The 57,671-nt window shown below is 61.9% G+C and carries 42 protein-coding genes and 3 pseudogenes (1 of these 45 running past the window's edge); 15 read left to right on the top strand and 30 right to left on the bottom strand.

The features are described from left to right. The 3 genes from dinD to QFZ54_RS15835 all read right to left on the bottom strand — a co-directional run. Window positions 1-1,372 carry the 5' portion of a DNA damage-inducible protein D gene (gene dinD / locus QFZ54_RS15845; protein WP_307088674.1) on the bottom strand. The gene continues 71 nt to the left of window position 1, outside the view, so only the first 1,372 of its 1,443 coding nucleotides appear in the window; the start codon lies at window positions 1,370-1,372; the stop codon falls past the left edge of the window. Between the two features lie 386 nt (window positions 1,373-1,758). Further along, a complete protein-coding gene (locus QFZ54_RS15840; protein ID WP_307088672.1) occupies window positions 1,759-2,508 on the bottom strand; it encodes a hypothetical protein in 750 nt (249 codons plus the stop codon). Between the two features lie 387 nt (window positions 2,509-2,895). After that, window positions 2,896-3,081 (bottom strand): hypothetical protein, encoded by a 186-nt coding sequence (locus QFZ54_RS15835; protein ID WP_307088670.1) that lies wholly within the window; start codon window positions 3,079-3,081, stop codon window positions 2,896-2,898. Window positions 3,082-3,570: 489 nt separating this feature from the next. Between QFZ54_RS15835 and QFZ54_RS15830 the strand changes: the two genes are divergently transcribed. After that, the gene (locus QFZ54_RS15830) at window positions 3,571-5,160 is read left to right on the top strand and encodes a hypothetical protein (RefSeq protein ID WP_307088668.1); all 1,590 of its coding nucleotides are present in this window, start codon (window positions 3,571-3,573) and stop codon (window positions 5,158-5,160) included. A gap of 86 nt (window positions 5,161-5,246) precedes the next feature. Here QFZ54_RS15830 and QFZ54_RS15825 read toward each other — a convergent pair whose 3' ends face one another. The 4 genes from QFZ54_RS15825 to QFZ54_RS15810 form a co-directional block, all read right to left on the bottom strand. Then, window positions 5,247-5,516 carry a DUF1488 family protein gene (locus QFZ54_RS15825; RefSeq protein ID WP_307088666.1) on the bottom strand — a complete coding sequence of 90 codons (270 nt, stop codon included), beginning with the start codon at window positions 5,514-5,516 and terminating at the stop codon, window positions 5,247-5,249. A 190-nt stretch (window positions 5,517-5,706) separates the two neighbouring features. After that, complete coding sequence (locus QFZ54_RS15820; protein WP_307088665.1) at window positions 5,707-6,735, bottom strand: MFS transporter; 1,029 nt, start codon at window positions 6,733-6,735, stop codon at window positions 5,707-5,709. Beyond that, window positions 6,707-7,135, bottom strand: coding sequence for an MFS transporter (locus QFZ54_RS15815; protein ID WP_307088664.1), 429 nt, complete (start codon window positions 7,133-7,135; stop codon window positions 6,707-6,709). The genes QFZ54_RS15820 and QFZ54_RS15815 overlap by 29 nt, the downstream gene beginning before the upstream one ends. A 478-nt stretch (window positions 7,136-7,613) precedes the next feature. Beyond that, entirely contained in the window at window positions 7,614-10,625 is a 3,012-nt protein-coding gene (locus QFZ54_RS15810) for a TonB-dependent receptor domain-containing protein (protein ID WP_307088662.1), read from the bottom strand. A gap of 779 nt (window positions 10,626-11,404) precedes the next feature. Here QFZ54_RS15810 and QFZ54_RS15805 point away from each other — a divergent pair. Together QFZ54_RS15805 and QFZ54_RS15800 are read left to right on the top strand one after the other, a co-directional pair. Beyond that, window positions 11,405-12,706: a TonB-dependent receptor plug domain-containing protein gene (locus tag QFZ54_RS15805; RefSeq protein WP_307088659.1), complete on the top strand. Its 1,302-nt coding sequence runs from the start codon at window positions 11,405-11,407 to the stop codon at window positions 12,704-12,706. 39 nt (window positions 12,707-12,745) lie between these two features. Beyond that, on the top strand, window positions 12,746-13,249 hold the full coding sequence (locus QFZ54_RS15800) for a DUF1611 domain-containing protein (protein ID WP_307088658.1): 504 nt from the start codon (window positions 12,746-12,748) through the stop codon (window positions 13,247-13,249). A gap of 157 nt (window positions 13,250-13,406) precedes the next feature. Here QFZ54_RS15800 and QFZ54_RS15795 read toward each other — a convergent pair whose 3' ends face one another. Beyond that, window positions 13,407-14,555, bottom strand: a complete 1,149-nt coding sequence (locus QFZ54_RS15795; protein ID WP_307088656.1) for an alpha/beta hydrolase family protein — start codon at window positions 14,553-14,555, stop codon at window positions 13,407-13,409. A gap of 511 nt (window positions 14,556-15,066) precedes the next feature. Beyond that, a pseudogene (locus QFZ54_RS15790) lies at window positions 15,067-15,514 on the bottom strand (transposase); the annotation flags it as partial. 233 nt (window positions 15,515-15,747) lie between these two features. On the opposite strand from QFZ54_RS15790, the gene QFZ54_RS15785 reads away from it, so the two are divergent. The 3 genes from QFZ54_RS15785 (at window position 15,748) to QFZ54_RS15775 (ending at window position 18,745) form a co-directional block, all read left to right on the top strand. After that, on the top strand, window positions 15,748-16,446 hold the full coding sequence (locus tag QFZ54_RS15785; RefSeq protein ID WP_307088655.1) for a DsbA family oxidoreductase: 699 nt from the start codon (window positions 15,748-15,750) through the stop codon (window positions 16,444-16,446). Then, entirely contained in the window at window positions 16,425-17,558 is a 1,134-nt protein-coding gene (locus QFZ54_RS15780; RefSeq protein ID WP_307088653.1) for an FAD binding domain-containing protein, read from the top strand. Before QFZ54_RS15785 ends, QFZ54_RS15780 begins: the two co-directional genes overlap by 22 nt. A gap of 410 nt (window positions 17,559-17,968) precedes the next feature. Continuing rightward, window positions 17,969-18,745: an SDR family NAD(P)-dependent oxidoreductase gene (locus QFZ54_RS15775; protein WP_307088652.1), complete on the top strand. Its 777-nt coding sequence runs from the start codon at window positions 17,969-17,971 to the stop codon at window positions 18,743-18,745. Window positions 18,746-19,395: 650 nt separating this feature from the next. On the opposite strand, the gene tcmP is transcribed toward QFZ54_RS15775, so the two are convergent. Together tcmP and QFZ54_RS15765 are read right to left on the bottom strand one after the other, a co-directional pair. Then, window positions 19,396-20,586 carry a three-Cys-motif partner protein TcmP gene (gene tcmP, locus QFZ54_RS15770; RefSeq protein ID WP_307088650.1) on the bottom strand — a complete coding sequence of 397 codons (1,191 nt, stop codon included), beginning with the start codon at window positions 20,584-20,586 and terminating at the stop codon, window positions 19,396-19,398. Further along, window positions 20,583-21,314, bottom strand: coding sequence for a DUF5131 family protein (locus tag QFZ54_RS15765; protein WP_307088649.1), 732 nt, complete (start codon window positions 21,312-21,314; stop codon window positions 20,583-20,585). Before QFZ54_RS15765 ends, tcmP begins: the two co-directional genes overlap by 4 nt. A 121-nt stretch (window positions 21,315-21,435) precedes the next feature. Here QFZ54_RS15765 and QFZ54_RS15760 point away from each other — a divergent pair. Next, window positions 21,436-22,335 (top strand): annotated as a pseudogene (locus QFZ54_RS15760) (transposase); the annotation flags it as partial. Between the two features lie 210 nt (window positions 22,336-22,545). Here QFZ54_RS15760 and QFZ54_RS15755 read toward each other — a convergent pair. Beyond that, window positions 22,546-23,085, bottom strand: coding sequence for a hypothetical protein (locus QFZ54_RS15755; protein WP_307088645.1), 540 nt, complete (start codon window positions 23,083-23,085; stop codon window positions 22,546-22,548). A 375-nt stretch (window positions 23,086-23,460) separates the two neighbouring features. Between QFZ54_RS15755 and QFZ54_RS15750 the strand changes: the two genes are divergently transcribed. Both QFZ54_RS15750 and QFZ54_RS15745 read left to right on the top strand, forming a co-directional pair. Further along, window positions 23,461-23,604 (top strand): hypothetical protein, encoded by a 144-nt coding sequence (locus QFZ54_RS15750; protein WP_307088643.1) that lies wholly within the window; start codon window positions 23,461-23,463, stop codon window positions 23,602-23,604. 108 nt (window positions 23,605-23,712) lie between these two features. Beyond that, window positions 23,713-24,153, top strand: coding sequence for a hypothetical protein (locus tag QFZ54_RS15745; protein ID WP_307088641.1), 441 nt, complete (start codon window positions 23,713-23,715; stop codon window positions 24,151-24,153). Window positions 24,154-24,582: 429 nt separating this feature from the next. Here QFZ54_RS15745 and QFZ54_RS15740 read toward each other — a convergent pair whose 3' ends face one another. The 9 genes from QFZ54_RS15740 to QFZ54_RS15700 form a co-directional block, all read right to left on the bottom strand. Continuing rightward, window positions 24,583-26,175 carry an alkaline phosphatase D family protein gene (locus QFZ54_RS15740; RefSeq protein WP_307088639.1) on the bottom strand — a complete coding sequence of 531 codons (1,593 nt, stop codon included), beginning with the start codon at window positions 26,173-26,175 and terminating at the stop codon, window positions 24,583-24,585. A gap of 22 nt (window positions 26,176-26,197) precedes the next feature. Beyond that, window positions 26,198-28,837 (bottom strand): TonB-dependent receptor, encoded by a 2,640-nt coding sequence (locus QFZ54_RS15735; protein ID WP_307088637.1) that lies wholly within the window; start codon window positions 28,835-28,837, stop codon window positions 26,198-26,200. Between the two features lie 1,012 nt (window positions 28,838-29,849). Then, a complete protein-coding gene (locus tag QFZ54_RS15730) occupies window positions 29,850-31,730 on the bottom strand; it encodes a sensor domain-containing phosphodiesterase (RefSeq protein ID WP_307088635.1) in 1,881 nt (626 codons plus the stop codon). Window positions 31,731-32,675: 945 nt separating this feature from the next. Then, window positions 32,676-33,920, bottom strand: a complete 1,245-nt coding sequence (locus tag QFZ54_RS15725; RefSeq protein ID WP_307088634.1) for a DcaP family trimeric outer membrane transporter — start codon at window positions 33,918-33,920, stop codon at window positions 32,676-32,678. Window positions 33,921-34,207: 287 nt separating this feature from the next. Beyond that, window positions 34,208-35,269, bottom strand: coding sequence for an amidohydrolase family protein (locus QFZ54_RS15720; protein ID WP_307088632.1), 1,062 nt, complete (start codon window positions 35,267-35,269; stop codon window positions 34,208-34,210). Window positions 35,270-35,386: 117 nt separating this feature from the next. Next, complete coding sequence (actP, locus tag QFZ54_RS15715) at window positions 35,387-37,021, bottom strand: cation/acetate symporter ActP (protein WP_307088631.1); 1,635 nt, start codon at window positions 37,019-37,021, stop codon at window positions 35,387-35,389. Further along, complete coding sequence (locus QFZ54_RS15710; protein WP_307088629.1) at window positions 37,018-37,386, bottom strand: DUF485 domain-containing protein; 369 nt, start codon at window positions 37,384-37,386, stop codon at window positions 37,018-37,020. The genes actP and QFZ54_RS15710 overlap by 4 nt, the downstream gene beginning before the upstream one ends. A gap of 69 nt (window positions 37,387-37,455) precedes the next feature. Then, window positions 37,456-38,676 (bottom strand): FAD binding domain-containing protein, encoded by a 1,221-nt coding sequence (locus QFZ54_RS15705; protein ID WP_307088627.1) that lies wholly within the window; start codon window positions 38,674-38,676, stop codon window positions 37,456-37,458. 10 nt (window positions 38,677-38,686) lie between these two features. Further along, window positions 38,687-39,154, bottom strand: coding sequence for a VOC family protein (locus tag QFZ54_RS15700; protein WP_307088625.1), 468 nt, complete (start codon window positions 39,152-39,154; stop codon window positions 38,687-38,689). Between the two features lie 135 nt (window positions 39,155-39,289). On the opposite strand from QFZ54_RS15700, the gene QFZ54_RS15695 reads away from it, so the two are divergent. Further along, window positions 39,290-39,949, top strand: coding sequence for a TetR/AcrR family transcriptional regulator (locus tag QFZ54_RS15695; protein WP_307088623.1), 660 nt, complete (start codon window positions 39,290-39,292; stop codon window positions 39,947-39,949). On the opposite strand, the gene QFZ54_RS15690 is transcribed toward QFZ54_RS15695, so the two are convergent. Then, window positions 39,946-40,848 carry a LysR family transcriptional regulator gene (locus QFZ54_RS15690; protein WP_307088622.1) on the bottom strand — a complete coding sequence of 301 codons (903 nt, stop codon included), beginning with the start codon at window positions 40,846-40,848 and terminating at the stop codon, window positions 39,946-39,948. The two genes, QFZ54_RS15695 and QFZ54_RS15690, sit on opposite strands and share 4 nt — an antisense overlap. Before the next feature lie 310 nt (window positions 40,849-41,158). On the opposite strand from QFZ54_RS15690, the gene crcB reads away from it, so the two are divergent. Further along, a complete protein-coding gene (gene crcB / locus QFZ54_RS15685) occupies window positions 41,159-41,533 on the top strand; it encodes a fluoride efflux transporter CrcB (RefSeq protein ID WP_307088620.1) in 375 nt (124 codons plus the stop codon). A 318-nt stretch (window positions 41,534-41,851) separates the two neighbouring features. After that, on the top strand, window positions 41,852-42,988 hold the full coding sequence (locus QFZ54_RS15680; RefSeq protein ID WP_307088618.1) for an alkene reductase: 1,137 nt from the start codon (window positions 41,852-41,854) through the stop codon (window positions 42,986-42,988). 210 nt (window positions 42,989-43,198) lie between these two features. Here the strand turns inward: QFZ54_RS15680 and QFZ54_RS15675 are convergent, their stop codons facing one another. After that, window positions 43,199-44,149, bottom strand: coding sequence for a LysR family transcriptional regulator (locus QFZ54_RS15675; protein WP_307088616.1), 951 nt, complete (start codon window positions 44,147-44,149; stop codon window positions 43,199-43,201). An 89-nt stretch (window positions 44,150-44,238) separates the two neighbouring features. Between QFZ54_RS15675 and QFZ54_RS15670 the strand changes: the two genes are divergently transcribed. Then, entirely contained in the window at window positions 44,239-45,435 is a 1,197-nt protein-coding gene (locus QFZ54_RS15670; protein WP_307088614.1) for an MFS transporter, read from the top strand. A gap of 381 nt (window positions 45,436-45,816) precedes the next feature. Here QFZ54_RS15670 and QFZ54_RS15665 read toward each other — a convergent pair whose 3' ends face one another. The 3 genes from QFZ54_RS15665 to QFZ54_RS15655 all read right to left on the bottom strand — a co-directional run bounded on the left by QFZ54_RS15665 (window position 45,817) and on the right by QFZ54_RS15655 (window position 51,957). Further along, window positions 45,817-47,979: a xanthine dehydrogenase family protein molybdopterin-binding subunit gene (locus QFZ54_RS15665; RefSeq protein ID WP_307088612.1), complete on the bottom strand. Its 2,163-nt coding sequence runs from the start codon at window positions 47,977-47,979 to the stop codon at window positions 45,817-45,819. 173 nt (window positions 47,980-48,152) lie between these two features. After that, window positions 48,153-50,969, bottom strand: coding sequence for a sensor histidine kinase (locus QFZ54_RS15660; protein WP_307088610.1), 2,817 nt, complete (start codon window positions 50,967-50,969; stop codon window positions 48,153-48,155). Between the two features lie 625 nt (window positions 50,970-51,594). After that, complete coding sequence (locus QFZ54_RS15655) at window positions 51,595-51,957, bottom strand: HdeA/HdeB family chaperone (protein ID WP_307088608.1); 363 nt, start codon at window positions 51,955-51,957, stop codon at window positions 51,595-51,597. 499 nt (window positions 51,958-52,456) lie between these two features. On the opposite strand from QFZ54_RS15655, the gene QFZ54_RS15650 reads away from it, so the two are divergent. Together QFZ54_RS15650 and QFZ54_RS15645 are read left to right on the top strand one after the other, a co-directional pair. Continuing rightward, window positions 52,457-53,299 (top strand): alpha/beta fold hydrolase, encoded by an 843-nt coding sequence (locus tag QFZ54_RS15650; protein ID WP_307089505.1) that lies wholly within the window; start codon window positions 52,457-52,459, stop codon window positions 53,297-53,299. Window positions 53,300-53,730: 431 nt separating this feature from the next. Beyond that, entirely contained in the window at window positions 53,731-54,438 is a 708-nt protein-coding gene (locus tag QFZ54_RS15645) for a sigma-70 family RNA polymerase sigma factor (protein WP_307088606.1), read from the top strand. 327 nt (window positions 54,439-54,765) lie between these two features. On the opposite strand, the gene QFZ54_RS15640 is transcribed toward QFZ54_RS15645, so the two are convergent. The 4 genes and pseudogenes from QFZ54_RS15640 to QFZ54_RS20460 form a co-directional block, all read right to left on the bottom strand. Next, a complete protein-coding gene (locus QFZ54_RS15640) occupies window positions 54,766-55,824 on the bottom strand; it encodes a phospholipase D-like domain-containing protein (RefSeq protein ID WP_307088604.1) in 1,059 nt (352 codons plus the stop codon). A gap of 189 nt (window positions 55,825-56,013) precedes the next feature. Beyond that, a pseudogene (locus QFZ54_RS20465) lies at window positions 56,014-56,172 on the bottom strand (PLDc N-terminal domain-containing protein); the annotation flags it as partial. Between the two features lie 277 nt (window positions 56,173-56,449). Beyond that, a complete protein-coding gene (locus QFZ54_RS15635; RefSeq protein WP_307088603.1) occupies window positions 56,450-56,581 on the bottom strand; it encodes a hypothetical protein in 132 nt (43 codons plus the stop codon). Between the two features lie 102 nt (window positions 56,582-56,683). After that, window positions 56,684-57,250 carry an RNA polymerase sigma factor gene (locus QFZ54_RS20460; RefSeq protein ID WP_373458551.1) on the bottom strand — a complete coding sequence of 189 codons (567 nt, stop codon included), beginning with the start codon at window positions 57,248-57,250 and terminating at the stop codon, window positions 56,684-56,686. Between the last annotated feature and the right edge of the window lie 421 nt (window positions 57,251-57,671).

Genomic DNA, 57,671 nt, shown 5'->3' with positions numbered 1-57,671 from the left:
TTTTGTCGAGAAGGCGGCGGTCGGAGTTTTCCGCAAATACGACCATGTAACCGTACCGGATTCCATCCCCTTCGATGGGCTCGAGGTCCCACTCAAGCTCTGCCAGTTCTCCGGAGGTAAGCCCTACGGATCTGGCCACCCATTCATATTGGTCCCGTTCGTAGCGCTCTTCGATAGATGACGGTTTAGGGTCGCCGAAGTATGTCTGCACGAACTGCAACCCGCGGTCGGTTATTTCAAAACCACCCGGCGTGTCCTCTGCAAAGCCCCGAGATATGAAATTCGTCGATGACGATTTATGCGATTTGAGGTTCCGAACGAGCTGAGAGAACCGGCTGTCTTTCCTACTGGAATTCGGCTCGGCTTGCTGCTCGTCTATGCGAATGTATTTTGGAAGCTCAGCGATTAAGTCCGTGGTGGTGATCGCTTGCCCTGGCTGAACTGACATTATCAGCAACGCATACTTCCACAGATCGGCCTTCAGATCGATCGCGACAATTGTATGCTCCGGAACTGGCTCGGGCTGAGCAACTAGAGCAAGTGCCGGCGCGGGAGGAAGGCGACGTTGAGCACGCCGCTCGGCCGAAGCGATCTTCTTGACATCCTCTTCGACTGGAAGATCTTCGGGAAGAATTCCGCTCAATTCCCGCATTGTCTGACGGACTTTCTTGCCGACCTCAAAGTGAGCTTCGCAAGCTGCCCAGGCCTGCTTGATGCCATTACTCCGCAGCTTCTCTTCCGTCTGGGTGATACGAAACAAGTTAGCTGCCAACTCGGTTGGCCCCATGTGATCCAGGATCTTCGCCTGCTTTGGTAAGGCCTTGTACTCTCGAATATCGTCGGCCCCCCTTCCCCCATACAGACCTTGGTAGCCCCTGTTTTGGAATTTCCCGAAGCCGCTACCGTCTACGCCTGCACCCTTGGCAGTGCTGGCAAGCCGCTTGTTCTCCTGCATAACTTGGTTTCGAAGGTAGAGGCGCTGCTGAACGTCCGATAGCGTAGAAAAATCGGGACCATTCTGATCCGTTAGCTCTTGGCGCCGAGTCTGAATTGCAAAGTAGGTCTGAGCGATGGCAACCGGATGCTTTCGAGCATCGGCGTTCTGCGCAGTCAGGTAGGCTGCATACCGGGACAACGCGACATCGGCGATCGGCCTCTCAGCCCCCGACCCAACCGAGACCATTTTCGTCACGTCCCGAAAATGGTTTTGAGGATCGTGACCGCTGACTCTGGCTGCAGCCTTTGCCTTTGCCAGGACGTCAGGAAACGTTTCCCAGCGCTTATACCCCAGCAGCACTGCCAAATCCCGAGCATGCCAGCATTTGTCGCCGTGGCCGTCATCATGGCCAGCCGCTTCGAACCGGTCGATCATCGTATCGATACTGGGCAGTGAATTTTCGCTAGCGGCAGTTCGTTGAGGTACAGTCATATAAAGGTATCCTTATATCCAGGAGACCTTGACCAACCTGCACGGGTTTTGTAGCCGCACGGAATACCAAAGCATCGGCCCCCTGAAGGCTGTTGCGATAACCAGAAACCGCTTTCGGGGTCCCTCCCGTGGGCGGTTTCTGCGTTCAGGGACTCGCCCGAATATTTCCGGGTTAGCGTTTCGTTAGTGAGTCGACAACCCGACGTTCCACGGCGAACACTTGCAGCACGAAAACGGAACGGTCGCAGTGTACGACACCACTGCTCGAAGCTACGCTAGGGTCGATCTTTGCATGATCATGCCCTGCAAAGGCAGCGCGACGGTAAAGCTCAGTAAACGGGCAGCGTTTCTGCCTCTCCAGGCGGATCGCCACGATCGCGCTCCCTCCTCGCCATCGCCAAAACCTGTTCCTCGTGAATGTCGAACATTGATAGCGCCACAAAGACGCGGGCCCACAAAGGCTCTACCGCAAGCCCGTCCCGCTGACGCCGCGCGTATTCGAACAGCGATTCCGCTCGAGCGTAAATGGAGGCAGCTTGAAGAATGTACGCCGACAGATGCCCAACCGTAAGATTGTCGCCGGTTTCAAGCTTGCGGGTCCGAGCTCCAAGGACCTGGGCTTCGCGCAGCAGGCTTTCGATCCGATCGGCTACATCTTCCGCTGACGTGAGCTCAACCACGCGCTCGAGGGCATCCAAAGTACCAACGGGGAAAGGTGGGATCGCGGCCGTGATCCGATAGTCCTGCGCCTCATCGACGTCGTTCGGATAAAGACGGGCAACTGCTGGCCATGCGCCGTACAGCGCGCGAGCAGTCGCGTCGGCATAGTCGCATATCGCGCTCAACACCGCTGGGAACGATGCCCGGGCCGCTCGTAGCCGCCCCGCTCGATCAAGATCAGCCTGGCGCCTGGCCTCGGCGATCTGCTCCCGCGCGGCCTTCAACTGCCGGCGAGCTATTTCCGCTGCGATTAGAGCTGCAATCAGCGCGATCATGGCGCCGATGAACGTCTGGTAATCGTAGAACCAGCCACGCTCAACCTGCGCTACGGGAGCACCAACGTAGGCTGTAAGGTTCATCGGAGGCCGTTTAGGAACAGCATCAACCTACCACGTACCGGGGCTGCTCCAGTAAGCCGCGAATCGCCGTTTCGTTCAGTGAGCCACCCGAAATACTGATCGTGTGATGACGCTGATGCGATGCCGGGAGTCGGGCCCATAGGTCCAACATCGCGCTGAGGCTACCAGCCGCAACCCTACCGCCCTCAATCCAGATAGGCGGGTCAGGAGCGAGAGCCATTCCCCCCGGTTCGCGGTTTAGTTCGGCGTTTTGGCGCCAGTAATCTTCGGCCATTGCGCCCCCGATGTGCCCGTGCTGGTCGATCATGGGCAATCATGTGCACACGCGCAATGACGTACCACCGATACCGAACACCATGCCGATGGGCTAAGTGTCGAAACTCGGCCTTAGCGCCCTGCCTTGGCGGCAGCATTCACGACCGCCCGCGCTGCAGTGTCTTCCGTCGCGTCTGCCATCGACTCCCAGGTCGCGGCTGACCGCTCGTGCATCTCCCGCCGATTGGCGAGCGTCGTTTTCTGAGCGGCTTCGCGCTGGGCGGCTGCGTTCGCGCGGTAGGTTTCGGCGGGGGTCATTCATCTCTTCCACGATCGGCGTTCGCAAACGCTCGCTCGCGTTCGCCACCAATCGAAACCGCAAGAGGGACCAAATGTGGGAACGCCTGTGCGTGGAACGGGAGAACATCCCGACTTCTCAGCAACTTAGACGGGAAGCTGTCCCTTGGCAGGTAGTCTGCTCCGCCTCCCCTCGGTAAATCGAAAATTGCACTTCAGGATCACGCACAAAGGTGATCCTAAGTCATAGATTGGGCGCACTACGCTGATCCGACATAGCATTATCAACAGCTTGCGCGGGGCGACGTATAGGTGCCTACATTCCTGTCTTGTAAAAAGTGACCGAAGGAACCGCTAGCGACAGAAAGAGGCAGCGACGATACCCGAGTTGCCGGGCGGAGCCGACGCGGAGCCGACGCGGGGCGGCAAGCATGCCCTGCCGCCGATCGCGATTTCCACTGCGACGCGGTAAGACGCAGGCTATGGCCCGAGCATGACGGGACGCGATCAATGACGGACTTCGAAGAATCAACGAGCGGCAGGCTTCCGCAGGACGAGCTCTCCAGGATCGCGCGCGGCGAACCGCTGACGGCGGCGGAGGAGTTCTTGCGCGGCGAGAGCTTGGCCACAGCCCAATCCGTGCAGAAGCACGTGGATTCGCTGTCGCTGAACCTGGCACGCGACCATCTCGACGGCTCGGCGGCCAAGCTCGCGCGGGACTACGCCCGATCGTCCGCTGGTCAGCTTGCAGGCCAGTTCGGCTCGTTTGCCGATCATGCGGCTACCGCAGCCAAGATGTCCGCCATTCAGAATGCGTTGGAGCCGCCGCTGGGCGATGCTGAGAAGCTGGCCATGATCCGGCCTTTTCTTGCTCAGCAGGAGGCTCTGGGGGAAATCGGTGGCGCCTTCTCAATCGGGATCGATCCGAAAATCATCGCAGCCATCCGCGGCATGCAGCCCGTGACGATCGATCCGGGTCTTGCCGGTGCCGTTCAGCACGCACAACGGCAGCTCGAAGAGGCGATGCATCCCCTCGGCGGGGCGGCCGAGACGTTCGCCAAGTTCGAGCAGCAGCATCGTGATGCGCAGAAGGCCATGCTCGCGACCTTGGCGGGTCCGTTCGGCGACATCTCCCGTACCGGGCAGTGGGCGAGCGTCCTCGGTGCGGCCGACGCGTCCAGCGTCACGCGCCTCTTCAGCAGCGGAGTCGGTGCGGCGATCGGCGACATCAAGGCGTCCGTGCTGGGAGCGTTCAACGGGAAGGCGGCAATCGACCAGGCCAGGATGAGCGCGACGCTCGGCCTCAGCGCGCGGCTCGAAGCCGACCTCGCTTCGACCCGGCTCAAGATGTCGGTGATCGCCGGTATCGGCGAGACGTTCAGCCTGCGCAGCGATCTACGCCTCGATGCTTATCAGTCGCTTTTCGGAGAGTGGCGGACCCGACCGGATCTTCCCGAGGACTACTGGCGCGACGCACGGGTGCGCAAGCGCATGTACCGTGATGCGGATGTCGACGACGGGTTGATCGTTGCCACGCCGGGCGTGGCGCTGGAGGTCATGATCGAAAGCGGTCTCGCGACCGGCATGTGCTCGGAATCGAATGCCGTTGCGGTCGTGACGTTCGGCGAAGTCTCGATGACGATACGTTCGCGAGGGACGCGCAAGGACACCTATGCCATCCTCGAACGCTTCGAAATCGAGCTGCGAGCCTATGTGACGCGAAAGCTGGAGGAGCGGTTCGGCGACGACTGGTTCAAGCTCCGCGCTTCCAATCTGCTTGGCAAGGCGAAGGGCATCCGCAGAGCCGCGATGGAGCGCCGGGAGGCTTTCGCACCGTTGCTCAACTTCGTCGAACTGGGGGATCTGGCTGGGCTTATCCTCGCCAAGCAGAACTGGGACGAGGTGTTCGGCGAGGTCTTCATCAACCGCGCCGAGTTCGATCATGACATGCAGAAGCTGATCGCGGCGCGCAGACCGACCATGCACGTGCGCACGGTCGACGCCGTCCGCGTGGTCGAGCTGATCTGCGTGGTGCAGCGCCTGTCGGAGCAGATGACCGATGACGGGGCGTGGAGACGACAGGCCGAACTGGATCATTGACCAGTTCATCGTGGCAAGGCGCGCATGCGCGGCAACGGTGATCGCCCTCACCGACGGCCGAGCCCGACCGTCGCGAGGACATTCGACTATTCCAGATCGCCCTCGGAGATGACGATCAGGCTGGCGGACGGCCGGGACACGGTTGCCTCGACGCAGACATCCACGATCTCGTCGCTGAATCGCTCGAACAATTCCAACGCGTCGTTCTCCGGTTCGTCGCCGCTGAGCTCCTTCAGAACAGCGTACTTCACCGCGAAGTCGCGGTCGTCTCCGTCGACCTCCGCGGTGAACTCGACCTGACGCTCGCGATCATTGTCGATGAGGCTGTCCTGGTCGATCTTCAGGTTGCTTGCCATGTCGCAGAACTCCGTTGGGTAAGGTGGCGCCGTGGCCCCTGCGGATCGTCGGCACAAGCCATTCCGGGGTTCAACTTCCCGTTATCTGCACGACTAGGATACGCGCTGCGCCCCCGAGCGACCTTCCACCGGCGCCGAGCGATAACCAGGCTGCGGCCGCGATGAGAGGGTTCGCGCCGCCGCTTCGCATCTAACCAGTCTTGGCCTCAGCAGACGGGCCGAGCGTCAGGAATGATGCCACACCACTTGCCACCGCTATCACTGCGAACATCAGCACCGCGTGATGGAAGGTATCGAGAAGAGCGGTACCGACTTGAGGCATGACGGCCCCCACCAGCGCAGTAGCGATCAGTCCGCCGGTCCGCGCGATCGCACTGTTGAAGCCCGATGCCGTGCCGGTGTGCCGTGCATCGACGGAGGACAGCACGGCCGTGGTCAGCGGCGCGACGGCACCCGCCATCCCGAGGGCGATCACCGCCACCCCGGGGAAAACGCTCGCCCAGTATCCATCAGCCGGCTCGACGAGGACGAGCAAGGCGAAGCCGATGCCAGTAACGACCGGACCGATCGTCAGCGGAAGCCGAGGCCCCGCCTTCGCGGTAACGCGCCCCATGAGCCGGGACGCCACGCCTATGCCGACTGGCAGCGGAAGGAGAGCGAGTCCTGCCTGGAAGGGTGAATAGCCGACTGCTGATATGAGCATGAACGGCAGCAGGACGAGCACTCCGCCGAGTGCACCGTACAGTAGGAGGGTCGCGACGGTGAGCCCGACGAACGGCTTCGATGCGAGCATCGAGAGAGGCATCATGGCACGCTCACCTCGTCGCTGCTCGTGCAGCAGGAAGACCACCAGCAGAGCCGCGCCTGCGACTGCCGTGAGCAGCGTGACCGGCCCGGAGCCGTGTCCTGCCGACCACCTCGTCAGCGCCCATGTCAACGAGCCGAGGGCAGCCGTAGCCAGGACCGCCCCCAACCAGTCCAAGGCCTGCTTACCCTGACCGCTCTCCTTGACGAAGCGCAGAGCGAGCAGGACCGCGACTGCGGCAACCGGGACGTTTATCAGGAAGATGCCGCGCCAACCGACGGTCTCCACGAGCCACCCGCCGAGCGGCGGCCCGATTGCGCCGGCGATCGCGCCGACCGATGCCCAGGTTCCGATCGCGCGCCCTCTTTCTTCGCCGGAGAACGCGTCACCGAGCACCGCCAGGCTGTTCGGCATGAGCATGGCCCCCCCCGACGCCTTGCGCAGCGCGCGCCATCAGGAGGAGATCGATGGTCGGAGCGAACGCGCACGCCATGGATGCCGTGGCGAAGAGGACTGTTCCGATGACGAGCAGATTGCGCCGCCCGAAATGATCGCCAGCGGCACCGCCGAGAAGCAGGAGCGCAGACAACAGCAAGAGGTAGGCGTTCACCGTCCATTGCAGATACGACGAACCGGCTCCGAACGATCGGCCGATGGCGGCAAGCGCGACGTTCACGACCGAGCCGTCGATGAAGGCAAGGCTCGATGCCATGATCGTGGCGAGCAGCACCCAACGCGGGTTCGCAGTGGTCTCACCGACCCCTGCTGCGTGGGCGACGGCGGCTTCGCCCGGACATGAGAGGGCCGAAGTCATGTCACGTCACCGAGATGGGCCGTCAGGCAGGTAAGTAGGCCAGTACGGATCATGCAGCCACCTTCGGATTGGATCCGCCGTCACGAACGTTCATCGTGTCGACGACGACGGCCGCCACCAAGCGAGACCACCGGCGAGAACGAACGCGGAGCAATAGCTTCCGGTTCGCTGCAATGGAATTGGTGGCTGCTAAGGATCCCGTAAGCAATGCGGCCGATTGGTGGCGTCGGGGCTGCTCCATCAGCCGCTCGACTTCTCCGCCCGATGATCTTCTCCTCAGGGAACCTGTGGTCTAGCGTCCTGCAGCTGATTAACGGCACCTGCGAACTGCCGAAATGGACTCTCGTCACCGCGTCACTCGGCTTCTCTTCGTATAGCTACCAAGAAACCAGACCAACAAAGGGAAATCAACGCAGAAGCAAAACGAATTAAGGGCAGCTTCTTGCGAAGCCGCCCCTACAGTCTTCACGTCTGGTGATCAGAACTTGAAGTTCGCACCTGCACGGAACGTCCGTCCGATCAGGCCGGCATAGTGCCATGTGGTCAGATAGTTGGGCGAGCTGGCATAGGAAGCCGGGGCGATCGGCGCGCGTGCACCGAGTATGTTTCCGACGTTACCAAAGAACGAGAAGTCGTCATTCACCGCGACCGTCGCGTTCAGGTCGACGTTGATGAAGCTGTTGACGTAGCAGAACCGATCGACGGGCACACCGGCCTGCGACGACTTGTACAGGCTGTTGGCGCACGACGTGTCGAGGCTGCCCTGATCGGTGGCGACCGCCTTGATCTTGCCGACATAATAGGCGGTTGCGGTCAGCGAGAACTTGCCGGCGGCGAGCGTGTTCTGCCAGTTACCGCGCCAGTTCGGCGTGCCGTTGCCCGACGACAGATCATACGGCCCCATCGTACCCGCGAATTTTTGGACGCCCTGCGCCGTGTGGCGATCATATTGAATGATGTAGGTCGCCTCAACCCGGCTAGTGAAGCGAATGCCCTCACCTAGCGGGATACGCGCGGTCGCCGAGAAATCGAGGCCCGACGTCTTGTCGAAGTTCACGTTCACGAACGGTGCGTTGATGATCAGCAGGCGGGGTAGTGCGTTCGGGAATGCCGGATCAACGCCGTCGACCGTGTTGACCGAATAGCCCTGCCCAACTGCTGCCACCGCGGCGGTAGCGGCGGCCAGGTTCGACTGCCGGTAGTAGGCGACGATCGCGTCGCCCGCGAGCGGACCGTTGGCGATCAGGTTTGACTTCTTGACGTTGTAATAGTCGACCGTCGCGCTGAACCACGACGTGGGTTCGACGATGATGCCGCCGGTGAAACTACGCGATGTCTCTGGCTTCAGGTCGGGATTGCCGACGAAACCGCGACCAACCGAATAGTTGAGGTTGTACGGGTTGCCGCCCGTCACGCAGGTGTTGGTAGCCGTCGCAGAGCCGCCGTGGGCTGCGCAGAAATTTCCCGGAGGCTGCGTGTTGACGAAGCCGGCATATTGCGACCGCGGACCGGATTCGGCGAACGTCGGCGCGCGGAAGCCCTGCGAATAGGTCCCACGGACCGCAAACTGGCGGATCGGCGTGAACTTGAAGCCAACCTTGGGCGAGAAGCGGCCAAAGCCTTCCGAATAATGATCGTAGCGGCCCGACCCATTGATCTCGAGGATGTCGAGCACGGGCGCCTGGATCTCGAAATAGCCCGCCGAAACGGTGTGCTTGCCGAACGCCGACGAGGTCGTGAGGCCGTAGGTGTCGAGCAATTCGTTCTGGTTGTTGTTGACCAGCGATTCACGCCGCACCTGGCCGCCGACCGCGACCATCAGCGGGCCGCCGGGAAGGTCGAACAGCTTCTTGGTGATCGCCGCATCGAGCGAATACATTTCGGAATTCGACGGCGTGATCTTGTCTGGCGAGACGAAGTCGCGAACCGCCTGCGAATTCAGCGTCGGATTGACGAAGTTATACGCGCCTGTGTTGATCGCATTGAGCGTGTTGGCGATGTTCAGATAGCCACGCTGGACGATCTCCAGATTGTCGCGGGCGTAAACGCCGTCGACCTTCCAGGTCCAGTCGTCGCCGACCGTGCCGTGCAGACCGCCGGCGAAGCGGTACACTTCGTTGGTACGATCGCTGCCGGCGTCAATGTCGCCGAACGAATAGTAAATACGCGCTGCCCCGTTTGCCGGATTGTTGGCAAATGCCGTGGCGTACGGGTTGTTGGGGTTGAGTTGGCGACCGGGCGCACCGGGAGTCGCGCAATTGATGCCCGCCGTGCAGATATAGACCGGCAGAACGATACCCGGATTACTCGACGCCAGCGACGGGGCGCCGCCATAAGGCTGGGTGTTACGCAGAGCGCGCGGCGCGTTGTTGATGCTGACGTAGCTGTTCGAATAGCTGCCGGTCAGATAACCCTCGACATTGTCCGCCAGGCGCACGCTGATGCGCCCGTTGATCGAATATTTGCGCTGGAACGGGGCAAGCTGGAAATACTCGTCTTCCAGGTTGTGCTTGCAGCCGACGCCGTTGGCGACACCGGTCTGGGTGAAGGTGCCGCGTGCACAGTTGTCGAGATTCAGCGTCGTGTAGTTGGCGTTTGCGATCGCCGTACCGCCGCTCAACGGATTGTTGAGGTCCGTCTGCGTCGTGCGCACGACGACCGCGTTCGGCGTCGCGGTGGTCAGCGAGTTGTCGGCGCCGTTATTGTCGTTGCCGCCGATCGAGGTCAGATCGCGGTTGTTGTACGGGAAGCCACGGCTGTGGTTGCTGACGCGACCGTCCTGCTGGAATTCGCCGTTCAGATAGACGTTGAAGCCCTTGTCGGCATAATCGCCATAGCCGATCGTCAGGTTGGCGCGCTGGCGCTCCGCATCGCCGCGGCTGCTAGCACCCGCCTCGACCGTGCCGGCGATGCCGGTGAACTGCTTCTTGAGGATCAGGTTGACCACGCCGCCGATAGCGTCGGCGCCATAGGTCGACGATGCGCCGTCCTTCAGAACTTCGACGCGCTCGATCAGACTGAACGGGATCGAGTTGAGATCGACGTAGGAATTATGGCCATCGTCGTTGATCGGAAAATTGGCCGAGCGCAGGCCGTCGACCAGCACCAACGTCGACGAGACGCCGAGGCCTCGCAGCGATACCGCGACGCCGCCGGCGGAAAAGCCGCTCTGGAAGCCTACGCCGATCGAACCGCCGCTATCGGCCGAGACCGAGCGTATCGCCTCAGCGGCCGTCGTGATACCGGCCTTGGCCAGGCTGTCCGCAGTCAGCACCGTGACGGGCGAAGGCGTCTCGGTGTTGGTGCGGCGAAACAGCGAGCCGGTGACGACGATGTCCTGTGCTGGATCCGCAGCCTGCTCGGTCGATGCGTTGGCGGGCTCGGCCGGTACGGTTTGCGCCAAGGCCGGGTTGCTCAAGCTCAGCAGAATGGCCAGCGGCGCGGCGCCGGTGCACAGACGTGTAGCGTTGGCGCGGTTGATCGAGCGCATGAATCTATCCCCAAAATCATGATATCGCGGCCACCGGAGTGAGCAGCGATCGACGCCCCCCGGCGCCTGATGCATGCTTCAGTGTCGGATCATGACAACATTGTAAATCGCGACGGATCTGCCGCGAAAGTTTGTTGCGCAGTGTTACTGATCCGCAACAATGAGCCAAGCATCGCACGTGGAGGCTTGGCGGCTACCGCTCGTTCCGGAGCAACGATCAGTTCGCGTGTCGTGGTTCCGGACGGTGCACCCAGGATCTTGCGCCACGTCGCAGCGGCCCGTGCTCCGGTGAGCATCTTGCCTGCCGCGGCCTACGACTGGCACTGCGGCGCAGCCGTCGGATGAGGGAGTGCGTTTGCTTTCCTGCGTGTCCTGAGAACGACACCAGCTTACGCTCGTCCACGACCCGCCGATTTCCACGGCGGCCCTTCCATCGTGAGTGAACGCTGGGACAAACGATGTCACCGCAAAGGTTTGGCGACGTCATAGCTGGCGCGTTCATGCAGCGCCGCAACGTCGGGCGTGACGAGACAAGTGCGATAAAATTGCAACGTTGTTACACTCAGTTGAAAGCCAAGAAGTTTTCGATTGTTAAACTCGGTTCAATGTGGCCGATTACTACATGATGACGGCGCATCGAATGACACCGTCACGAGATTCGCCGGGCTGATCAAAAAGCGCTTCGATACGCCGAGCACAATCGACGATTGAGAACGGGAACAACTGGAGAAGATACCTGAGGCGCCTGGTTTCTTAAGCGGCTTTAGATGATCAGACACATGACTTCGACCGTCGCACTGGCGGTCGCGCTGCTTTCGGGATCTGCCGCTTTCGCGTCCGGACGCGACCCCACACAGGACGCCGCTGTGGCGTCCGCCCAAGACACTACGCCGCAGGCCGTGGCATCCGCCGAAACCGATCTGCCCAGCGACATCCTCGTGCTGGGTACTCGCCGTACCGACCGAACGCTCGCCAACTCTCCCTCGCCTGTCGACATCATCAGCTCCGCCGATCTGACCTCTCAGCCCGCTGCGAACATGATCGACGCGCTCAAGAACATCGTTCCGTCCTTTTATGCAGGGCAGAACTCGATTTCGGATGCGTCGACCTTCGTTCGTTCTCCATCGCTGCGCGGTTTGTCGGGTGACCAGGTCCTCGTGATGCTGAACGGCAAGCGCTACAATCGCTCGGCGCTGGTACAGGTGTACGGGGGGAGTGACACCGGTCTTGGCCGCGGCGCGCAAGACCCCGACATCTCGGCAATCCCATCGCTGGCGATCGGCAATCTGCAGGTGCTTCGCGAAGGTGCCACCGCGCAATACGGCTCCGACGCGATCGCCGGCGTGCTCAACTACGGCCTACGCGAGGATCAAGGGATCGAACTGGTCGGTCGCGCCGGCCAATATTATGCAGGCGACGGCGAGAGCTATCAGATCTCCGGCAATGACGGCCTCAAGGGCGACTGGGGCTTCATCAACGCAACCGGCGAGTATGTCGACGAAGGGCAGACCAGCCGGGGTCGTCAGCGGCCGTCAGCCGCAAACTTCGCGCAGAACTTTCCAGCGCTGGCGTCGCAGCTGCCCAACCACCCCCTCCCCGCGCAGATCTGGGGCAACTCGCCCTCGCACGGCTTCAAGTCGGTGCTGAACGCGGCGCTAAACGTGACGCCTGACAGCAAGCTCTACTTCTTCGGCAACTATGCCCAGAGCAAGGGCAACCAGAGCTTCAACTACCGTCCCTCGGTCAGCAGCACTGCAGTCGATACGAATGGTGTCGTCCGCAATCAGGGCGCCAACGGAGCGTTCAACAACACGTTCTTCCTGACGCCCTGCCCTACCGGCAACGCGACCTGTCCGTCGGGCGGCTTCGTACAAGACGGCAACACGTTCCGGTACAGCCAGCTCTATCCCGCGGGGGGCGGGGACGCTGCTGCCGTCCCCGCTTGCCCTTCGAACGGGGCGACCACCGGCATGGCCGCAGAACGCGTGTTGCTGCACCCCCAAACCCGCCGGCTGTCCCGCATCATAGGCAAAGCTATAGGTCGAGGTATTAGCATGATTGGTCGCGTCGCGGCGTCGTAGGATATGCCGGACCTTCCTTACTCATGACGCAGGTCCGCGATGATCCCAGGCCCTTTCCTCCTGTACCTCGGCCATTCGGTTGACGAGGTCGGTATCAAGACCTCGCGCGGACTTGCCACATTCCGGCGAGAGGATTGCGTCGGCGAGTGGCGCCACGACGACAGTCCGGTGACGCTCGGCATGCCACGCATGGGCGTTGCCGAAGCGAGCGCAGCGGATGCGCGGACTTTGGTGCTCGGCATTGCCAACGCGGGCGGCCAGTTGGAGGCGGCGCCGGCGGGGGATGCGCTGGTGGCCATCGCTGCGGGCATGAATGTCGCGTCCGGTCTGCACCAGCGGCTCCGCGACGTGCCCGAACTCGTGCGGACCGCAGCGGACGCAGGCGTCGCGCTCTTCGACGTGCGCGATCCTGCAGCCGACCTGCGGGTCGGTACCGGCAAGTTCCGAGCGGGCAACCGCCTGCTGACCGTCGGCACCGATTGCTCGGTCGGCAAGATGTGCGCGACGCCCGCCCTGCGCGATGCCATGCGCGCCCACGCCTGACCGCGGACTTACGTCGCGTTTTGGCCAGTCACTCTGGTGGGTGACTGGCCAAAACCCTATCGATTATCTGTTACTGCCTCGGTGCCTGGCACCCAGGCCTCTTATCGTCACTTCAGCGTCTGATGAAGCCAATCAAAAACCGTCTGTTGAAAGACCCTCATGGCGCCGCCATGTGGCAGTGTGCACCCGCGCCATCGGCATCTTCCATGATGACGTGCTGGTGAGGTTGCTGCATCTGCGCCGCGAGTTCGGCCGCCTGTCCCTTGTAGACAAAATCGCTCTCGCCCTCCAGAATTAGGGCCGGCGAAGTAATCCGGCGCATGTCATCCACAGTGAGCGTGAACTTTTCACTCATACGGATGTATTCCGGCTCCGTCTTCGTGCCGTAGACCCAAGGCCCGTTTTGGAGAGCCCAACGCGCGTAGGTATCGTTCTTCTTGATCCACTCGAGAACGGGAACGGCCTGATCGTCCAGTCCAGCCTTGATCCACTCCTTCAAGAACTCCGGCAGCGGGGGGAAGGTGGCGAAGAAGCTGACGCAGCCGTCGTCCAGCACGATGGCGGCGGGGCGATGATCGTGGGCGGCCGTACGGGCACAAAGGTAGCCGCCCATGCTGTAACCCAGCAAAACCATCTTATCGTTGTCGACCTCCGAACGGCTTTCGGCATAGTCCATGACAGGACCCAGAACCGCCTCCCAATCGTGCCGGAACGGGATGTTCTTCTCGCGGATCATACGGCCCGTGCCGGGACCATCGTAGAGGATGACGTTGTAGCCGCGTCGCAGCGCCGCCGAGCCGATGAGATAGAAGCCTTCCTCGGTCGTAGAATCAAAGCCGTTCGTATAGATGATGGTTGGGCGGGGGGTACCGCTGTCGTCGACCAGGAACAGGTACCCGGGCATCACATCGTCACCATACGGGATCTCGATCTCCTCGAAGGGGCCATCCATCAGCTTGCCGGCCTGCACGAATGCATCGCGCGAGGCACCGAACAGCTCAAGAACGTGAGGATCGTTTCGAGGATCTTTGCGGCGGTAGAATTCCGCACTGCGATAGTAGGAGGCAGCCCGAAGAAAAGATTCGCGCGCGCTCACCTTGTCACCTTGCTCTAGGGAATAGGTCGCGCGCTGGTGGACACGATCGGCGGTCGCCTTCCATTCGCGCATCCAAGCTTCTTCATCGCCCTCAGGAATACGGGCGGCTGTGATCGAAATCTCGCTGATGTCGGCGCCGTTCTCGACCGCAAAGCCAGCGGCACGGAGCGCTTCGAACTTGAAAGAAGTGTCTTTGAAAAGAAAGTCCATTTCATTATCTCCTTGGAAGACGGGGGCGAGGCGCAGGTGGTGCGACCGCCAGCAGGGCTGAGCTGAACCAACGCTCAACGCCGGTCGGACGCGGCCTCGGCAGGGCGTCGGACGGGGCCGGCGCGGAAGCGAGCGAGGCGGACGACGCGGTGTCCACGAATTGGGTCTTGGGGTTCAACAATCATCCCTCCTTCCTCAGCGCCACCCGGCCACTCGAAATCTGGTCGGTCAGCGTCTCGGAGCCCATTAACTGGCGCTTTGCCAAGCAGATCATAACCTATCCGAAGGTATTAACGGGATTTAGTGGTGCGCAAACCACAAGATTTGCGCGAATAATACAAATTGTCGTGGGCGAACATTATGTAAGTGATGATTTTGCTACTGCGTGTGCGAGTGTTTCGTTCGCGGAACGATAGTTTTTTATTCGGCCGCTTGTGTATTTCTTTCATCCAGCCGCTTTCAATTCCGTCCGTTAGGCGCGGTAGCCCTACCTAGGGGCAGGACTCATTGGTCATAGTCGGAAGATGACGGCGGCCACGAGGGCGATGGTGGAGAAGAAGACGGTGCGCATCGGTCGTAGCGAGTGGCGACGCGGCACCGGTCCTTCAACTGGCCAAACATGATCTCGATGCGGCTGCGGCGCCGGTAGCGCGCCTGCCGTACCTGACTGGCTCGTTGCGCGATCTCCGACCTGGGGATCTGAGATCCGGGATGCAGGGCTGTCTGCCCTTGGCTCCCAACGCATCCCTGAACCAGTCGGCGTCATAGCCGCGGTCGCCAAGAAGCCTGCGCCTTCGGCAGGCGTCAGGCGGGGCTGCCCCGCCGATGTAGCGGCCGACCTGCCCGGCGGTCATGAAGAAGCTCAAGGGCAGCCCTTCCGCATCGCTGACAGCGTCAACTTGGTGATCATGCCGCCTTTTGGTGCGGTCGATTAGGCGGCCAAGGCCCCCTTTGTGGATGGCTCATCCCTCAATTGAATCGTTGTTATCCCACGACGGTAGGTCGTTCGAGAAAGGAACGAAGGTCATGGACGTATCGGTTCATGCCGAGCGCTGCGCGCGTGCCGGCAGGCTCTCGAGTCGCAGGCCGACGGACAACAGGGCAAATCGACGGGCGACTAACCCAAACGTATGATTTTCAGCTCGGCGAAGAAGCATCAAGCAGCTTTCTTCAACGGAGGACCAGGCAGGCCATGCTCACATCGACTTCGACGCCGCGAACGGGATTGATCACGGTCATTTCCGATACGATCTGCCCTTGGTGTTTCGTAGGTAAGCGTCGGTTGGACACTGCGCTATCGGTGCTGAAGCGTGAAGGACTCGAATTCGAAGTGGAATGGCGTCCATTCCAGCTGAATCCTGACATGCCGGACGAAGGTTCCGATCGGAGGATATATCGCGCTGCCAAGTTCGGAACGGCCAAGAGCGACTCGTTGGACGCCCAGATGGTGGAGATCGGCGCACGAAGCGGCATCGCGTTCCGGTACGACCTGATCGAACGGACCCCGAACACGCTTGCATCGCACGTCATGATCGCGGACGCACGCCGCGCCGGGGGATTGATGTTGCAGAATGCCGCCGTCGAGGCCCTGTTCACCGCCTATTTCGTCGAAGGTCGGGATGTGGGCCACCCCCATGTGCTGTGTGACATCGCTCTTCAGGTGGGTTTCGATTTCGGGGCGTCCGTCAGCGCCGAGCTTTGGGAACTGACCCAGCAGGAGGACAACGAAGCGCGACAGTCAGGCGTCAGCGGCGTTCCGACGTTCCTTCTCGACGGACATTACCTGTTCAGCGGGGCTCAGCCCGCGGAGGAAATGGTCCGGACGCTTCGTTCCGCCTTTGAAAAGACAGCCGACACAGAGCAGGCCGCATGGTCGGGGAGCCAGCAGTGATCCGGGTCGCAGTAGCGGGAGGATCGGTCGCCGGACTGGGTGCGGGCGTGGCGCTTCACCGGGCGGGCGTGGACGTGCACGTGTTCGAACGCGATGCCGGACCGCTGCGCTCGACCGGAGCCGGCCTCGTAGTCCAACCCGAACTCCTCGCGCTCCTGCAAGGCGATGGCGCGGTCCTGCCCATGACGCATTGCTCGGGGCGGCGCTACTTGGGTTTCGACGGGGCCGTAGGGGCCCTGCAGCGCATGCCGCAGCAGTTCACCTCTTGGGATGCCGTACATGGCACCCTGCTCTCGAGCTTTCCCGGGAACCGGTATCACCGTGGCGCGCCGGTCGATGGACTGCTCGATCCCGCAAGGTTGGATCGAGGGGTGACCATCGAAGGCTCCGGTCCGTTCCACGCCGACCTCCTTATCGCCGCGGACGGCGCGCAGTCTCCCACGAGACGCGAACTCTTCCCCGAACTGGAGGCTGATTACGCGGGCTATGTCGCCTGGCGCGGGACCGTTCTGGAGCGCGACATGTCCCCGGACCTGGTTGCAGCCTTCGACGACGTCTTTACCTTCAGCGAATCCCGGTCCGGCGGCCATGCTCTGGCCTATTTCATTCCAGGGGACGAGATGTCGACGCAGGCTGGGCAACGTCGCCTCAACTGGGTCTGGTACGTCGGAGCGACAGTCAAGGAACGTGACGAACTCCTCGTCACCCGCGACGGCAACCAACGCCGCTCCTCACTCAGGCGGGGCATGGCCAGGGACGACGCCGTGGCTGAACTCCGTCGGAGCGCGTTTCAAGAACTCCATCCTCTGTTCGCCCGCCTCGTCGCGGCTGCACCCGATCCGTTCCTTCAGACGATCGTCGATCTCGGAGTCCCGAGAACAGTCGTTGGTCGGACGGTGCTGATCGGTGACGCTGCCTTCGTCGTCCGTCCGCACACCGCTGGTGGAGCGGCGAAGGCCGCTCGCGACGCGCTTACCATTGCCGAGGCGTTGCGGAACGCAGGTGCGGACATCGATCGTGCACTTGAATCCTTCGAGCGTCAGCAGATGGCCTACGGCCGGGAACTGCTCCGCTATGGCATTCAGCTAGGTCGCCAGTGGGCTCGACTGTAGCCGACGATCGGGGCGCGGGATCGGATACCTGCCTCGCGGAAGACGCGGAACAGTCCCCCGGCTCTGCTCCGCATCCGCTTGCCAAGAGGTACGTCAGTTGTGCCGGTCCTGCCCGGAGGAACCGACGGTTGTCCGCCCGCTTCGTAAAACGCGCACGGGGTACCGCTGCTCGGCGTACTTGGCACTGCGGTTTGCCAGGCGTGCACCCGGCGGTCCATCAGGTCGGACCACGGGCCGCGGGTATCATACCTGCTGGAGAAGCTGCTGCGGGCGAGACGCTCTGCACACGTAGAGAGATCCCGGGAAGCATGTCATCAAGAACAGCCAGCATGCCTTCCGAACGGAGTGCACGATGACATCGACCACGAAAACGTCCCTTCGAAGCGAAGGTGACCACAGGAGGAAACGCGTTGAACATTGATCTGACCGGCAAGACCGCCATCGTAACCGGCTCCACCGAAGGCATCGGCTTCGCCATCGCGACGGGATTGGCGAACGCTGGCGCCACCGTCGTCGTCAACGGGCGAGCCTCGGCCAAGGTCGATGCCGCGGTGGAACGCATCGGCGGATCCGCGCGGGGCGTTGCAGCCGATCTAGGCACGATCGAAGGTCACGATGCACTTGTCGCGGCGGAGCCGGAAGCGGACATCGTCGTCAGCAACCTCGGCATCTTCCAGCCCGCCGACTTCTTCGATACCGACGACGCGGTGTGGGAACGGCACTGGCAGATCAATGTGATGCCGGGCGTTCGGTTGGCCCGCGCCTATCTGCCGGGGATGGAAGCCAAAGGTTGGGGCCGTTTCCTTCTTCTCGCTTCGGAATCGGCCTTCAACATACCTGTGGAAATGATCCACTACGGCGTGACCAAGACCGCAGACGTCGCGCTCGCGCGCGGTCTTGCAAAGCGGATGGCCGGGACCGGGGTGACTGTGAATTCGGTCCTGCCGGGTCCGACCCTGTCAGAGGGGGTTGCAGCGATGCTGGAAGGCGAGCGGGCGAGCAGCGGTCGTCCCATCGAAGACGTTGCTGCGGACTTCGTCACGTCTCATCGATCGAGCTCGATCATACGGCGAGCCGCAACCGTGGAGGAGGTGGCGAACATGGTCGTCTATCTCGCATCTCCCCACGCTTCCGCGACGACTGGTGCGTCGGTCCGCGTCGATGGCGGCGTTATCGAGACGCTTTAGGTCTGCACTACGCCCTCATTCTACCGCGTTCGGTAGGTCAGGCGGTCCCGCGGAAAACCAGAGGTTTTCCGCGGGACCGCCCCGTTACGCCATCGACATTCGTTCATTTTAGGCGACTGCAATCGGGAACAAGTTTCGAGAAAGTTGCATTAGCAGCCACGTGCCACCGTGTAGACGCGCACGCTATGTGGCGGCATCCTGACCGCGCGATTTGTCGTCAGTCGGCGCGACCCGGCCGCCAGCGGGAAAATAGCGGTAGAAGGTCGAAGCGGACACGCCGATCGCCTGCCACCTCCTGCGGCCGATCCGCCGGCAGCGAGCAATTTGACCGCCATGTCCCGCTTGCGAGGCGTCAGGACGGACTTACGCCCACCACCTCCGCCGGTCTTTCGGCGCGCCGCCAGTCTCACAACTCCATCTAAATTACAGTTCGTGAGAAAGCTATATTGGGAACGGGTTTTGAGAAAACGACGACGAAGGTTTTCCGGCGTTTCCGGAAAGAGGCCCTCGCAGCCTCCCTTGCTCACCAGACCTTCCTTTTCGAGAACCCCGCGCCGCTCCGCAACGTGCCATTTATCGCTGACAGAACCGTGGCAATTAGCGCTGATATCTAAGGCTGAGCTACCCTCCGGTTCTGCAGCCGAGATATATTATCGTTCAGACCGGTGGAGTCGATAACCGTCGTCGGGCACTTTTTTCCTTTCGCTGCTCCAAGCGGGTATCTCTATAATTGCGGCTTTGCGCAGATCGCCTGCCATACGCCCCAATACTGATTTACTGATAACGTGTTCTGATAGAACTCGAGGCCAGACGTTCTCCCACAGCATGCCAGTCTCGCTCGCGGATAGCATGTTAATCATCATGCTACGCGCCGCGTTACGTTCACGTTCCAACGCCGTCTCTAAACGGAGATCCCGCGTAGGCTGAGGCGGCCCGAACAAAGAGCCTTGGGGGCTCGCATTTTCCATCTGAAGTTGCATGCGACCCGCAACCGCAGCCTGTTCCTCCAGGGACTTGATCTGGCAGTCACGAAACACTTCCATACCGGCAGGTTTACGTGTCCCGTAAACAAGATAGTAAAACGTCCGATTTTTACCTGGATACTGAATTTCCACGTCGGCGACATAGCGGAATCCTGCGACGTTCTTCACTGCTTGTTTGAACCATCGAAGAAAGGCCTGTTTCCGTTGCTCTGGCGTTGTGGAAGGATCTTCTTCCAGACGGTCCAGCTCGTTGCGCCAGTCTACGCCTACGAACAGGCGGTCAAACGTCGCCTGAAGCTGTGGAAGGTTCGTGAACCGGTTGGCAAAATCGAACATGAAATTGAAGACGACTTCACTGCGATCGCGCGCCAGCAATGGCCTAAGTTTTGCCATATCCAGCGCGAACCCCTTCGGATCGACTAGCACGAAACTGAAAGCACCCGCGGGAATAGCGTTCTTAATGTCGACAACGACGTCGAGAAATTTGTCATTGTAGGGTGTAACGTGAACAGCGGGATAGTGCGGCCCAATCGATCGCAACTGATCAAACGCAACCGCATCCAGTTCGACCAAATGAGCAGACATTTCAATGTGGCGTGCTCGAACCGGCATGTCCCGCCAGGATTCTTGAGCGTCGGTGAGAGCCTTTAATGCAATACCGAACGACGTGTCGGCGTAGTTTTCTGTACCGCTCATCCACGGACCCGAAAAGCCATCTACGTAGACGACCTTATCCGCGAAACTTCCAATCTTATGAACGAGGCGGCCGAGATACTGACGAAGAAAATGGTGCTTAATGTAGGCCTGTTCACGCCCAAGGTATTCTGGCGGAACTACTGGCGCAACAGTTAGCGTCACGCAGCAACCAATTTCGGCATCTCGTTCCACTCACGACCATCAAGCGATCGTCCGTTGGACTTCGGTCTAAATCCGCCCCACTGCTTGAAGAAGAATGCGACGTTCTGCTCACCGCATTGACGTCTTATGTCGCGGACCCATTCTGCAGCCATGGGTCTCGCACCTGGTCCGCTCTCACCGCCAACAATGACCCAGTGGATGCCCGCTAGGTCGATGGTACCAACCGAGCCAATCAACGGTTCGATCGATAAGAATCGGACGCCGGCAGGCGCTGCCCGGAGATGATCGATACGAGACTTAGCCTGCGCTTCCTCAACAGACACTCCGAACCAAATGTGCTTCGGAGCGCCACTTCGGGAGTAACGCTCCGCTAGATAGTCGCGCATTAGCGAGCTACGTTTAGTTAAGACCTGAAAGACGTGCCAGTTCGCGCTCTCCATTGTATCGAACACCTGATCGATAAATTGCCGCGGAACCTGCTTATGAAACAGGTCGCTCATCGAGTTGACGAATATCATTCTCGAGCGGCGCCACGAAAGCGGCTGAGAGATACGCTCAGGTCGCAAGGTCAGGTCGAAACCGTTTTCGAATGGGTGGCCTGGTACCCCCCGAAACCTTTCCGAAAAGCGCAAGGCATAGCAGTTGTCGCATCCCGCGGTGATGCGAGTGCAGCCCGTTACCGGGTTCCACGTTGCATCCGTCCATTCGATGGCGCTGCCGTCCGCCATATTCACTCCCTAAGAACAGAAGTCGAACAGTGTCACAGGTCTCTCTAGAGAGCAACGAAACGCTGCAGCGAAGATGACCGAGCCGGCCCCGGAGGGCTGGTTTTCCTTCGCACCCGGCTACGAGGGCGATGCCGACGAAGGCCGCACGCCGGGCGGCGGTTCCGGCAATGGCGATGGCGAACTGGCCGGGAAGATCGCCGCCACTCAGGGCAGGCGCGATCGTCACAAGGAGATGCTCGCCGAACTGGATCGCACCGGCGCCGACCAGATCTCGCTGACCGATCCGGACGCCCGCGCGATGGCGCGCATGACCAAAGTGGGGGTCGGCTACAACATCCAGCTCGCCGTCGACGTGAAGCACAAGCTGATCGCCGAGCAGGCGGTGAGCAACCAGGTCCTCGACCTCGGCCTGCTCGCGCAAACCGCGACAGCGGCAATGGAAGCCCTTGGCGTCGAGCGGATCGAGGCCGTCGCCGACCGGGGCTACTTTAAGATCGAGGATATCGAGGCCTGCGAGGCGGCCGGGGTTACGGCTTATGTGCCAAAGCCAATCCGCGGTCCCGCCGTGCGCGAGGGCTTCTTCGGCAAGGACGTGTTCCGCTACGAGCCTGACCGGGACGTCTTTGTTTGCCCAGCCGGGGCAGCGCTCTTGCCGCGCTACAGGGGCAAGTCACGCGACAATGTGAAGGTCGACTATGCCAACCGCGATGCCTGCAAGGCGTGCGCGCTGAGATCGCGCTGTACTCGGTCATTCCGCCGCGTCTCGCGTCTGGAGAACGAGGCCGTTCTCGACCGCATGGCGGCGCGGTTGGCGGCCAGGCCCGAGATGCTGGACCACCGGCGAAACAGCGTCGAGCACCCCTTCGGCACCATCAAACAGTGGATGGGTCAGGGAGCGTTCCTGATGCGCCGGTTCGAGAACGTTCGCGGCGAGTTCAGCCTGACCGCGCTCGCCTATAATATCAGACGGGCCATCACTCTGGTCGGTGTCCCGGGCCTGATCGCCGCAGTAAGAGCGTGAAACCGGCCTTCTCGCGCCTCGAACGCAAGACCTGACCTCCAACAGCCGTCTCTCGCCGCCTCAAGGCCCTCAACGCCACCTTCGGGCTTATTTGGTTCTCGAACCGCTCGAGATCGTAAATCGCTGACACCGACCGCGCTGTTCACGACTTTCCACACAGTCTCTTTGATTTATGCATCATCGTATGTCTGGATGGGAGAAAGTGGTCGTTCAGCCCTTACCGAGAACGATGTCGGCAATTTGCCCGCTGACGCCCTTTAAGCGACCGTCCCACGATAGGGTTGTGCGTCCGAACGGCGTCACGATGCTCATGACGTGGCCCGCGGCGCCAACGCCGTTGGGGTCGCTCGTTCGCGTTTTTCCGCTGTAAAGTCGAGGATTGGCGATTAGCCGATCAAGAGTTTTCGATTCCATGGCAGTCAAAGGCCGTTCCTGATTTGACTCTATATGTCGCTCGATCTGAAGAAGCCCCCCCGGCCCAATTTCACTTACTCGGCTCCATTGCCACTTGCCCGTCTCATCCTTCCAGACAACCGTACTAGCTTCGGCATGGACGTGATGGACCGCAACACTGTCAACGAAGATGGTGGTTCCGCCGATGTGCTTTGGAGCGTTGTAACGATCCCTCAGTGCGAGACTACGAGCGATCTCGGGTGATGTCGGAACAGAAAAATCAGCGTTGATTGGCGTATTGCGTCCAGCGCAAGCTGCCAAAGCAATGGTGAAAACAAGGGTGTGCCATAGCTTCATCCCCCTTTGTCGCACACCATCGTGTCGTCCGCTATTGGGCGTCTTGACGTTGCAAAAGGGACCCCTTTTGCGACGGGGCCCGGGTTAACTTCGATTCTCGAAATAGGATCCTCGGTGAGAATGGCGGGGCTGGTCACGACGACAATCAGCGCGATCGGAAGGCCGCCACATACCGTGCGCGTTTACAGCCATCGAGCCGCGGTGCTGATGTCCCTCTAGCCGTTTATTTACGGGATTAAAGGTCGAGGATGGTAAGTTCTGCCGGTAGGCGATGCCGTCTGCTGCTGCCGTCAGGGTACTCCGTTTGCTGCTATCAAAGGACTAGGACAAACTATCCGGAATAGCGCGCAACGCGATCGCCGTTCGAAGGCGACTATGAAGGTGCGCACCTACCAACGGCTGCTCTCCGTCATCCGCGACGGCCTAAGCCTCACCGATGATCGCAATCAGACGTTCGAGGTGCTGACCGGTTGTTTCGCCGTCCATCATTGCTTCAAAGCCTCGATCATTTTGGCATAGCCGGCAGCACGAGCAAGATGCGCAATGTGAGCTGAAACATTGCTACTGGATTCGGCCTGTTCGCGCGCGCGCGCTTCGTTACGAACAAGAGTGCTAAGGTCGCTCGAGTTGGACACGTTTATGCTCCTATCAAGCGGGAGCGCTCCAGCGTCTCTCAGTCGCCGCCATGCCACACTGACGAGCGTCACCAGCGCAACCTGGAACCAAGACGATTATCCGCGCGAAGGTGATCCGCACGATCGCTTGATGGTCACGTCAACGCTGCGCCAGCCGATGGTGGAGCTTGCCGGGGCCACCAGCGCCGTGCCGTTCGTGGCGAGCAACGATATCTCAGCCTACAGCGTCCTAGATACCGGTACGGGCACGATTAGTAGCTATGCGTTTGACACGCGATGGCACCGCGGCGTTTGGATTGCATGCCGTCTCATAACCGCGTCGATGACGGTTGCGGCAATGCCTGCCCGCGCGGAACCGGCCCATGCCTGTGCAGTGTCGGGGCATTCCGTCGATGAAGCCGGCTTGGTTCGGATCGGCGGGATCCTGCAATAGGTTACGGCTGAGGGACGGAATTGCAGTAATCCGGTCGTCCTGATCGCTCATGGCGGTCCCGGCAATCCGAATACCCCCTTCGCACGCAATCTGTTCGGTTCGTGGACGAAGAACTTCACCGTCATCCAGTGGGACCAGCGGGGTTCGGGCAAGACCTATGCGGCCAGCAAGCCGGGAGAGGACGAAGCCCTCACCCTGGAAGGCCTGACGCGCGATGGTATCGAGGTGGCCCGCTACGCCGCTGCCCGCTTCGGCAAGCGCCGGGTCATTAGGACGGTGTCGCAAAAACACCGTCCTACTCGATGACGACCCCGCTCAATCTGGATGTTCGAGCGTCAAGAGATGGAACGCAGGTGGAGCGGCTCGAGCGTCGAGAACGAAGTCCACTCGACATACGAGTGGACTTCGTTTCCTGATCCTGAGCCCCGGTCAGGCGCTTTGCAGCCCCGGCTTGCCGCGCTCGGTAACGAAGCTGGCGTGGGTCGAGAGCGTGCCGTTCCGCGTTGCGATCGTGTCCAGGACCTTCAGGTCGCCGCGCCATAGATCGCGTCCGACGTCGCATAAGACATAGCCACGCCGGTCAGTCAGAGCCTTGAGGTGCGAATTTTCCGCGCGGGACGAACGGGTGTAGTCGTCGTTCTCGCCTACTCCGTCCGCCCCTGAGCTGATCGAAGTCGCGAGATATTCACTGCTGATGATCTTGCCGTTGCCGTGATCCTGGATCAGGTCGCCGGCATAATGACGGTGCGCGTCGCCACTGACGGTCATGACGTTGCCCGGGCAATGCGCGTCGATGTGTGCGAGCAGGCGGCGGCGGCTGTTCATATAGCCCGACCATTGATCCATCGAGACCAGCTGCTCGGGCTGCCCCGCCTTGTGATAGCCGAGGTTCATCAGGCAGACCTGTTGCGCGATCAGGTTCCAGCGTGCCTTGGAGCGATCGAGCCCCTTGAACAGCCATGCCTCCTGCGGTGCGCCGGTGATCGACCGTTCGGTCGCGAACGCGTCCGGTCCCTGCGGCGCATCACGATCGCCGTACACCTGATCGGAGCGATATTGCCGCGTATCGAGGAAGAATGCATCCATCAGGTCGCCGAAGCGCGCGCCGCGATACATCTGCATGTGCGATCCGTCGGGCATCGATGACCGGCGCAGCGGCATGTGCTCGTAATAAGCCTGCATCGCCATCGCGCGGCGTGTGAGGAACACCTCCGGCGCGGTGTTGTCCTGATCGATGTCGCCGGCCCAGTTGTTGTCGATCTCGTGGTCGTCGAAGCTGACGAACCACGGCGCGGCGGCGTGCGCGGCCTGCAGATCGGGGTCGCTCTTATATTGCGCATAGCGCTGGCGGTAATCGCCGATCGAATAGATCTCGTGGCCGAGATGGCGGCGGATCAGCGGCTTTTTGGCATTGCGCGGTTGCTCGCCGCGATCGGGACCCTCGTAGATGTAATCGCCGTAGTGGAACACGAAGTCGATCGGCTCGGCGGCGATGTGTCGCCACGCGGTGTAATAGCCTTCCTCGTAATGCTGGCACCCGGCGACCGCGAAGCGCACGCGGTCGAGCGGTGCGCCGGGCGGGGGCAGGGTCGCGCCGCGCCCGGCGGCGCTGCGCTCGCCGCCGCAGGTGAAGCGGTACCAATAGGGTCGCGCGGGGGCGAGCCCGGCGACTTCGACATGCACCGAATGGGCCAGCTCAGGGTGCGCGATCGTCTCGCCGCGCTGGAGCACCTGGCGGAATTCGGGATCCGCGGCGATCTCCCAGGCAACGAGCACGGGCGCCATCATCATGCCGCCATCGGGCTGGAGCGGTAGGGGCGCGAGCCGCGTCCAGATGACGAAGCCATTGGCATCCGGATCGCCGGCCGCCACGCCCAGCGTGAACGGCGGGGTGGGGAAGCGCGGGTTGTCGATCAGGTTGCGCGGGCGCACCTCGGCGGCGGAGGCTCGCCACGGCAGGATGCCCGCTGCGGTCAGGCTTCCCAAAGCGGACAGGAGATAGCGGCGGTCGACTTCGTACATGGTCGTAACTCCGTTCGGCAGATCAGCGCAGCATGATGTGGAAGAAGGCACCCTGGCCATAATCGTCGACTTCGCTGACGTAGCGAAGGCCATTGCCGACCAGGAACTTCGGCTGGTCGTTGAGCAGGTTGGTGATCTCGTACTTGAACGTCACGTGTTTCGTCACGCGGTGCCACAGCCCGAGGTTGACGGTGGTCAGTTCGGCGCGGCCGTTGTCGTCCTGCGCGGTCTCGCCGATGCCCTCCATGTAGCTGCCGCGGTGCGTGACGGTGGCGCGGAACGCCCCGTCGATCGCGGGCAGGCGCAGCGTGGCACCGCCGTTGACGATCCATTTTGGCTGGTAGATCAGCCGGTCCAGCGAGCGCGTCCCGGCATCGCTGGTGATCGACATCCGCCCCTTCAGCCAGGTCGCGTTGAAGAACGGATCGATCCGCTGGCCGAACAGGTTCACGTCGTGATCGGCCGCCTGGAACTCCACGCCGTAGAGCCGCGAGCTGTCGGCATTGAGCGGCTGGCGGACGCGGTAGTTGACGTCGTCGATCAGCTGCGTCGTCGTCAGCGTGAAGATGTCGTCCTTGATCCACTTGGCGAAGGCACCGAGCGAGATGATGCCGTCCTTGTGGAAATACTGCTCGAACTGGACATCGAGATTGTCCGACCGACGCGGGCGCAGATCGGGATTGCCGCGGCTGATCGAACAATCCGCGCCGCCGCTGTCCTCGTCGCCGCAATTGAGCGATTCCGGCTGGGCGATGTTGCCGGGCGTCGGACGCCCGAGCGTGCGGCTGTACGAGAACCGCAGCTTCTTGCCGCCGGCGAAGTCCTGGATGCCGGTGAACGACGGCAGCAGATACTGGTACCCGCCCTTGCTTCGCGTCATCACTGCCGACGCCGTGCCGCCGGTGATCGTCGGCTGGAACGCGGAAAAGCGCGTGTGGTCGTAGCGGACGCCGGCGACCAGCGTGGTGTCGTCGGTGGCGTAATGGAGCGACAGATACGGCGTTACCAGCCGTTCGGTATAGCGATAATCGCCGGTGATGCTGTCATAGGTCGAATTGGGTACGTCCTTGACGAACTTGGGCCACAGCTCGCTCTTCACCCGCGCGTAATCGACCCAGGGGAAGGATTGCGGCGCGCCGACCGGTACATAGCCGGGATCGTAGAGATAATCGTTCATCGCCTGGCCGAGCTTGTATTCGGTCATGTCGACGTTGCGCGACAGTTCCAGGTTGCGGAATTCGATGCCGGTGACGAACCCGAAGCCGCGGTCCTCGGGCTCGGCGTTCCAGCCATAGTCGACGCGCGCATTCGCCAGCCCCTCGTTGGCCATGCGGTAGGTCGTCTGCGCGGTGCTGAGCTTGTACGGCGATCCGAGCACCAGGCCGGGCTTGTTGATCCCGGTGACGTAAGGCAGCCCGCCGGTGCCGTCATTGCCCGCCGCCCAATTGAGCGAAAGCCCAGTCGGATAGGCGCGGACACCGATATAGGGCTGCGTATTGTCGTACCGGGCGCGGGTGTAACCGCCGCGAACGCGCAACGACGAGTGGTCGTTGTGCCATTCGACATTGCCGATCACGCCGACGGTCGCCTTGTTCCAGGTGTCGTAGCGATAGCGCGAATAGAGGCTGTTGATGTCCGACCCGCCGCCCTCCGCCGTCAGGTTACTGACGCTGTTCTTGGTGTAGTAATCGTTCTTGTTCATCGTCGAGGATTCCCACTGACGATAATTGAACCCCAGCAGCGACGCATAGATGTCGGTACCGAGCGGCCGCCATTCGAACTTTGCCGAACTGCCCGCAGTCTGGAGGCGGTTGGTGTAGCTGCCATAGCTATGGTTGTACGGCACGGCGATGCCGTTCCACGCGGGATCGTCGGGGCCGGCCAGCTTCTTGCCGGCGTCGCTGAAGTAATATTTGGTGTCCTGCCACCATTTGCGCGAGTTGCGGATGCGGTTCTCGTAGCGCGCGGACAGGACCACGCCGAACTGGTCGCCCGCACCGAACTTGTCCGCGAACACCATCTTGCCGCCACCGCCGAAATGCGGCGTGCTGCCGTTGCCGGCGTTGCTGCCGCCATCGCCCTTGAACGACGAATAGATGCCGTAGCCGTCGATCATCACGTAGCGCCGCTTCAGCGCGAAGGCGCTGCGCGTGACGATGTCGACGATGCCGCCGATCGCCGCGCCGTCCTGCTCGGCGGTGAAGGTCTTGTAGACGTCGTTGTGGAAGGCGAGTTCGGACGGAATCTGCTGGAGGTTGACCTTGCGCGATCCCTCGCCGTCATTGCCGATCGTCGCGAGCGTGATCCCGTCGATCGTGGTCTGGTTTAGATCTGGCGAGATGCCCCGGATGCTGACGAACCGCGGCGCATCGCCATCCTCGATCGCGCTGATCCCGGGTAGCAGGATCAACTGACCTGCAACGCTGCCGTCGGCGGACAGCGTTTCGAGGTCGTCGAATACGATTGAATCACGTACCGATGTCGACTGCTCCTTGTCCGAGCGGATCGCGCGATCGCCCATGACGATGATGTCGGACTTTGTCTGATCGGGATCACCGGTCGGGTCTTCGGCGTTTGCAGTACTGGCTGCGAACAGCAGTGGAAGTGCACAGGCTGCGGACGCGACCAACCGGACGCGTCTGGCGGGCGAAAGGAACAACATTGGGCCAGCAACTCCGAAAGGGACGAGCAGAGAGGCTTTCTGAGAAACGGAAAGGCTGCTCTACCGATTGCGAGACCCCATCTGCGGTCTCGAGCGCCTCGCCTATGATATCGAAACGACATAACCGTGTCAGTTATGCTGACCTTTTATGACAGTCAGGATTATCCAGGTGTACTGTTCGGCTGCGTACTAAAGCGGTCTTTTACTGAGCAGGCCCGTACCCAAAAAGGGGGCCCCGGCAAGACGGACAATCCCACAACGTTCAGGATAATTCCCCAAATGCCATCCCTCGCGAGTAAGCTGGATCGGCCAAGAGTGCCCACTTGCAGACATTCAAGGCGCATGTGAAAGTAGCGTCCATGGAGGGTGTCTGTGACTGTATCGGCCAGTTCTCGAGGAGCTAATCTTGGACGCTGGCGTCCGGCCCTTTGGGTTATCCTTGGCGTCTTACTCCTGCTTCCCGCCGTGGCGATGTTATTCACCGACGAGGTGCGTTGGACAGGTGCCGATTTCATTGCGGGTGCGGCCGTTTTCGCCCTTTTCGGCTGTGCGATTGAGCTGATTGTTCGGTTCGTTGACCAGTCGGTCTTACGGATGGCTCTCGTTTGCGGAGTAACAATAGCTGCCTTGGCGATCTGGGCCGATGGTGCAGTCGGCATCCTCTAGCTCGTGTATCGGGACGGCGACTTCCCTTCCCAATCGGCCATTCAAAGTCGGGCCGGCGCAATCAGCAGTGAGGTTGGACACCCAACCGCGGCTGAGGCCACACAGCTTCACGCGCGAACAATCGCCCGATTGAGGCCGACAGCGGCAGCACGAAAGGACACTCTTCCCCTTCCCTGCTTCGCACGGCGCAGGTTAGCCTTTTCCGTTGTCCTACCAAGGTAAGACGATAACACCTGTTCAGTCGCGAAACCTACCCTGATGGTACAGTCTGATTCACAACGTCCGGCAGGGTATACACACATCGACAACACGCCGCATGGGAACGGCAAGCCCGCTAAATAGACAATCAGCCGCGGGTAGATTTTGTTGTGTCCGCGCGTCGCGAAGCACGCTGCCCGTGTTCCAACAGAAGGGCAGTCGCAGCATCCCGGTCGACTGCTGGCGAGAAGATATACCCTTGCCCCAACACGCAGCCGATCGCGCGAAGCTGATCAACTTGTTCTTCGGTCTCGATGCCTTCAGCCACTATCCTGATACCCATCTTTTTCGCAGTACGGATAAGGCCCTCGACGATGGTTCCGCTTACGCCATCGAGTTCCAGGTGGTCCACGAACATTTTGTCGATCTTGATGATATCGACGGGAACCGTGAGTAGATGCGTCAGCGACGCAAAACCCGTCCCAAAGTCGTCCAGCGCTACACGTATGCCAATAGCTCGTAGCGCCCTTATTGCTTCTTGAATCACTTGGTCCCCGCGTCCCATGTACACCGTCTCGGTGATCTCAAGAATGACGTGATCTAAAGGGACGCCCTCGCTTTTGAACGCCGCGGTTAAAACCCGTTCGACGGCACCGCCACTAAGATCTGCAGAGGAAACATTGATACCAACGTGCTGAAACGGAATACCCAGATCCAGCCATCTACGCAGATCGGCGGCGACAAGGGCCATCATCCGCGCAGTCAACGAGGTCGCGACTTGTGCGTCAGCAGTGCCTTCGTGAAACGATGCCGCAGAGATTATATCGTCGCCAACGCGCATGCGGCAAAGAGCTTCCAGCCCGACGATCTCACGCGTGTCCAGTCGGAAGATGGGCTGATAATACGCCTCGATCCGGTCTTCTTGTAACGCAGAGCTCAAATCCCTGATTGCATCCATGCGCCGCGTCATGGTCGACCGGAGCCCAGCCCAGTATTGCACGAACCCGCCGCGGACTGTTTCTTTGGCATGGTAAAGAGCAAAGTCGGCATTCTGACGAACACACTCCACAGTGGAGTCTACCTGCGAGTACGGGGCGCCCCCGATAGTAGCGCGTGGGGCGACAATATGCCCCCCGCAGTCGGCAGGAATCGAGAGTGCCTCTAAAATCTTAGCCGTCGTTCTGCCCAGATCATCCAGGGCATCAGTAGATTCGAGAATTACCGCGAACTCGTCGCCACCTACACGGAACGTCTGGCCTTGGCTTACAGTTGCGGAAATCCTGTGGCTGGCAATCTGAAGAAGCCTGTCGCCTGCATGATGGCCAAACGTATCGTTGACGATTTTCAGGTTGTCGAGATCCAAGACAAACAGTGCCCAACTGCCGGCCGGAGCACCTGCAAGCTTGGAAAGGGCGACGTGATAGGCAGCCCGATTGGGGCACCCTGTCAGGGCGTCGGTAAATGCTCGGCGTTCGTGTTCGAGAACACGCTCATGTCGGTCTATCGCTATTTGCGTAAGATAAACGCAGTTCGCCACGACTTCGCGTTCGAACGCGGTCGGCCCCCGGGTGTCGCGGTAGTAAAAAGCGAATGTCGCGATCGCGCGGCCGTCGGTATCGCATATTGGACTGGACCAGCAGGCACGTAGGCCGTGCGGAAGTGCAAGATACTTATGCTCCGCCCAACGGACGTCGGTTTCGATATCGGTGACAGTAACATCTGTTTTCAGGTAAGCCGCAGTGCCACAGGAGCCTGCTAAGGGGCCAATCAAAAGGCCATCGAGCGCTTGGGAATATACCCCTGGGAGGCTGGGACCTGCCAACGGATGAAGCAAACCAGCCGGATCGACGGTTAAAACTGAACATACCACCTCAGGAAGAATCCGCTCCACTTCCCTACATAGCGCGCCACACGTCGGCTCAAGGCTGGTACCCTTGGCAATCATTCGCAAAATAATGTTTTGAAGATGAAGTAGGATACTTATGGTATCACTTCGCGTTTCTTTACAATAAGTTTGAAGCCCGGTCATATTTTGCCATTATAGCGTATTTAGAACCTGAATTCCTTTAAAATTAAATCATCCAGCAAACTGAGTGGTCCTGTTTTGGTAAGAACCTTGTAAGACGCGTGTTACTACGCGTATTCAAATCGTCTTGGATCCCGATGCTTTGGATTGGCTTTTAAGGCTGAGGTCCGGCACGAGTAATTTTGGTAGATAAACGCAGATTTTTAGTCTTTCACGTTGCGACGCGTATCAGTTCCCGTGGTCGCCCAAGCCGAGACGTGAGCCAAACCAAAACCGTACCAGCGCCGAGAAGGCAAACGGGTGTAGCTATCTCAGTTGTCCTCGACCCCGCGTGTAGATCGGGGCTCAAGCAGCACCCTGCTTAAGCTCTATCAGGGCTTCGAAACGGAACCGGAAGCGTTTGGCCGCGGGAGGGCCCCTTCGGCGCTGACCAGGACCCTACCAGTGGAAACCGGCAACGGCAGCTGGCGCTTCAAGCACCGCAGCTAGCCCTCGGGCCAGGGAACGCTTCGCGCTGGTTACGCCTCCGGACGGGCTACGCCCGCCCTACGCCGCAACCAGCGCGAACAGCGGGTCCGTTATTACCGTAGCGCTCCTCTACGAAGGGGGTCTCTTCTGAACGCTGATAGGGGGTCCTTTTTGGACGCCGATTGACCGATCGGCCAATAGCTGACGCCATTACACGGGGTCACTGCGCTGAATGGCGACGGAAGACCGTGATACAAGCCGAACTCCTGGAGCGCTCGGTTGCCTGACGGTGTTTTTTCTGCCGCCGGCATCGCTGTCCAGCCATCTTGGTGGAACGCCTACGTGTTGAGGACGGCAGTCTGCGTTGAACACCAGCTTGCCAGCCGTTCCCGAAGCCCGATCCCTCGCGGGGCGCCGGGAATCGGATCGACAGGTCGCGCGTTCGTTAGCGTGGTGTTTGGGCCTTTCTTCGTATCGCCCCTAGAACGTGTATCTGACCGAAAGCTCGCTTCGATCCAGGTTGCCGCTTGATCCGTTGTTGATCGCCCGGTTGCCGTGGCGATATTCCACGCCGACGTCGAAGTCCTCGAACGGGGTGACGAAGACGTTGAATGCTCCGCTCCAAGCGGATTTCGTATCGAGGAGCGGACGATAGCCTTCGACATAGCGACCGTTCTGGAAGCTGTAGGCCAGACTGGAGCGTACCGTTCCGAACAGCCCGATCCGCACTGCAGCGAACCCCGCAGTCAGTTCGACGGGCTTCAACACCCCTGCCGTCGGCGCGAGGATTGCGTCGGGAACGAGCGCAAACCCCACATACCGTCCGACTCCGTCACCCGCCGTCATCATGAAGCGGGCGTCATTGTAGCGACCGCCGCCGAATGGCACCTTTCCTGCCAAGGACACGCCCCACCCGAAAGCATGGGCATCTCCGGTCGCCGTTCCGACGGTGAGCCTGCGCACGACGCCGCCCAATGAGAATTCGCCGAACCCGGGTTTCCAGTTCAGCCGGGTTGCGAAGTCTGGAACAGGGTCGCTGCCCGAGGAGATGGTGACGGGCGCGGCGACGGTTGCGTACACGGTCTCCGGGTTTTCGACGGCCGCCGCCAACGACAAGGTCGATGAAAGAGGCTGCGTATAACGGAACTGGGCTTGACGTGCGAAGACGGTACCTTCCGCAGGTCCCACGAAGTCGGTGGTTTCCGGCAGCGCCGGAAGGTACTGCCACGTAGTGAACTCCTGCCCCGCCAGGAAGCGTCCGTAGGTCAGGAACGCGCGTCGCAGCCCCGGGTTGTAACCGTTCACGACGCGCTGGTTCGCCTGAGTCCCAGGCGTCACCTGGAAGTCCATCTCCAGAAGACCCTTGAGTTCGTGGTTGCCGATGGGCGTGGCAGTGCTGATCGTCAGCCGGGTCTGCTTCGCGCCCAATTCGGTATCGTGACTGCCGACGGGGTCGCCGACAGGGATGAATGCCGGCGAGTAGAAGTCTCGACCGATGGATTCGGTCGGCATCGCTCCCCCGCTGTACCGCGAGGAAGCAGCCACGGTCTTGAACTGTCCGGTAAGCCGGACCGTCGTCCCGTCCACCGTGAAGCCGTCGCGTCCCGGCGTGGCGGTTACATCGCGAGGGCGCTCCGCGACGAACCCGTCGGGCGTGGGCGGCACTGTCTGCCGGCTTGTCGAGAACGCTTTGGCAGTACCGCTCGGCACGTTTGCAACCTGCACGACCGACGCGTCCGACGTCGGTACCGGCGAAGCGATGGGGCTAACGTCGCTTCGGGCAAGTCTGGCCTCCAGCCGAGCGACTGCGTCCTCGAGCTGATGCACGCGAGCTTCCAACTCCGTCCTGCTGGGGGACTGCGCGGTGGCCGGGACGCTACACAATGCGCTCGCTGCCACGGAGACGCGTAGCAGCGAACGATTCCGGATGAACGAAATCATGGCGTTTCCTTCGCTTCGTCGCCGCGACCTTCAGCCTCGACGCGTTGATGATGAAGTATTGAGCGGAGGCGCTAGAGGCGCAGCAACTTGGCAGCGTTGGCCCCGACGATCTGATCGCGCTGAGCCGGCGGGAGCGAAAGCCGGTCGATGAAGCGGACCGGTTGCTCGTATCCCATGTCGAAGCAGTAGTCGCTGCCGAGCACGAGGCTGTCGGCTCCCACCGTCCGGATGAGATAGTCCAGCACCGGGCCGGAGTGGGATACGCTGTCGTAGCTGAACCGCCGAAGGTACCGGCTGGGTGCCTGCGAAATCTTATGGGACTCGGGCCGTTGCTTCCACCCCGCATCGATCCGACCGATCAGTATCGGTAGCGCGCCGCCGGCATGAGGCAGTGAGAAGTGCAACCTCGGGTGGCGGTCCAGTACCCCGCCAAGGATCAGTCTGGATGCCGCTATGGCGGTATCGAACGGATTACCGAGCAGGTTGCTGAGATAGAAGTCGCCGAGGCGCCCACCCCCGATCGTCTGCTGGGGGTGGAGGAAGATCGGAAGCCCGGTCCGTTCGATGGCAGCGAGCACAGGCGCGAAACGTGGATTGTCCAGGTCCAGCGTGTTGATGTTGGTACCCATGTAGATCCCGCGTACGCCCGGAAGTGCCGCAGCCCGTTCCAGTTCGCCGATTGCATCCCTTGCATCGAGCATCGGGAGAGTGGCCAGTACGACGAACCTGTCCGGGTGATGCCTATGGACCTCGGACGCGGCATCGTTCCATGCACGTGCCATCTCGGCATTGAAGTCCCGGTCGGCCCAGTAGACCATCGGAACGCTCAATGAGAGCGCCTGCACGTCCACGCCCGAGGCATCCATGTCGCGGAGTCGGTCCTCGATGCGTACGAACTTCATCGGCAGCGGTCCCAGCGTGCCGGCGGGTGTCTTGAACCCGAACCGGTCGCCGTCGCGCGTAACTGACCCACCGAAGCGCTGCCCCGGACCGCCGATCAGCGCCAGCAGGGTTTCGGGATAGTAGTGCGCGTGGACGTCTATCGTCTTGACGCGGCCGGTGGCCTTCGCGGCTGGTGACCGAGATGTCTCCGCCGACACCGCGCTCGGCAGCATCGCACCTGCCGGCAACATGGCGAGCGCTCCTAGGAAGTTCCGGCGTGAACGCGGGCTGCAACATGGGCAATCCATGGTCTCTCTCCTAATCGTTCTTATGTTCTGGCTCAGGTCACGCTTATGTTCCGGCTCGGGTCACGGTTGTTCGATCGGCCCCAGTTCGCTTGCGACGAGCTGGCGCGGATAGTCCGCCCTTTCCCGCCGTGCGGTCTCCGACCGGTCCAGCAACGACACGATCACGATCCCTGAGAACGCGACGATCATCGAGAACAGCGCCGGGTACTCGTAGGGATAGACCGCTTGCGCATGGCCGAGCACCTTCACCCATACCGTCGGGCTTAGAGTGGTCAGTGTGACTGCGGTAAGGAGCCCCATCGTTCCACCGATCACCGCCCCCTTCGTCGTGAGGCCGGACCAGTAGATCGAGAGCAGAAGTACGGGAAAGTTCGAGCTCGCCGCGATCGAGAAGGTCAGGCTCACGATGAAAGCGACGTTCTGCTTTTCGAAGGCGATGCCCAGGAGGATGGCGGCGATGCCCAGGCCAAGGGTGGTGATCCGCGAGACGAGCATCTCCTGGCGGTCGGTCGCAGTGCCGCGGCGGAACACGTTCGCGTACAGATCGTGGGACACCGCCGACGACCCGGCGAGCGTCAGCCCCGCGACGACGGCGAGAATGGTCGAGAACGAAACCGCGCAGATGAAGCCGAGAAACACGTTACCGCCGACAGCTTGCGCAAGATGGATCGCGACCATGTTGGCGCCCCCCACGATTCCATCGCCCGTGCGGTACAGCGGGTTGGTCCCCACCAGCGCGATCGTCCCGAAGCCGATGACGATGATCAGCGCGTATCCGACGCCCACGATGCCGGTGGCATGCAGGATGCTCCTGCGGGCCGCCTGTGCATTCCCGACCGTGAAGAAGCGCATCAGGATGTGGGGCAGTCCGGCGGTTCCGAAGATCAACGCCAATCCTAGGGAGACGGCGGACACCGGATCGGAGACGAGCCCGCCCGGGCTCATGATCGCGAGGTGCTTCGGGTGTGCGACGATCGCCGCGGACAGCAGAGCGTTCAGACTGAAGCCGAATTGGGCGAGAACCATGAACGCCATGAAGGCGGCGCCGGCCAGCAGGAGGACTGCCTTGATGATCTGGATCCACGTCGTCGCCAGCATGCCGCCGAAGAAGACGTAGATGACCATCAGCACGCCGACCAGGACGACTGCCAACCGATAGTCGAAGCCGAACAGCAGCTCGACCAGGTTGCCCGCCGCCACCATCTGCGAAACGAGGTAGAGCAGGACGATCACGATCGAACTCGAAGCAGCGAAGGCGCGGATCGGCCGTTGCTGGAGGCGGTAGGAGACCACATCCGCCAGAGTGTACTTGCCGAGGTTGCGCAGAGGCTCCGCGATCAGGAAGAGTATCACCGGCCAGCTGGCGAGAAACCCTATCGAATAGATCAGTCCGTCGTATCCACTCGTGAAGACGAGCGCCGAGATACCCAGGAGCGACGCCGCCGACATGTAGTCGCCGGCGATCGCCCAGCCGTTCTGCATGGCGGTGATCTTTCCGCCGGCGGCGTAATGATCCGCGACGCCGGAGTTCTTCCGGGAAGCCCAGCGCGTGATGAGCAGCGTGGACGCCACGAACACGAGGAACATGCCGATCGCGATCGGATTATGGCTTTCCGCCATTCCGCCCGGCGCCTGCGCGAGGACCGGTGCCGGGGCCATGGCCAGTGCCAGGGCTCCGAATGCTAGCCGCTTCATGACCGGTCGCTCACGATCGCCGCGATCGCATGATCGTGGACGCCGTTCGCGCGCGCGACGTAGATCGCCACGAGCAGGAACGTGTAGGCGAACATGCCGAAGCCGATGACTATCCCCCACGTCGTGGGTTCCCCCGCGACGACGGGCGTCGCAAGCAGGTGCGGACGGAACGCTATGGTGAGGATGAATGCGAAATAGGCCGACAGCATGCATGCGGTCAGGAACCACGAGAACCTGCGCCGTTCTCGGACGAGCGATACGAAACGCGCGTCGGCGAGGATGGCTTCGGGGGTAGCGAGTCGGGCACGAGCAGGCGCGGTGTGGCCTGCCTCTCGCACCGGAACGGACTGGATGATATGGTCCATAACGTCTCCACGATGGGGCGAATGCGACGCCCGATGTTGCTCCGGTGCTTCCGGGACCGAACGGTAGGGCTAGGTTCGGGGCGGAACCGCCGTTTCACGCATGACGGCCTCCGGCGTCCGGTACCGCTCCGCCATTTCACGATCCGACTCGCTTTTGAGCTGAGCCTGCATGTAGGCGCCGAGATGGCGCGCATGTTCGATTATGGCGTCGCCGACCGGCTTGCGCGCGGCGCCGTACGCCCTCACCGCCGCAGGCACGTCCGGGTTCGCCAGAAGAGCGTCGACCAGGGCGATGCCGTCTCCGGCAGCCTTGGCCACCCCCATCCCGCAATGGGGCCGCGCGACGAATGCGGCATCGCCCATGAGCGCGATCCGACCGAAATCCATCCGGGGGACGTGGAGATCGTAGATGGGCTGGAACAACGGCTGGGCGGTCTTGGCCACTACTTCCGCGAACGCCGGCGAAAGGAGTGTTCGCGCAGCCTCCTCCATTTCCTTGAGCACGTCCGGACGGATCAGTGCCGGCGCGATGCCGCCCTCCCACCGCTTGCCGGTCGAGTCGGTCAGCATGTCCGGAAGTTCGACCTGTTCGCTGGTCGCCCGATACCAGACGAAATTGTAGCGTCGCTCCCCGGGCAGGGTACTGTTGTCCTTGCCCGCCACGGGGTAGCCGAGCATCTGCTCGTGCGGGGGCAGGCAGAAGGCGAAATGGCCGAACAGGGCGTCGCGCGTTTCGGATGAAAGGGCTGCTTCGTCGACCAGCCCGCGCCAAGCCACGTAACCGGCGTATTCCAACTGCGTCTCGGGCGTCAGCTGTTCCCGTATCGCCGAGCGGAGGCCATCGGTCGCCAATACCAGGTCCGCCTGCCGCTCACTCCCGTCCGAGAAGGTAACGACCGCATGGTCCCCGCGGTTCTCGGCGGAGACGGCGACCGCACCCGAATGGTAGTGGGCGTCGGGAAAGGCATCCCGGAGAAGCTGGAAGATCTTGCCCCAGGCCGTGAGTATCTGTGGAAGGCGGCGCTCGCCTATTACGGCACCGTCACGATCGTAGGTCACACGGGTCTCGACTTTAACCCCTATCGAGTCGTCGATCACCACCCCAGCGCGGGCCAAGGCGTCGAGCAGTTCGGGATGCGTCACGATCCCCGCGCCACGGCCGGCCAACTCCTGTGGAACCCGTTCGTAGATGTCGACGTCCCAACCGTTCCGCAGCAGGAGGTTGCCGGCGAACAGTCCGGCCAGGGATCCGCCGATGACTATGGCGCGGGGCTTCTGGATCTGCGTCATGATCACCAGCTCACGATTCGATCGAGGCGGACTGCGAAGCGTCCTCCTCGCCTGCGACCTCGGCCGCCGGAAAGTTGAGCTCGATCGTCATGCCCGAGGGATCTTCGAAGAAGATCTGATGCAGGCCGACGCTCGGAACCGTACGTGCGCGCGACTCGACGCCTTCCTCGCGCAAACGGTTGCGCATCTCCTGGACGCCGGTCGCCAGGAAGGCGATGTGGTCTATCGCCCCGGTACCGTCCACGGACCCCTTGTCCCCAAGGTAGCCGGCAAGCCCGTCCGGATTGCTTGGATCGGTTCCGATGAGGTGAACGACGCCGAAGTCCGCTTCATCGCCGCCGCGGTAAAGCCAGGCGCCGGGAAAGGGAAAGTCGGGGCGGTAACCGCGCTTGAACCCTAAAATCCGCTCGTAGAACCGGCACGACCCTTCGAGGTCGGAGGTGCGCAGGGAATAGTGGGCCAGTTTCGTGATCGGCATGATCGTCTCCTACTGTCGTCTTTTTCGTTTCTCCCGTTATTTATCACTTGATCAACTATCGGTGTCAATGGGCGTTTTTTCCGTTCGGGGTGCTATAGCGCCCGAATCGATGCGGGCGCCTGGTGGAGTGACGGAATGGTAGCTGACGTTGAGGACGAGACTGGCAGCCCGGCGATCAACCGCCGTCTGGCCCCGGCTGCACGTGAGCAGCAGATCGTAGAACGTGCGATCGACCACTTTGCGACATACGGATTCGCAGGCAGCACACGTGAACTCGCAAAGCAGATCGGGGTCACCCAACCGCTTCTGTACCGCTACTTTCCGAGCAAGGAGGCCCTGGTCGATCGGGTGTACAGTGAGATCTACCAGTGGAACCCCGAATGGGAACGACTCATCGCCGACCGCAGCATCCCGCTGCGCGAACGCCTTCACAGCCTCTACCATGACTACGCTCAGGTCATACTTCGGCGTGAGTGGATCCGTACGTTCATCTTCGCCGGCCTCACCCGCGAAGGCATCAACACCCGTTACCTCGATCGCCTCCGCGAACGCGTCTTCCGCCCGGTCATGGCAGAACTCCGATTGAGCAACGGCTTTGCCGAACCCGCTACGCCGGAAGAGCGGGAATCGGATATGGAACTCATCTGGAGCCTTCATGCAGGAATCTTCTACATCGGCATGCGGCAGTGGGTTTACGGACTTCCTGTCCCGGACGACATCGACGCCCATGTCGGTCGTCTGGTCGACATGTTCATAGCCGGCGCGCCGACGGTCCTCCTGCGATCGTCCGACTAGGCGTCCAGGCGCAGTCCTGCGGCGAGATAGTCGACAAAGCTCCGGACGGGACGGGATGCCCGCCGGCTTGGAAGGTATACGGCGTGGATTGCGCCGCTCGTCCGCCGCGGCGCCACGTCCCAGCCGGGAAGTAGCCTGGTGAGGGCGCCGGACGCCAAGTCGCGGTCGATCAGCCAGTCCGGCAACAACGCGATCCCGGTGCCTGCGATCGCCGCCTCTCGGAGAAGCAGCGAACTGTTAGCCCGCAAGGGGCCCGTAACCGGCACGGCCTTGCGCGTCCCTCCCTGCGCGAAATGCCAGGCCCTGTCCTTGGTGCCATGCAGAAAACCAAGGCAGGCGTGTCCGGCCAGTTCCTCGGGCGACGCAGGGGCACCCGCTGAAGCGATGTAGTCGGGGCTTGCGCACAACCGCCGGACGTTCTCGGCGATCTTCCGGACGATCACGCTCGGCGCGGCGACCGGGCCGATCCGGATGGCCAGGTCCATGCGGTCCTCCACCAGGTCGACGGGTGCGTCCGAAAGGCTTATCTCCAGTTCGACGGCTGGATGGCACTTGAGGAACCCGGGGATAAGCGGCGCGATGTGGAGTTGCGCGAATGCCACCGGCAGGCTCGCTCTGAGCACGCCGCGTAGGGGACCCGCACGATCTCCGACGCTTCTATCCGCCTCCGCCAGTTCTTCCAATATTCTCAGCGCCTGTTCGTAGTAGATTTCGCCGGCATCCGTCAGGCTCAGCCTGCGGGTCGACCGGTTCAGCAAGGGAGCCCCGAGCTGGTCCTCCAGCGCGTCGACTTGCCTGGTGAGTGACGAGGGGGCTTGTCCCACGTCCCTGGCAGCGCGGGCGAACGCGCCGCGTTCGACCACGGCTACGAAGGCGCGCAACGCTGCAAACTTGTCCATCGCGAACGATGGTATCCGGGGTGGCCGTAAATAGCGAGCCGGTCCTATCGCGGGCCTTTGTCGATCATCGCCGATTGGATCACGCCGTAGGCGGTAGCTACCTCGATATGGGAAGCACCGCGCTGGCTCACGACTGAGGACGTCCGCAAGTGCCTGACACAGTCGTGGGCAGCTATGCATCCTCTCATCGAAACCGCGCATCCGGGTAAGCGGAAAGGATCATCTCGCAGCCGGGTTAATACCAAAAGATGGGTGCGGCACGCGTCGCCTTCCGGCATTCCGTCGATCGGACCGGCTGATTGGAGATCGCATGACGTATCTGATTGTCTTCTTCGGGGCCGGAATAGGCGGAGCGTTAAGGCAGTTCATAGGTCTGGCCGCGACTCGGGAACTCGGCGGCGGCTTCCCCTTTGGAACCTTGCTCATCAACATCAGCGGATCGGCCGTGATGGGGTTGGTGGTAGGGGTATTCGAGGCACGCAACATGCAAAGCGAGGCTCTTCGAACATTCCTGACGACCGGCGTTCTAGGCGGTTATACGACCTTCTCCACCTTCTCCCTGGACTCCGTGACTCTTTGGGAACGAGGACAGCACGTCGCATCCTTCGTCTATGTCAGCGTCACTCTGGTCGCTTCATTCGCAAGCGTAGCAACCGTGATGATGCTTGCCCGGAAATGGACCTAGGTCGACCGCCTTTTTCGAACGATCGCCACGTTCTGTCGCCAGCCCCGCGCTTATCATCCGAGCGCAAGAGCCGTTCTGCGGCACCAGTCGAAAGTCACACCGCGGACGCGCTCCCGACCTCGCCCATGGGTCCGAAGCATGCCTTTTCTACTGCCCTGCGATGGGTTCGGCCGCTCCCAAAGAACCGACTGCTGCACTCCCCCCGCGTAGCCCCCCGGTTCCCGCCGTTGCGTCTGGCGCAAAGCACAAGACCGCGATCATCCGCTTATCCGAAGCCGCGTCGGCTGCCAGGTTTCAGAAGACAAAGGAGTTACCCACATGACGAGCGCCCTCTTCACCCCGGTCGATCTACCCGACCTCACTCTGCCGCACCGCATCGCGATGGCGCCGCTGACACGATCGCGCGCCGGAGCCGGCAACGTACCGACGGAAATGAACGTCGAATACTATCGTCAGCGCGCTGGCGCCGCCTTGATCATCACCGAGGCTACGCAGATCTCGCAGCAGGGTCAGGGGTATGCGTGGACACCGGGCATTCACAGCGACGAACAGATCCAAGGCTGGCGCGCGGTCAGCGAGGCCGTTCACGCCGAAGGCGGTCGGATCTTCCTTCAGCTCTGGCACGTCGGCCGCGTTTCCCACCCGGTCTTCCAGCCTGGCGGAGCCGCACCCGTGGCCCCTACGTCGATGCCGGTGCCCGGTAAGACCTTCATCATCGACGATGACGGGAATGGCGCCTGGGCCGACGTGCCGACGCCGCAGGAGCTGACCGTGGAAGGGATTGCGGAGATCGTCGCCGACTATGCCAAGGCCGCGCGCAACGCGATTGCCGCCGGGATGGACGGCGTGGAGATCCACGCCGGGAACGGCTATCTTCTGGATCAGTTTCTCAACAGCGCCAGCAATCATCGTACGGATGCCTACGGCGGGTCCCCGCAGAAGCGCGCGCGCCTCCTGCTGGAGGTCGTCGACGCGGTGACCACCGCCGTCGGTGCACGACGGGTCGGTGTGCGGCTCACGCCGATGGGACGTTTCATGGGAATGGGCGACGATACTCCCGAGGAGACGTTCGGGCTCGTCGTCGACGAACTCGACAAGTACGGGCTCGCCTTTCTGCACCTCGTGGAGCCCGCGATCGTCGGCACTGACCGGGATCCGATCTACGATCCGCGGTGGGACCGCATCATCCTCGATCTGCGGGCTCGGTTCCACGGCGTGCTCATTCTCGCTGGCGGCTACGACCAGGCCACTGCCGAACGCGCCCTCTCCGAAAATCGCGCCGATGTGATAGCGTTCGGTCGCCCCTTTATCGCCAATCCGGATCTGCCCGAGCGGTTCAGGACCGGAGCGACGTTGAACGTCCCTGACGCCTCCTCGTTCTTCGGCGGCACTGCGGCGGGTTACACCGACTATCCAAGGCTGCTTCCGCCCGTCTCGGGAGGCGAAGTCTCGTAAGGACGTAGGATCGGCAGTGTCGGCGCAGTCCAGCCTGGACGGTGCCGGCTACGTATCGAACGGGGCCGGAATACGGAGCGGTGTACGCCGATGTACCGTCCTCCGCATTCCGGCGGTTTGAAACGCGGCGGAGGGGATCGACGGCTCGAAAGAAGCCTCGATCGACGGGCTGAGACCGCCCGAGCAGCACGCCGAGCCCCCTCCCTAGGGCTAGGCGGCTGCGTCTTTCGGGACAAGATGAGTGCGAAGGGCGTCTGTGAAGAGACGCACCTTCTGAGGGACGAGCCGTGCTGACGGGTAGACCGCCCAGATACCTCGATCCGGCAGTACCGCATCCCGCAGCTCGACCTCTACCAATCGTCCCGAAGCAACGTCTTCGTCCGTGTTCCATGTGGAGAGCGGCGCGATGCCCAATCCGTCCAGACAGGCTTGGTGAAGAGCCTCGACGCTGTTGGCGGTGAAGCGGCCGGAGATGCGCTGCTGGAACGATCGCCCTTCCCGTTCGAATGTCCAGTGTGTCACGCCGGACATGGTCAGACACTCGTGTCCGCCCAGTTCGACGACGGATGCGGGCAAGCCGGCCACGCCGAGGTACTGGGGCGACATGTAGAGACGCCGGGGATTGCTGGCCATACGCCGTGCCACCAGCAGGTTGTCCCGCAGTTCGCCGATGCGGATGGCGAGATCGACGCCCTGCTCCACGATGTCGACGACGCCGTCGATCAGTTGCAGATCGAGGCGCAGTTCCGGATGGCGTCGCATGAATTGGGCGGCCATCGGGACCAGCACCTTGCGACCGAAGGGAACGGACGCCGTCACGCGCAGAAGGCCGGTCGCGCCCGCGTCAGCGGGCCGTATTGCAGCCCTCGCGTCAGCTTCCTCTTTGAGCATCGTCTCCGCGTGCGGAAGAAACGCCTCGCCTTCGGTCGTGGGCGAAAGCGATCTGGTGGTTCGATGGACCAGTCGCGTGCCCAGTTCCGCTTCAAGTGCAGAGAGCCTTCGCGAAGCGGCCATCGGCGTGATGCCGATGCGGCGGCCGGCGGCGGCGAGGCTACCTTCCTTTATCGCTTCGACGAAGATTGCGAGGTCGGCGAGGTTCATTGCATCGTTTTTCGGTAAGGCGGCTTCTTGAACCGTGACGCTACCGGCGACGGTCGGCACAATCTACATCCGATTGATCAGGGATGCGCTGGCCCAGCCGGGCGAACGAGCCCTCTCATCGAAGGCGGCAGGGCCGTCAGGAGCTTGTCATGATATCGATAGCGCAGACTACGCCCGGGTCCGTTCGGTCGGATTCGGTTCTCACAAAGGGCCTGACGTTCGCCATGGCCGTCGCGGCCGGCGTCGCAGTCGCAAACATATACTATAATCAGCCGATGCTGGGGATCATGGAGAAGGAGCTTCCCGGAAGCATGACCGGCCTGATCCCGACTGCCACACAGTTGGGATATGCGGCCGGGCTGTTCCTTCTCGTCCCGCTGGGCGATCTGATCGAACGGAAGCGGCTCATAGTCGTCCAGTTCGTGGTGCTGGCAGCGGCGCTAGTCGCCGCCGCCTCGGCCCCGACCGCCGGGCTGGTCGTGGCGGCCTCCCTGCTCCTGGGCGTGGCATCGACCGTCGCCCAGCAGATTGTACCGCTTGCAGCCCATCTGTCCGCGCCGGAGAAACGCGGGGCAACGGTCGGGACCGTGATGTCGGGTGTGCTGTGCGGCATATTGCTCAGCCGTACGCTGGCTGGTTTCGTGGCGACACACGCCGGCTGGCGTGAGATGTTCTGGCTTGGCGTCCCGATGGCTCTTCTCGCCGGCGCGTGGATGGCGATCAAACTTCCGCGCAGCCAGCCCACAAGCGACCTCACCTACGGAGGGCTGCTGCATTCGCTTGCGGGACTCTGGCGCGAGTTCGGGGAACTCCGTCTCGCCGCCGTGACCCAGGCGCTGATCTTCGCCGCCTTCACCGCGTTCTGGACGATCCTGGCACTCCGACTGCAGGAACCACGGTTCAGCCTCGGCGCTGACGTTGCCGGACTGTTCGGCATCGTCGGAGCTGTCGGCATTCTCGCCGCGCCCCTGGCCGGAAGGTTCGCCGACAAGCGCGGCCCGCACAAGGTCATCGCTTTCGGCGCCGTACTGACGCTCGCCTCGTGGGCGTTGTTCGGGCTGTGGACGTCCGTGGCGGGTTTGGTGGTTGGAGTCGTCGTCTTGGACTTCGCGGTTCAGAGCGCCTTGGTGTCCAATCAGCATGTGGTCTACGCGCTTCGCCCCGAAGCACGTGCTCGCCTGAACACGATCTTCATGGGAGCGATGTTCCTTGGTGGCGCGGTCGGCTCGGCGGCTGCAACGGCAGCGTGGGCTATGGCCGGTTGGGCCGGCGTCGTAGGCCTCGGCATTCTCCTGTCGGTCATGGCGACCGCACTTCAGATGTTCAGCCTCCTCAAGAAGCGCTGATACCGCCGTCGCCCGGGCCATCCAGCTGCTCGCGGTTCGGTTATCCCGCCATGTACGCCTGGCTCATGCTCGCTCGCGTACCGGTCTCGACGGCCGGGCGCGAGCCTAGCGGCCGAATGGTCCGTCCGCTCCCCCCGGAACCGTCGTGGCCGATCGCTTATGGAACCGGTGATCGTTGGCCGATGCATCGCCGGAGCGCCTGACCCGCTCGACCCAGGACGCGTCGGCGGGCGCGGCAGGAGAGCATCGTCGGAAAGCAGCAGATCGCGACCTGCATCGAGCGGCTTGCCCCGCAGTCCGGGCGTTTAGATTATCCGTCCGTCAAGTCAGCCGTCCCGAACTTCCGCGGAGGCCAACGACCGCTGGGCTTCCGGGTGTAGATCACAGCAGAGCATCCAGGCGGATCGGTAGGTTCCTGATGCGACGGCCGGTGGCGTTGAACACCGCGTTGGCAACTGCGGCGTTGACGCCGGCGATACCTATCTCTCCCAGTCCCTTGACGCCTTCGGCGTTCACCTCGGGATCCTGATCCGGAACGATTATCACTGTCATGTCGCCGACGTCCGCTGCAGTCGGCACCAGATACTCTCCGAAGTCCCGATTGACGTAGCTGCCGGATGATTTGTCGACGACCGTCTCCTCGAACAGGGCGGAACTCTGCCCCCATATCATGCCGCCCAGAAGCTGACTCCGGGCGAGTACCGGGTTGACGATCCGGCCGGCAGCGAACGCCCCCACATGACGCCGCACGCGAATCTCGGCGGTCGCGACATGGACGCCCACCTCGATGAAGTGGGCGCCGAAGGCCCATGCGAGCGCCTCCGCGGACGAACTTGCCAAGCCGATGTGCCCCCTCTCGAGATCCTCGCGCGCTTTCGCGCTCGTAGCCGCATCGCCGAACATGATTTCGACGCTGCCCCCTTCCCCGGCGCGACTCTCGTTCAGTTGCCTACAAGCCTGCGCAAGCGCGTTGATCAGTGTCGCAGTCGTCGAGGATCCTCCGGATATCCCGGACGGGGGCAGCGTCGTGTCGCCGAGATGGACCGAAACCCGGTCGACCGGAACGCCAAGCCTGTCCGACGCTGTCAGCGCAAGAATCGTATAGAGGCCGTTCCCGATCTCGTGGTGTGCGGTTTCGACGAGGACGGTTCCGTCCGGCGACCGGGTGACCCGAATGGACGCGGACCCGATCTTCGTCGGCAGGGCGGCGGCCGCGCACCCGTGCCCGATCAACCATTCACCGGAGCGCGCTTCGCCCGGCACGACGGATCTGGCGTTCCACCCGAACGCGGACGCTCCTTCATCGAAGCACCGCATCAGCGGTCTCGTCGTGAAAGGCCGCCCGGCGACCGTGTCGACCTGAGTGTCGTTCAGCCGACGCAGTTCGATAGGATCGACGGCTAGCTCGTGCGCGAGCTCGTCCATCGCGCTTTCCAACGCGAAGAGATAGGTCGTCTCGGGCGGCGCACGCATCGGACCGGGCGTGTTGCGGTCAACGCGCGCAACGCGTTCCTCAGCCCGGACGTTCGGGCAGGCGTACAGGGCGGTACTGACATCGGTGCCTTCCATGGCGAACGTGTCGAAGCGCGATGTCGCAGCAGTCGCGGAATGCGCCATGGCAAGGAGCAGTCCGCGGCGGTCCGCACCCAGCTTGACCGTATGGGACGTCTCCGTGCGGTGGTTGGCGAACGTCGTCGCGTCCGCCCGGCTCACTCCTGCCTGCACAGCCCGTCCGATGCGGCGCGCGGCCACCGCCGCCAGCGCCGTATGCTGGGACAACGCCATCTTCGACCCGAAATGGCCTCCGATGAACGGCGAGACCACTCTGACGCGCTCGGGAACGATACCCAGTTGCGCAGCCAGTCCGTGCTTCAAGGCGCCTACGAAGCGCGTCGGCTCGAAGACGGTAAGATGATCGCCCGACCAGACGCAGGTCGTCGACGGAAGCTCGAGGGGATGTTGGTGTTGAACGGGCGTGGAGTACCGCTGCTCAATAACCACGGTCGATCGGACGAAGCCGGCTTCGGCATCGCCGGACCGACGATCGCGGTATCCCGGTCGTAGGGCAGCAAGCCGTTCCGATTTCGCATTTGGGTCGTCCATGCGTCCAACGTGGGAAGAGGGTTCGTATGTGATTTCGAGCAGATGCACCGCGTCTCTCGCCTGCTCCGCAGTCTCGGCAACCACCAGAGCCACGATCTGGCCGGCGTAGTGGATATCGGGCGAACTCAGAGGTCGATGGGAGCTGTTCGCCCATCCCCCGGCCATCAGATGGTCGACGTGTGCGATTTCGCCTTCGACGTTGAGATGCGTAAGCACGAGGAGGACGCCGGGACTCGCCTCGGCTACCGAAGGATCGATGCCGACCATACGACCGCGGGCTATGGCGCTGGTCGCGAGCGCTCCGTAGCACACCCCGGGAGGTCGCACGTCGCCTGGAAACTCTGCAGTGCCGCTGACTTTGCAGCGTCCGTCCACGCGGATGCTCGACCCGTCGGCGGATCCGGGTGGACTGATCGGTTCGCCATTCGCGCCGACGGACATGTGTGGCTTTGATCCCATCCGCATCCAACGCGCCGATCAAGCTTGGTTCCCCCAGGCTTGGCCATCGGAGGCGGATTACGTCATCGACGTGCAAATCCCGCCGCCGCGTTATTCATCAAGGGCTTGACCGGCTCCGTCGTCAGGCCAAGCGGGCAGTCGACCGATGGGAGGAATCAGCCCGCGTCGCGCGGATCGGCATTCCGCGCTCGAAGAAATCCGAACCAGCGGCCCTTAGTCCTTCTGATGCGCCTCGCAGGCACGGGGGCGAACGCGGTCGAAGCCGGCACGATGAGCGTGACCTCCGTGCCACCGTCCGCGGCGTTGTCGAAGATGATGTCGGCGGCCAGTTTTCGGGCCCTCTCCCGCATGCCGGTAAGCCCGTAATGTCCATCGCGCCCTCCCTCACGAAGAACCAAGGGGTCCAGACCGACCCCATCGTCACGAATCCGTACGGTCAGCGCTTGAGGGCCGTAGCCTATCGCGATGTCCAGCCGGTTCGCTTGTGCATGACGGGCGATGTTGGACAGGGCTTCGCTTGCGATCGCTGCGATCTCGTCAGCAGCCGACGCGCTTAAGGAACGCCGGTCGCCGACCGACTCGATCGTGCGAACAGCAGGCAGACGGAACTGCTGTGCTCCGACGATATCGGTCAGAAGCTTCTCCACGTCGTCAGCGGGGCTCGACGGTCGCAACGCCCTGACCCGATCCCGACCCTGCGCTATCACCGCCTCCGCACCGTCCAGAGCATCCTCCAGGCTCCTTCTGGCCGGCTGCTCGACGGGCAGCTGTTCCGCGACATGCTGGAACCGCAATATCAAAGCATGGACGGACTGCAGGAGGGTGTCATGCAACTCGCGGGCAATGCGTTCGCGCTCGTCGTGCCGTTCCGCCATGCGAGCGCGAACCTGCCGGGCGACGGCCCGGGTTCGCAAGCGGTGCGCGACCCAGAGGGACGCGAGCATGCCGAGAACACACAAAGCTCTGAAGGACCAACTCTGCAGGAAGGTGGGCCGAATCTCGAACTGGAGCACTGCGCTGCTCGGGCTCCATTCGCCCGCCTCGTTCGCCGCCTTGACCTGAAAGCGGTATGTGCCGGGCCCCAAGTTCGTGTACGTCGTCGCCCGCCGCGCTCCGGCGAAAGTCCAACCTTCGTCAACGCCTTGCAACCGATAGCGGAACTGCACCCTCTCGGGGGCGGATAAGCTGGCTGCCGTGTAGCTGATTGTGACGGAGGTCGTGCCCGCCGCAAGCGTCATCTTCGTCGGATCGCGGTAGAGACTGGTTCCAGCAGCGATACTTCGAATTGAAACGCGGAGCGGTGGCCTGTCGTCGTTGATCGCCTTCGGATCGATGGTCGCCAAACCTGCGGAGGTCGCGAGCCAAATTCGGCCGGTGGCGTCCAAGACCGCCTGTCTTCCGACGAAACCCTGCCGCTGAGGGCCCCCTGGAAGTCCGTCGTGAAAATCGAAGAGCCTTCGACTGATCTTGCTGCCTGGAGACGCGAACGCGCCGTCAAGATCTGCCGTCCGCACCCGGCTTATTCCCTCGGCTCCGTACAGCCAGGTTTCCCCGCGAGGCGTCTGGACAATGGTGCGCAACGCCTTGACCCAAGGATAGCGGGCGGAATCCAGATATCGAATCTTGTCCCCGCGGACGCGAACGAGCCCGCTGGTCGTCGAGATGAGGAAGCCGCCAGCGCTCGCGTCGACATTGGTGATGTCGCCTAGCGACAGGCGCGACATGTCTATGCGTCGACGCCGGCTACCCGAGATGACGGTCAGGATCGAGCCCGTGCTGGCGAACGCCGCCCCGTCCGAACTAGCGGCAATTCCTGATCCCAACGTCGATGATTCGGCCAGAGCCGCTCTGTGCCATCCGCGCAGGTCGTGCCACCACGCGTCACGAATCCCCGTCAGGACCCACAGCCTGCCGAGACCGTCCTCCGCGCAGTCGAGTATGGAGTCGGATGGCGTACCGAACAGTTCACGCCGGGCCTGCTGATCGATTTTGAAGATGTGCTTCCGCTGTACGAGCCATATCGAGCCGTTGGCCGCCGAACACAAAGCCTCCGCTTTGAAATCGCTGATGAGAACCTTCGGCTGTTCCCCCGCCCCGATGCGATAAAGGGTCCTTCTTGCCCGGGCATACACGGTTCCGTCGCGGGATGCCGTCAGTGCTATGCCGTCGATCGGATCAGCTGGGATCACCGGGACGGAATGCACATCCGCGAAGCGAAATCTATCCAAGCCGCCGTCCGTAGCGATCCAGATGTCTCCCTCCCGATCGACGAAAGTCCGTTTGGTTATGTCGGAAGACAATCCGTCGCGCACGGAGAAGTGCTCTACCTGCTTTCGCGGGGCGGTCGTGTGCTGACCGACGGAGGATATCCGGAAGACGCCGTTCGACTGCGTTGCTCCCCAGGCGCCGCCGCGCGTGTCGAAGGTCAGATCGGGGAGACGTACGCCGGGTACTGCCGGATAATGTAGCTTCTCAACGGCCGCCGCGCCGGTCTCATCGCGACTCAGTATCGTGCCATGCCGGTCCGTCACCCAAATTCGGCCGCGACCGTCCTCGGCCAAATTCGGATAGTCGAACCTTCCTCCTACCCAACGGAACCTACGTTCGCCGGGAACGGCATACGCGAGACCGGCTCCGTTTTGATTCGGCGCCATGACAGGGATCCACAACCTGCCGTTGCGCGCCGGAGTGAGCCCCATCAAGTAGCCTTGCGGCAAGCCCGTGTCGCTATCCGCCAGTCGCCAAGAACCGCCTCTGAATCGCCAGAGGCGGTTGGAGATGCCGCCCCACTCGACCCATATCGCCCCGTCCGGACCTTCGGTGATGTTGGTGATGACGGGAGGCGATCGGGGAAGTTTCTGATCGATCAGCCCGCCCGCCTCGTACACCGCCACCCCGGCACTCTGCGCAAAGCCCACCCAGAGCTTGCCGGTGCTCGTAACGAACAAACGCTGCACGCCCGCGTCGACCATCGCGGACCCCTTCGGAGCGTGGATTCTCTCGAAGACAACACCGTCGAAACGCCACAAGCCGTCACGCGCGCCGACCCAAAGGTAGCCGTCAGGAGTTTGCGCTATGTCGCCGATGTTAATGGGCGCACCATCGTCCTGCGTCCACCGATCGTGCTTGAACTGGCTGAGCCGCGCGTCCGACCGGTGTTGAGCGTGAGGCGCGACTTTCTGAGCATCGACGCTGCAACCCGCACCCACCAAGAGGGTCCAGATGAGCAGGCGACGAACACCCGTCGAGAGGCATCTACCCTCCCATGCCATGACAGCGCCCTACCCGAATGTTCCGAAAACGAAACATCTTGATAGACTGCGTACAGTTGGACGCAACTCTCTTTCGCCGATCAACAGCGCCTGTCCGGATGTGGACAGTTGCTGCGCCGCGAACAGGCACACGCCCGGTAGTCGAACGATCTATAGAACCACCCGTCAAACGGACCAGCGCCTGATGCTCATGACGAGCATCCCTGCCGCTTCGGGCGAAGAGACGATCGCCGACCGGCGGAACGGGAAAGCGCCGATCGGGGCGGCAATCCCGCCGCGCTGGACGAATGGGTGGACCAGACTCTAGTCCACCCTACGCCGGAGATTACCTCTGGTACAACACCGTGCTGACCGTATCGCGCAACGCGCCCTTCGGACGCGAACGACAGGTGCTGACGACCACAGGCACGATCTTGGCGACGCTGGTTACATCCACCACCTTCACCGCGGGATTGCGCCCCTTGCTCATGCCTAGAACATAGGAGACGGCTTGAGGCTTGAGCTGGTCCGACAAGCCGAGGAAATCCTGGCAGGATACCTCTTCGCCGCCCGCCCGCGTCTTTACGAACTGGCTGGTGGTCACGACGCCGTTCTTGTTGGAGAAACCCGCTTTGGGGCCCTGCGACAGCGCCGGGGCTGCCAAAGCGAACGACACAAGGCCGCCGATCATAAGAGTGGTAAAACGCATTGGTTCGCCTTTCAGATAACGCTCATCGGAACGTATCGGGGATATTATTGATGGAGACGACGGGCGTGGACCGCCGAGATCATCTCGATCCCGCCTAGAATAGCCGTAGTCCAAACCCGTGTTCATCATACTTAGATTTAGGCAACGCCCTCTATTTCACGGACAGACTGATGGGTGGCTCGGCAGCAAACTCTGACCGAACCGGTTCCGTCCATGAGCATTGGCCGCGTTTTGCGCAATCAACTTGAGCGCTCCTGCGCGCGGTCCGGACCGGACATTGAAACCTTAGTATGATTCCCGCGCAAGGGACGGCCCCGTATCACCCGTCGAACATCCCAACCGATGACTGAGGCGAGACCGAACGATGCTAGATTCCCAACCCGAACTTTCTCGCCGCGCAGCGTTCCTGGGCGCAGCCGGTGCGGCTGCGGCGACCGTGTTCGCTCCGGCCGCGGCCATCGCGCAATCCAGAAATCCAAAAGCCAGCGGAGATATCTACATGAGCAGCGGCTACGTGAAGACCAAGGACGGTATCGACATCTTCTTCAAGGATTGGGGTCCCAGGGGTGCCCAGCCGATCGTGTTTCACCATGGTTGGCCGCTGTCGGCGGACGACTGGGATACACAGATGCTCTTCTTCCTCGCCAACGGCTACCGCGTGGTCGCACACGATCGGCGTGGCCACGGCCGCTCGACGCAGGCGAGCACGGGCAATGACATGGACCATTACGCCGCCGACGCCTCAGCCGTGGTCGAGCATCTCGACCTCCGCAACGCCGTCCACATCGGCCACTCGACCGGCGGCGGCGAGGTGGCGCGGTATGTCGCGCGGTACGGTCAGCCGCAGGGTCGCGTCGCAAAGGCGGTACTTGTCAGTTCGGTTCCCCCGATCATGCTCAAGACGGCGCAGAATCCCGGGGGCACGCCCATGTCCGTGTTCGATGGTTACCGCTCCGCGCTCGCCGCCGGTCGCGCTCAGTTCTACGAGGACGTTGCCGCCGGGCCCTTCTACGGCTTCAACCGTCCGGGTGCCAAAGTGTCCCAGGCGGTCATCAACAACTGGTGGCGTCAGGGCATGATGGGGGGCGCGATCGCTCATTACGAAGGCATCAAGGCGTTCTCCGAAGCGGATCAGACTGCCGACCTGAAGGCGATCTCCGTGCCGACGCTCGTCCTGCAGGGCGACGACGATCAGGTTGTTCCGTACCAGGATGCGTCGCTTCTTCAGGCGAAGCTTCTTCAAAATCCGACCCTGAAGATCTACAAGGGATATCCGCACGGCATGCTGACCATCCACGCCGACGTCATCAACCCGGACATTCTGCGTTTCGTAAAATCCTGAGCTTACGCGTGGGGGGTCGGCATTGGACGCCCCCCCTTTTCGGCGGATGCCTGTCTCGCGACCACCGATCTGGCGGGTCTCGCATGCCGAGCCCTTGAGTTCTGCATGTCGGGCGCGGGCCGGGGGTAGATAAGGTCTTGCCGGAACTGGTCGTTGCTCCTTCCTCCGCTACGCACCGCAGGGGAACGGCAGGTTGGGGCTAATGTCGCCCGAGACACGCGTTGGCGTTCAACGGTGCGACGTCAGGAGAAGGGGCCCTGCGACCGGGGCCGCGGCAGATCCGGTTCACGCATCGACACCCGCAACGCGTCACCGCAGCATTCCAGGCGGACGCGCAGCTTCCACCGGGCACCGCCATCGGATGATGCTTCAACCCTTCACGCGGCACGATCCTGCGAAGAACCGGACCCGAGTCCGTTCAGGAGAAGAGCATGCTACTGGCCCATACCGAAGCCGTTGGGCGCTGCGGCGCCCCCGCCCCACCGGGGTCTCGTCTCCGGATAGAGACACGGCGGGAGTTCGCGGCCGCTTCCGCGGAACTGCGACCCATGCTGTCACGGATGGCGAAGGCCTTGGACGATCGAAACTGGGAGGACCTACTGCAGGACACGCTCATGCATGCCTGGCGAGCGCGGGCGCAGTTCCGACCCGGTACGAACTTCAGGGCTTGGATGGTCACGATCCTCAGGAACGCGTTCAAGTCCACCACGCGACAAGCGAAGCGTTGTGCGCCATGGGAGGAGCATTACGAAGACCGGTTGACCCAGGCGCCGGAGCAAGAGGGCTGGCTACTTCAAACGGAGCTGACCGTAGCGCTGGCGGCGCTCAGCGGCGACGAGCGCTCTGCCCTTCTAAGCGTGATCGAAAGCGAGCTATCGTACGCCGAAGCCGCCGAACAGCTCGGCATCACGCTGCCAGCGCTCAAGACGAGGATCTACCGTGCACGTAAGCGTCTGGTCGAGTTTCTGGAACATGGTCCTGTGGCGGCTAAGTCGAAGCATGCTCATCAGCGATCCGCCGGCTGCTCGGGCGCGGCGCAGGCCGTCGGGCTCAGTTCGGCGACCGCCTCGATCGGCCGGGTGCGTTCAGGGCATTCTGAAGATCGACAAGCGCAACTTCGAGCGGTCTGCAGGAGCTAGCGACTACGGACGGGTACGTAGCGACGAAGACCATTGGCTGCCGCCCGGCGACCACGACGGCGCCATGGATTTACGGGACACGATCAACTTCAGACGTGGCATGAGACCGGTTGAATGGCTCTCGCGCGAGCGACCAGGTTCGGACCCTCAGCAGATGGTCGGATGTTCCACCGCGTCTGTTCGGTTGCGGCAGTCGGATTCTTCGCGCGGTATCGACCCGGGTTCGGCACAGTGCGGGACTTGGAACGCAACTCGATCGGAGTCCTGGAATACCAGTTCGCCGTCCGATGCCTGCTTGCACCGTCTCCTCCTGTTTCTGCAAGGAGCCTACAGTAGCGAACTGGTCATTTGCGCGAAGTTCTCGACGAGCCTGCGAACCGGGGACCGGCGGCGCCATTCGCGGATGTCGATCTGGTCGCTCTCGGCGAGGTAGCCGTCTTGTATCTCGATCACCTGATCTATCGAAGCGGTATCGTAGAACAACAAGCTGACCTCTTCGTTCAGTCGAAACGACCTGATGTCGACGTTGCTTGATCCGACGATGGCGAAACACCTGTCGATGGAGACGTTCTTGGCATGAAGCAGGCCCTTCTGGAACAGGTTCACGCGCACTCCCACATCCATTACCGTCTCGTAATACGAGCTCTGCGCCCAGTTCACGAACCTCTGGTCTACCGCTTTCGATACTAGGAGTTCGACGGTCACGCCACGCGCCACCGCGATCCTCATCGCGTCGATTAGGCTTTCGCTCGGTATGAAGTAAGGCGTGGCGATTACGACCCGCGTCGTTGCCTGGTGCAATTGCCAGATCAGAAGAGTCTCGAAGCCGGGAAGCCGATAGCTCGGCCCACTGGGAAGCAGCTGAACTACCGCGCTACCGCCAGCTTCGATCGATGGCATACGGGATTCGTAGCCCTTCCCTCTCTCGATAGCCCAGTCTCGATGCACGACCGCCGCGAGGGCGGCGACGATCGGCCCGGTCAGTCGCACGACGAGCTCCCGATTGACGATACCGGGGCGGAAGTCCTTGTCGACGATGTTCTGCGATCCAGCGTAGCCAATCCGGTCGTCGATGACGATCACTTTGCGATGATTGCGCATGTCGCGCCGGGTACGATGACTGAGGAAACGTAGCGGCAGCGAAAGCAGGAGCTGAACTTGGTTCGCATGCATGAGGCCGACGGTGCCGCGCAGCCAACGCCCAGAGCCTACCGGATCCAGCATCACGCGGACGTCAACGCCACGCTCGACGGCGCGCCCGAGCGCCGTTGCGACCCGCGCACCGGTGGCATCGTCGGCGAAGATGTAGACGAGTACGTGAACGGAGTGCACCGCCTCGTCGATGTCGGAGACAAGCTGATCGATGACCGCGTCATAGTCCTGCATCATTCGAGCCGTGTTCCCGTCTACGGCCGGCAAGTCACCGAGCGTTTTCGCAAGAGCTGCGACCGGCGCTCCCCGTCCGAGATCCGGCGAGTGGGGAGCTAGCCCGGAAAGGATAGCGGACTGAAATGACGACGTCGCAACGAAGCGCTGGCGCCGCCATCGAGGGTAGCGGGCGCTTCCCACGACGGCGAAGAGCAATAGCCCTAGCACCGGAAGGAAGAAGATGAGCAGCAGCCACGCACGTGTCTCAGCCGCAGGACGGCCCCGCGGCACGAACGCGAGCGCGCCTACGCGGACAGCCCATTCGCTCCAATACCATACCGTCGGAACGCTGAGAGCCGTCAGCATGAGGCGATAAGGCGGGTCCGTTGACCCCCGCCGGGAAAGCTTTCGTTTGTTCCGGCAGCTGATGTAGCGCCCGGTCGAATTGAACGGCCAAGCCCGGCACCCGTTCGTACGGCAAACGGGTCGCTACGCCATGAGCCCAGCGGGCCGTTTGAAGCAGAAGCTCGATGGTAGCCCATGGGTCCCTCGCCAATGGAGATCGGCGACGTCATGCGGCCCTCGATCACTTCATCCGACTACCGCTACAGTTCGGCTGGGGAAAGACTATCATACGGAGGTCTTAATCGTCGCGCTCGAACACGTGCCAGCGATCCATCCGCAGGGCTCCCTTGGTGGCCGCATGGAGGTCAGACGCCCGCACCTGCTCGGTCGTTACGACCACATCGGCGGGTACCGTTGCGCCGAAGCCCATGGATATTCATGTGTAGAACCTCAGCCAGCTCGGCGGGGAAGCCGCCAATGTCCTTCCAAGCTTGAGCATCGTCTTGGCTTTCCCGAATACGGACTCCAGGTTTCAAGACCCGCGATCAGCCGCTCTGGCTTCCCGTAGCTTGTCCAAGGCACGGTCGCATCGATAGAGGTGCTTCTCGACCCCGCTGACTGTTATGCCTTTCTCGACTGCTATCTCTTTTTGAGTAGCACCATCGATCCGGAACCGACGGAATACCACGGACGCTCCCCCGCTGAGACGGTCGAGTTGACGATCAACCGCGTGCAATTCCTCCCGTGCAATCAGCATACGCTCGGCACAGGGTTCAGTTTTGAAAGCACCGTCGAAGGGTCCGTGACATTGGACCCAGCCATTTTCGCGGTTACCGCGGTGCAACCCTGCGCGACGGTTGTCGGCGATCAGGTTAATTGCCATTCGGCGCAAGAAGGCCTTGGGCTCACCGATTTTTCCAGGCGTCTGGGTTCTGGTGTCCGTCTGCCGCGCCTTCATCCACAGTTCCTGGAGAATGTCCTCGGCGTCGTCACCCGCTCCCCGGGCACGAATGAAACTGAGCAGGCATCCGTAGTCGGAAACAACGAACGCTTCCAGGGGATCACTCCGCGCGGCGTGAATTGAGTTGGAAGCGGTCAATTATGCCTCCGAAGTCCGCAGCGTTCTCAGCTCGGCGTTAGTTCGAGTTGTGAATCAAACACCTGCTAGGATGCCTTCGGCTCCCGTGCAGATGCTAAGCATCATTCGCAGAATTGGACGTTTTCATCGGCTACGGCGCCGATATGCATCGCCTCCCTCTGCGCGTCACAGATGAATATTCACTCGATGACCCCGATGCACTTCATACGAAGGTATGCAATCTCGATGAACCGGTATGCTCGTCTCCGAGGACGTTCTGACTTGTCAGATACATAGAGTGAACTGGTTGGATTCGCTTTGAACGAAACGTGGGCTGGTCTGTCGCCGCGGACAAACGTCAAATCGGTGCATTCATGGCTTAGAACCAACGTATGGTATCTGGTACCGACAGGCGGAAGTATAACTGCATTACAGAAAGCGT

This window comes from Sphingomonas faeni (assembly GCF_030817315.1).
Classification (GTDB): Bacteria; Pseudomonadota; Alphaproteobacteria; order Sphingomonadales; family Sphingomonadaceae; genus Sphingomonas; species Sphingomonas faeni_C.
The sequence above is the reverse complement of the archived record's forward strand: the minus strand, read 5'-3'. Positions and strand labels throughout refer to the sequence as shown.

Coding starts and splice junctions, on each gene's coding strand:
- QFZ54_RS15830 (WP_307088668.1), top strand. CDS start 3,571: ATGACGGACTTCGAAGAATCAACGAGCGGCAGGCTTCCGCAGGACGAG.
- QFZ54_RS15740 (WP_307088639.1), bottom strand. CDS start 26,175: ATGTACGAAGTCGACCGCCGCTATCTCCTGTCCGCTTTGGGAAGCCTG.
- QFZ54_RS15825 (WP_307088666.1), bottom strand. CDS start 5,516: ATGGCAAGCAACCTGAAGATCGACCAGGACAGCCTCATCGACAATGAT.
- QFZ54_RS15815 (WP_307088664.1), bottom strand. CDS start 7,135: ATGACTTCGGCCCTCTCATGTCCGGGCGAAGCCGCCGTCGCCCACGCA.
- QFZ54_RS15785 (WP_307088655.1), top strand. CDS start 15,748: ATGCTCACATCGACTTCGACGCCGCGAACGGGATTGATCACGGTCATT.
- QFZ54_RS15820 (WP_307088665.1), bottom strand. CDS start 6,735: ATGCCGAACAGCCTGGCGGTGCTCGGTGACGCGTTCTCCGGCGAAGAA.
- QFZ54_RS15660 (WP_307088610.1), bottom strand. CDS start 50,969: ATGGTCGACGCGGGCGTGCAGCGTTTGTTCGTTACGAGCACCGGCAAG.
- QFZ54_RS15645 (WP_307088606.1), top strand. CDS start 53,731: ATGCTACTGGCCCATACCGAAGCCGTTGGGCGCTGCGGCGCCCCCGCC.
- QFZ54_RS15680 (WP_307088618.1), top strand. CDS start 41,852: ATGACGAGCGCCCTCTTCACCCCGGTCGATCTACCCGACCTCACTCTG.
- QFZ54_RS15810 (WP_307088662.1), bottom strand. CDS start 10,625: ATGCGCTCGATCAACCGCGCCAACGCTACACGTCTGTGCACCGGCGCC.
- QFZ54_RS15665 (WP_307088612.1), bottom strand. CDS start 47,979: ATGTCCGTCGGCGCGAATGGCGAACCGATCAGTCCACCCGGATCCGCC.
- QFZ54_RS15795 (WP_307088656.1), bottom strand. CDS start 14,555: ATGGACTTTCTTTTCAAAGACACTTCTTTCAAGTTCGAAGCGCTCCGT.
- QFZ54_RS15765 (WP_307088649.1), bottom strand. CDS start 21,314: ATGGCGGACGGCAGCGCCATCGAATGGACGGATGCAACGTGGAACCCG.
- crcB (WP_307088620.1), top strand. CDS start 41,159: ATGACGTATCTGATTGTCTTCTTCGGGGCCGGAATAGGCGGAGCGTTA.
- QFZ54_RS15670 (WP_307088614.1), top strand. CDS start 44,239: ATGATATCGATAGCGCAGACTACGCCCGGGTCCGTTCGGTCGGATTCG.
- QFZ54_RS15705 (WP_307088627.1), bottom strand. CDS start 38,676: ATGACGCAGATCCAGAAGCCCCGCGCCATAGTCATCGGCGGATCCCTG.
- QFZ54_RS15690 (WP_307088622.1), bottom strand. CDS start 40,848: ATGGACAAGTTTGCAGCGTTGCGCGCCTTCGTAGCCGTGGTCGAACGC.
- actP (WP_307088631.1), bottom strand. CDS start 37,021: ATGAAGCGGCTAGCATTCGGAGCCCTGGCACTGGCCATGGCCCCGGCA.
- QFZ54_RS15800 (WP_307088658.1), top strand. CDS start 12,746: ATGATCCCAGGCCCTTTCCTCCTGTACCTCGGCCATTCGGTTGACGAG.
- QFZ54_RS15750 (WP_307088643.1), top strand. CDS start 23,461: ATGAAGGTGCGCACCTACCAACGGCTGCTCTCCGTCATCCGCGACGGC.
- QFZ54_RS15640 (WP_307088604.1), bottom strand. CDS start 55,824: ATGCAGGACTATGACGCGGTCATCGATCAGCTTGTCTCCGACATCGAC.
- QFZ54_RS15780 (WP_307088653.1), top strand. CDS start 16,425: ATGGTCGGGGAGCCAGCAGTGATCCGGGTCGCAGTAGCGGGAGGATCG.
- QFZ54_RS15805 (WP_307088659.1), top strand. CDS start 11,405: ATGACTTCGACCGTCGCACTGGCGGTCGCGCTGCTTTCGGGATCTGCC.
- QFZ54_RS15695 (WP_307088623.1), top strand. CDS start 39,290: ATGGTAGCTGACGTTGAGGACGAGACTGGCAGCCCGGCGATCAACCGC.
- QFZ54_RS15730 (WP_307088635.1), bottom strand. CDS start 31,730: ATGACCGGGCTTCAAACTTATTGTAAAGAAACGCGAAGTGATACCATA.
- QFZ54_RS15635 (WP_307088603.1), bottom strand. CDS start 56,581: ATGGGCTTCGGCGCAACGGTACCCGCCGATGTGGTCGTAACGACCGAG.
- QFZ54_RS15835 (WP_307088670.1), bottom strand. CDS start 3,081: ATGACCCCCGCCGAAACCTACCGCGCGAACGCAGCCGCCCAGCGCGAA.
- QFZ54_RS15840 (WP_307088672.1), bottom strand. CDS start 2,508: ATGAACCTTACAGCCTACGTTGGTGCTCCCGTAGCGCAGGTTGAGCGT.
- QFZ54_RS15710 (WP_307088629.1), bottom strand. CDS start 37,386: ATGGACCATATCATCCAGTCCGTTCCGGTGCGAGAGGCAGGCCACACC.
- QFZ54_RS15700 (WP_307088625.1), bottom strand. CDS start 39,154: ATGCCGATCACGAAACTGGCCCACTATTCCCTGCGCACCTCCGACCTC.
- QFZ54_RS15650 (WP_307089505.1), top strand. CDS start 52,457: ATGAGCAGCGGCTACGTGAAGACCAAGGACGGTATCGACATCTTCTTC.
- QFZ54_RS15655 (WP_307088608.1), bottom strand. CDS start 51,957: ATGCGTTTTACCACTCTTATGATCGGCGGCCTTGTGTCGTTCGCTTTG.
- QFZ54_RS15720 (WP_307088632.1), bottom strand. CDS start 35,269: ATGTTGCCGGCAGGTGCGATGCTGCCGAGCGCGGTGTCGGCGGAGACA.
- QFZ54_RS15755 (WP_307088645.1), bottom strand. CDS start 23,085: ATGAAGCTATGGCACACCCTTGTTTTCACCATTGCTTTGGCAGCTTGC.
- QFZ54_RS15735 (WP_307088637.1), bottom strand. CDS start 28,837: ATGTTGTTCCTTTCGCCCGCCAGACGCGTCCGGTTGGTCGCGTCCGCA.